The organism is Streptomyces sp. NPDC001401 (genome assembly GCF_042895385.1).
GTDB lineage: Bacteria > Actinomycetota > Actinomycetes > Streptomycetales > Streptomycetaceae > Streptomyces.
On sequence record NZ_JBIAWI010000014.1, the window covers coordinates 13,989 to 71,659 of the forward strand.

Consider the following 57,671-nt stretch of genomic DNA (forward strand, 5'->3'; position numbering starts at 1 on the left):
AAGCCCGCACCGCGCGACGCCGTCGAACCGGCGGGGCCGACTTCAGCGTCGGCGGTGCGGCGAGCGGGGGCCGGGCGTGACGGGTGACAGGCGGCGACTGCAGCCGGGGCCGCAGGGAGGCGGGCGCCACAGGCCATCGTCGGCGCAGCAGGGGCGCGTCATGACAAGCCACCCCCCGCCGGGGAAGCCCGCACCGCGCGACGCCGTCGAACCGGCGGGGCGGGCTTCGGCGTTGGCGGTCGGGGAAGCGGGGGCCGGGCGTGACGGGTGATGTGGTGCTTGAGGTGTGTGGGCTGCGGGTTGGGGTGGTGGGAGGGCGTCGGTCGCCCGGGCCGGAGCTCGTGCGCGGGGTCGATCTCCGGCTGTGCAGGGGGGAAGTCCTCGGGCTGGTGGGCGAGTCGGGGGCGGGGAAGAGTCTCACCGCGCTTGCGCTGCTCGGTCTGTGCCCGCCCGGGGTGGAGGTGAGCGGTTCGGTGCGGCTGCTCGGGCGGGAGTTGGTCGGGCTGCCCGTGCGCGAGCTCGCCCGGGTGCGGGGGCGGCACATCGCCATGGTGTTCCAGGACGCGCTGACCGCGTTCACTCCGGTGCAGCGGGTCGGGAACCAGATCGGTGAGGTGCTGCGTATTCATCAGCGCCCGCGCCCGGGCCGGGAGTGGGCGCTGCGGGTCGCTACCGAACTCCTGGACACGGTCGGGGTGCCGGAGCCCGACCGGGCCGCCCGCTCCTACCCGCACCAGCTGTCGGGCGGGATGCGGCAGCGGGCCATGATCGCCATGGCGATGGCGGGCCGCCCCGATGTGATCGTGGCCGACGAACCCACCAGCGCGCTGGACGTCACCGTGCAGGCCCAGGTGCTCGAGGCGCTGGCGACGGCACGGCGCGCGACGGGCGCGGCGCTGCTGCTGGTCAGCCACGACCTGGGGGTGGTGGCAGGTACCGCGGACCGGGTCGCGGTCATGTACGGGGGGCGGATCGTGGAGAGCGGCGGCGTCGACGCGCTGTTCGCGCGGCCCCGGATGCCGTACACCATGGGGCTGATCGGGTCCGTGCCCCGCGTCGACGGGGAGACCCCGCCCACCCCCGTGCCGGGCGAACCGCCGGCTGCCGGCGGCACCGGGCCGGGCTGCGCCTTCGCCCCACGGTGCCCGCTCGCCGAGCAGAGGTGTCGGGTGCAGATGCCCGAACTCATGGGAGTTGAAGGGCATGTGGCCGCCTGTCATCGGGGTGACGAGGCCGTGAAGCGCAGCTCCGTCGACCTGTTTCCGCCGTCCGCGTACCGGAAAGCCCCGGCGGGAGAGCCCGATCCTGAGGCGGAGCCGGTTCTGAGGATCACCGGGCTCGCCAAGTCCTATCCGTCGAGCCCGTGGAGCCTGCGGCGAGGGCGGCGGACGGCGGCCGAACGTGTCGTACGCGCCGTGGAGTCGGTCGATCTCGAGGTGCGCCGGGGGGAGACGCTGGGGCTCGTGGGAGAGTCCGGGGCCGGGAAGTCCACCACGCTCCTCGAAGTGATCTCCCTGGCGGCCCCGCAGACCGGGACGATCGAGATCCTCGGGCAGGACACCTCGTCGTTGTCCCGTGACGCCGCCCGGCGGCTGCGGGGTGCGGTGCAGATCGTGCCCCAGGACCCGATGTCGAGTCTGGATCCGCGGATGCCGGTGGGTGACATCGTCGCCGAGCCGCTGTGGGTGCAGCGGATGCCGGCCGACCGTGTCGCCGCGCGGGTGGCTGAGGTGTTGCGGCTCGTCGGGCTCGGCCCGGAGGACATGTCCGCCTGCCCGCACCGGTTCTCCGGCGGCCAGCGGCAACGGATCGCCATCGCCCGGGCGTTGGCCGCCCGGCCGCAACTGCTGCTGCTGGACGAGCCGCTGTCGGCGCTCGACGTGTCCGTGGGGGCCGGGATCCTCGATCTGCTGCGCAGGCTGAGGGAGGATCCCGGCCCTTCCTGTCTGTTCGTCTCGCACGACCTGGCCGTGGTGCGACAGATCGCCGACCGGGTCGCGGTCATGCATGCCGGTCGCGTCGTCGAGACCGGCGAGGTCAAGGAGGTGTTCGAGTGGCCTGCCCACCCGTACACCAGGGCGCTGCTCGACGCGGTCCCGGTGCCGGATCCCGCGCTGCAGCGATCACGTACGACTGTTGCCCTACGAGGCGATCCGCCGACGGTCGGGGAGCACGTGACGGGATGCCGGTTCCGGACACGTTGCCCCGTGTTCACGTCACTTCGACGGGAGGAACAGAAGAGGTGTGAACGGGAAATCCCGGCGACCCTGAAGACGGCTGTGGGGGGTGGCCGTTCAATCGCCTGTCATTTTCCGCTCACGGACCCTCGGGGCGTATCCGGGTAGGACTCTTTTACCGCAGCCGGCCGAGGCGCACCGGCCGGCTCAGCAGCAGCCGCCGCCCGCCGGGCCGTTTTCCCTGGCGGGCTTGACCGTCTGCACGGACGCCCCTCCTTCTGCGAGGAAGGTACCGCCGCCGACCAGTCCGGCGACGAACAGCAGAGCCACAAGTATTGCGGCGAGTTTGTGAATCACTCCTTTTCTCCATTCCCCCTAGAGGTTTTTATTTACGATGCGAGTCAATCGAACATTACATCGTTAGTCAAGTGCATTCCATGCAAAATAGAGATTGTATTGACGCTATTGGAATCGGAATTTCCGTGTCCTGTTCGCGCACACGGCGCCCACAAGCGGAGCAGGGTGTTTTCGGCCGCTCCAGGCCACAGCCCGCTCAAGCCCATTGGCGTGGCCCAGTCATGCTGGTATTGTGATCTATGACATCTCAAGTCATGCGCTCACCTCTGGGAAGCCAAATGGATCAAGCGGAAAGCGCGTCTCCGGTCGAGTTGGGCAGGCGCATCCGGACCCTCCGCGTCAAACTCGGGCTGAAGCAGCAGGATCTGACCTCCTCGGATATCTCCGCGAGCTACATCTCGCTCATCGAATCAGGGAAAAGGGCTCCCTCGGATGCGGTGCTCTCCGCTCTCGCCGGGAAACTGGGATGCTCGCCGGACCATCTGCGCACCGGTCGCGACGACCACGCGCTCGAGGACACCAGGCTGAAGCTCTCTTTCGCCGAAATGGCGCTGCGGAACGGCGACAACGGCGAGGCCCTCCAGGCCTTCGGTGAACTCCTCGCCAAACCCGCCCTCCTGGACCCGCAGATGCGGTTGCGCGCCCGCATCGGCCAGGCGACCTCGCTGGAGAAGCTCGACCGGATCGAGGCCTCCATCCCCGTGCTGGAGGAGCTCGGAAAGGACCCGTCTCTCGCGGCCGGCTCCGACGAGTGGTGCCGCGTCCAGGTCGCCCTCAGCCGCTGCTACCGCAACATGGGCGACATCACCCTCAGCATCGAGATCGGTGAGCGGGCCATGGCCTCGCTGGACGCTCTCGGTCTGGACGTCACCGTGGACCACATCCAGGTCGGTGCGACGCTCATCGGGTCGTACCTCATGCGCGGCGACATCACCCGGGCCCACCTGCTCGCCCAGAAGCTCATTCCGGTGGCGGAGGACCACGGCGGCCGGGCCGGCCGCGGCGCGGTGTACTGGAACGCGGGGCTGGTCGCCCTCTCCCGGCGGCAGCTCCCCGAGGCGCTCGCGCTGACCGAGCGGGCCCTGGCGATGATGGCCGACGACGACAACCTGCGGCATGTGGCGATGCTCAAGATGACGGTCGCCTGGCTGGAGCTGCAGTCCGACGTTCCCGACCCCGCCCGGGCGCTGGAACTCCTTCAGGACGCGGGCCAGACCCTCGCGGAGCTCGGCACCGCCGTGGAGCAGGCCCGCTGTGAGATCTGCCTGATCGACGCGAACACCCAGCTCGGCCGGTGGGACGAGGCGGTTTCCCACGCCCGCCGCGCCCTCGGACTGCTCAGCTCCGGTCCCCGCGTCGAGGCGGTCGGCGCACGCGTCAGGATCGCCGAGATCCATCTGCTGCGCGGGGAGACGGAGGAGGGCCTGCAGGGCCTGCACGCGGCGACCCGCCAGCTGAGGCATTTCGCGCCGTCGTACGAGACCGCGCAGGAATGGCGACACCTCGGTGACGTGTGGAAGCGCCAGGGCCGCGCGAAGGAGGCCCTGGACGCCTATGACCAGGCGCTGCAGGCCTCCGGGATGCCCACGACGTACGATCCCGCGCAGGCCCTCACCGAGCAGCACCAGAGCTGACCGGCCGGCTCGGCGCGTTCCCCCGTGAGTGTTCATCAGCTCACCGCGCCCACAAGCCGGTGCCGGCGCTTCTCGTCCCGTGTGCGGCGAGCAGGTCGATGATGGTGCGTGCGAACAGGTGGCAGTGCTCGCCGGTACGGGCGGTGACGAGGTCGTCGTCGACGACGACGTCCTGGTCGACGTAGGTGCCGCCCATGTTGCGCAGATCGCCCAGCAGGTTGTTGTGGACGACGGCGCGCCGGCCGCGGACGAGCCCCGCGACCGGGGCCGCGAGCCACATGCCGTGGCAGATGACGCCCTTGAGGATGGCGGGGTCGGCGAACGCGCGGCGCAGGAACCGTGCGGCGGGCGGGAGTTGAGCCGGGTCCTCCGTGTAGCGCAGCCGGTCGGCGACCATCCCGGACGGGACGATGACGGCGCTGAACTCCTTCAGCGCGAACTCGTCGACGTCCTCGAAGGATTCGGTGACCGTGAACGGCATCCGGTGCTCGTGCCCCTGGAAGGTCATCTCCTTCTCGCCCCACAGCCGGGACAGGAAGTGGACCTCGGCGCCCTCCTCCGGGAAGCGGTGGCGGTAGTAGAGGATCTCGGGTTCGTAGAAGTCGCTCTCCATCAGTACGGCGATCTTGTGACCCGTCAGTCGCACCGTTACCGTCCCCTCCCCCGTTCGGTCACCAGGTCGATCAGGAACGGGCCGCGGTGCGACAGCGCCTCGGTGACGGCCGCCGCGACCTGGCCCGGTTTCTCCACGCGCAGGGCGGGCACGCCCAGGGACCTCGACAGGGCGACGAAGTCGATGGCCGGCCGGGAGAGGTCGAAGATCCCCGGGTGCTCGTGCTCCGGGATCCCCTGCTCCCTCCAGTACTGGTCGATGTTGAGTTCCAGCAGCCGGTAGCTGCTGTTGTTGCAGACAACGAACTTGGCGCCGATGTCGTGCCGGGCCGCCGTCCACAGCGCCTGGAAGGTGTACATGCTGCCGCCGTCGCCGGTGAAGCCCACCACCGTGGCGTCGGGGCGGGCGAGTTGGGCGCCGAGAGCGCCGGGGATGCCGACGCCGAGGGAGCCGCCGCGGGTCTGGTGCCAGCGGCCGGGCTCGGCCGCCGGGAGGGGCCCGAAGAGGTCCGGTGAGGCGGTGAGGGACTCGTCGAACAGGACGATGTCGTCCGGGAGTTGGTCGGCCAGCTCCTCGGCGAAGGCGAGGTGCGGGAGCTCCAGCGCGTCGGCCCGCTCATGGGCGCTACGGGCGGCGGCCGCGCGGGCCTCGGCCCGTTCGGCGGCGCCTCGTCGCAGCCGGTCCTGGGCCGCCGTGCGGTCCTCGCGGCTCATCCGGGCCTCGATCGCGTCGGCGAGCTGCGCGAGGGACCGCTTCGGATCGGCCACCAGACCTATGTCGACGGGGAAGTTCTTGGCGATCGCGTCGGTGTCCAGGTCGATGTGAACCACCGGCACGCCCTTGCCGAAGACGCCCTCCAGGGCCGGGAAGACCTCGGGCAGCGCATACGTGCCGCACAGCAGCACGGCGTCCGCCGCGCCGGTGACACGACGGCTGCTCTCGCCGAACATGTGCCCCAACTGTCCCGCGTAGGCGGGGTGTTCGACGGACAGATTCACCTCGGCCCAGTCGGCGCCCCACACCTCCGCTCCCCACACCGAGGCCAGCCGGCCCAGCTCCTGCTGTGCGCCCGAGAAGTGGATCCCGTCACCCGCGATCACGATCGGCTTCCGCGCTCCCGCCAGCAACTCCGCCGCACGCGCCAGCGATTGCGGGTCTGGTGCGGAGGCGGTGTCGGGGTAGGACACCGGCACCGCCTCCTCGCGGGTGGGCCGGTCCATCACGTCGGCGGGCAGCACGACGAGGACGGGCCCGTACGGCGGGGTGCCGGCCACCTTGAACGCGCGGCGCAGCACCCTCAGCGTGGAGTCGGGGTCCACGACCCGCGTCGCCCACTTGGTCACCGGCTCGGCCATGGCCACCAGATCGGCGGCCATCTGCGCCTCCATGGCCTCGTAGCGCAGTCCGGCCTCGCCGACCAGGACGACGAGCGGGGCGTGGCCGCGCATCGCCTGGTAGAGCATGCCGATGCCGTTGCCGAGGCCCACCCCGGAGTGCAGCTGGACGACGGCCGGGCGGCGGGTGGCGCGGGCGTAGCCGTCCGCCATGCCGACGGCCACGGCCTCCTGCAGGGTCAGCACGTACTCGATGCCGGGGAAGTGGCGCAGCTCGTCCAGGAAGCCCTGCTCGACCGTGCCGGGATTGCCGAACATGTACGGCACCCCGTCGACGGCGAGCTGTTCGAGGAACGCCGCCCGGGCCGGCCTGCTGTCCATGGTGGTACCGCCTCTCGTCCGGATCGGTGGCTACGCCTGGGCGGCGGCCCTGAAGCCCCACTGGCGCAGGCCGTGGTCCAGTACCTCGACCGTCTTCTGTCCGGTCAGGTAGGAGTCGGGGGTCGAACGCCCCGTGATGAAGGGGTAGTCGACGATCACCGAGGTCGTCTTGCCGAAGTTGCCGTGGTAGGCGCCGCCGGGGGCGGTCGCGTCGCGCAGGATGTACTCCAGCGGGTACGGCGGCGGGCCCATGTTGAAGTCGGTGCCGACGAACCCGGTGCCGTCGAGGTAGTCGTACTCGATGCAGTGCCCGGTGACGTGCTTGCCGCGGATGATGCTCTCCCGGTCCTCCTGGTCGCGGGCGAAGGCCAGGCAGGCCACGCCGTAGCACTCGGCGGCGATCGGGCGGTCCAGGTGGTGGAAGGCGAGGATCAGGTCGTGGACGCGCCAGTTGTTGGCGAGGTCGACGATCGGGCCGCTGCCGCCGACGATCAGGAGGGCGTCGTAGCGGTCGGCGATCTGGTCGCGGACCTTCTCCACGCGGCTGTTGTACGCCTCCCAGTCGCGCAGGAAGTACGGCTTGGAGCGGTAGGGCCGATCGGGCAGCCAGGAGGACAGGTCGAGCGGGTTGTCGAGGCGGTCGGAGGCCTCGACGGCCTTGACCTTCGCCGCCATCTCGGGCGTGGTGACGGAGCGGCCGAGCGGCGGGTCGACGTAGTCGGGGTCCATGCTCGGGGGCAGCGCCACGGGCCGCTTGCCGGTCGGGGTGGCGAAGGTGAGGTGGTATCCCGCCTTGTCGAAGGTCTCCAGGGGGCCGATCAGTTCCTCGCCCCAGTAGCCGTACTCGGACAGGACGACGAGGATGCGCCTGCTCATGGTGTTCCTCTCGGTCGGCTCGGTCGGCGTTCGGTTCGGACGCGTGAACTGCCGAACTCATGTCTAGTTTTCGGGGTTTGGCCGGTACCAGACGGGAGGGCTCCGGGTGGCGCACATCCCCAAGTGGCAGACCGCACTACGGCAAATCGGGCCGTGGCCGGGGCTGTTGTCCAATACGCAACGAACGACGCCCCCCGCGCTGGGCGGAGGGCGTCCGGTGTCGGTCGAGAGGGTCAGAGACGGAACAGGCCCGGGTCGGCGACCACGACGTCCAGGAGGACCGGGCCGTCGGCCGTCAGGGCGCTGCGGAGGGACTCGCGCAGGCCCTCAGGCGTCTCGATGCGTTCGCCGCGCACGCCGAAGCCGCGGGCCAGCTGCGCCATGTCGACGCCGCTGAGGTCCCAGCCCTTCTGCCAGGACTTCTGGTCCTGGAGGTAGTACTTGAGCGACAGATAGCCGGAGTTGTCGGGGATGACGAAGGTGACCGGCAGCCGGTGCTGGGCCGCCGTCCACAGGGCGTGCAGCGTGTACTGGGCCGAGCCCTCGCCGACCACGACCACGGCACGCTTCTCGGGGTGCGCGAGGGCGTAGCCGACGGCTCCGGCGAAGGGGAAGCCGAGGGCGCCGCTGGCCGTGGCGAAGTAGCCGTTGTCCGCGCCGAGCGGTATCTGCTCGTGGAAGTCGGCGCGGGCGATGGGCAGTTCCTCGAACAGCTGGGCGTCGTCGGGGAGTTCCTGGGAGAGGACGTGGAAGAGGTACGCCTGGGTGAGCGGAGTGGAGGGTTCGGGGACCGCCACCGGCTCACGGACCGGGGTGAGTACGACGCGCTCGCGCTCCTCGACCAGCGGCACCAGGGCCTTGACTACCGCGCCCGGCGGGGCCACGAAGCTGGTGTTGGCCAGTGTCGCCGCGGCGGCCTGCGGGTTGTCCGTGACGTGCAGGAACCGTACGTCCGGGGTGAGTTGGGGACGCGGCGTCTTGTCCAGGTCAGCGGGTGCCGTCGAGAACAGGTCCCATGCCGTGAAGAGGGTGAACGCCGGGCCGCCGAGGACGACGACCACGTCGTGCTGCTCGGCGAGCCGTTGGTTGACCAGCTCGGGGATGGGCGGCAGGACGCCGGCGAACAGGGGGTGGTTCTCCGGGAACGCGCCGCGGTTCCACACGGGGGCGCCCCACACACGCGCGTTCAGCTTCTCGGCCAGCGCGATCAGGTCGCCGCGCGCGCCCTGTGCATCCACCGGACCGCCGGCCACCAGACCGGGCCGCTCGGCACCGTCGAGTGCTTCGGCGATACGGGCAAGGACCGCCGGGTCGGGTACGACGGCGCTCTCCACCTCGGCGATGCGCACCGGCTCCGGATCGGCCGGGCGGACCCAGTCGTCCTCGGGGACAGCGACGAACACCGGGCCCTGCGGGGCCTGTTTGGCGATCTGGTAGGCCTGGGCGATCAAGGCGGGCACGTCCTGCGGACGCCCGGGTTCGCCGGCCCACTTGATGTACGGCTTGGGCAGCTGGGTGGCGTCCTTGGCGACGAGGAAGGGGTCCCCGAGGAGCATCTTGCGGGCCTGCTGCCCGCCGAGGATGACCATCGGCGTGTTCGCCGCGGCGGCCGTGTAGACGCTGCCCATGGCGTTGCCGAGGCCCGGTCCGCCGTTGATGAGGACGAGGGAGGGTTCGCCGGTGCCCTGGGCGTAGCCGTCGGCCATGCCGACGACGGCGGCCTCCTGCAGGCCCATGACGAAGCGGAACTCGTCCTCGGGCCAGTACTCGAACAGCTTCATCTCGGTGTGGCTGGGGTTGCTGAAGACGGTGGTCAGTCCTAAAGCGCGCAGCACCTCCAGGGTCGCGTCCCGCACGGTGCGGGTGGTGCTCGCCTCGTCGTTGGTGACGGTCATGGTGATCAGGCTCCTGAGTCGGTATCGGTCGGTTCGAGCGCCGCCACCGCGCTGAAGAGGTGGTCCGGGTCGTAGCGTTCCTTGGTCTTCAGCAGCCGTGCGGCGCCCGGGCCGAACGCGGCCGCGGCGCGCCGGCTCTCCTTGGGGCCGAGCAGATTGGGGTAGCCGCCGGGCAGCGCGTGCTCGGCGAACGCGGTGGACACCTCGCGGGCCCAGCGCCGGTGCGGTGCCGCCTGTTCGGCGCCCTCCCAGGCCGCGGCGATCTCGACGAGCAGATGGTCCCGGCGCAGTGCGAAGGCGGTTTCCCCGGGCGGTACACGGCTCGCGGCGCCGTGGAAGTGGTGCACGTACATGCCGGAGTACGGCGAGGTGGCGGTGGCCGCCGCGTCGACGACCAAGTCGATTGCACCGTCGGTGAGTTCGGGCAGCCACTGGGTGCCGACCTCGTTGTGCCGGCCGTCGACGACGACCTGATCGAACATGCCGAGGACGCCCGCGTACTCCTGTGGGCAGACCTGTCCGGCCAGGGGTGTGCCGAGGGCGGTGAAGCGGTCGATGACGGGGCGGCCCCGCGCGATGTCGCCGCACCACACCGGCAGGACGTAGATCAGGGGCTGTCCGTCGGGTCCGCCGAAGAAGCCGGTCATGACGGTCAGTTCGTCGGCCGCCGAGGCGATGACCTCGCGGTAGCCGCGCAGGACGGAGGCGGCCTGGGCGAGGGGGTAGAGGATCATGCCGGCGAGGACGGTGCTGATGGGGTGCAGGCGCACGCGCAGTTCGGTGACGACTCCGAAGTTGCCGCCTCCGCCGCGCAGCGCCCAGAACAGGTCGGGGTTCTCGTCGGCGCTCGCGACGACGGGCCGGCCGTCGGCGAGCACGACCCGGGCGGCGAGAAGGTTGTCCAGGGCGAGTCCGCACCGGCCGGCCAGGAGTCCGTAGCCGCCGCCGAGGGTGAGGCCCGCGAAGCCGACCGCCTTGACGGTGCCGGTGACGGGGGCGAGCCCGAGGGCCCGCGTGGCCTCGACCAGGTCGCCGGCCCGGGCGCCGCCCTGCGCCACTGCTGTGCGGGAGGCCCGGTCGACGGTGACCCGGCGCAGCGCGGCGAGGTCGATCATCAGGCCGTCGTCCGCGGTCGCCCGGCCCGCCCAGTCGTGGCCGCCGCCCCGGACGGTCAGCGGCAGCCGGTGGGTCCGAGCGATGCGGACCGCCCAGGTCACGTCCGTCTCGTCGGCGGGCCGGACGATGACCGCAGGGCGTGCGTCGACCGCGCCGTTCCACAGCCGCCGCGCCGACTCGTACGCCGGGTCGCCCGCGGCGAGCACGTTCCCCCGCAGAGTGGTGCGCAGGGCGCGTACGGCGGCGGCCGACGCGGGAGTGGTCGTTGAGGGTGCCATGACTCCACCACTTCTCTTCTTGTCGCCAGGTGGGCCGGGCCGGCTCCGGATCCCTCACAGTCCTGGAGCCGGCCCGGCCGGGGAGAAAGCCGGGGGAGAAGGCCTCAGCTCTCGATCAGTTCGTAGCGGCCGGGCTGTACGGTCTCCAGGTCGACGGCGGCGAGGAAGGCCTGGGTTTCGGGGGCGGCGAAGAAGGCCGCGATGGTGGCCTCGGCGTCCTCGGGGGACGCCCAGTGGACGGTCACCAGGTATTCGCCGTCGGCGCCGCGGGCGGTCGAGCGGGCGACGAAGCCGGGGCGGGCCTCCAGGTACTCCTTCTCCATCGTGCGGTTGAGCTGCTGGAACTCGGCGTCGTCGACGTCGGTGCGCAGCTTGAACCGGATGGTCTCCACAGTGGTCATGTGCTCCACCTCTCTTGGGCGAGACGTGCGTCGAGGGGGCGGTTGAAGACGGGGGTGCCCGGCTGCTGCCGGCGTCCTCCCCCGGCGAGGGAGCCCGTCGGCAGGGGGGCGAAGCCGAGTTCGTCGAGGAGCTCGGTGACGAGCCGGTCGGCCTCGGTGTCGTCGCCCGCGACGAACAGCGCGGTCCGCTCCTCGCGGGGTGCGCCCGGCCGGGCGAGGTCGAGCAGGTACTTGTAGTTGAGGGTGTTGACCGCCTTGACCACGCGGGCGCCCGGAAGGTGGGCCGCGATCAGCTCGGACGACGTGGTCCGGTCCGACTCGAGGTCGGGGAAGGTGCCGTCCCTGCCGGGTGTGTAGTTGGTGGTGTCGACGACGACCTTCCCGGCGAGCGCGTCGGCCGGGAGGCTCTCGTACGCGCCGAAGGGGATGGCCACCACGACGAGCGGGTCGCCGAAGGCGATCGCCCCCTCGACTGTGGCCGCCCGGGCCCGTCCGCCGAGTTCCTCGACCAGCCCGGACAGGGAGCCGGGCCCGCGGCGGTTGGCCACGGCGACCTCGTGTCCGGCGGCGGTGAGCAGCCGGGCCAGTGTGCCGCCGATCTCGCCGCTGCCCAGGATGCCGATCCTCATGTGCGGGGTCCTCTCAGCTGCCCGGACGGTTGTAGGCGTACGACTCGTTGGTGTCGGCCTCGTCGGGGACGAACTCGGTGACGACGTCCTTGGCGGCATGGATGTTGACCATGCGGGCCCGGCCGGGGCCGAGGTTGGCGAACTTGTGCGGCACTCCGGCCGGTACGACGCAGATGTCCTCCGGCGTCGCGTCGATCGTGTCCCCGCCTGCCTCCAGCCGCACCGTGCCCTCGACGATCACGAAGATCTCCTCGTAGGGGTGGGTGTGGCGCGGAGGGCCGGCGTCGGTGGCGACGTCGACGATGAACGCCGAGACGCTGAGACCGGGATGGTCGCTCGCGTTGAGGATGTGGGCGGCCACCTCGCCGTTGATCTGCACGGTGGGCAGGCTGTTCTTCGCGATGATCTGCATGGGTCGGTCCTTGGAGTCCTCAGATGGAATCGGCGACCGGGTCGGCGACGGGAGCCGCCCTCCCGGCCGTTCCGTCCGGTTCGGCGGGAGCCGGCCGCAGACGGGTGGCGGCCCAGGTCGCGGGCAGCGCCACGACCATGACGATCAGGGCGAGTACGAACACCGAGTCGACGCCGTGGGCCTCCACGGCCCAGCCGCCGGCGGCCGCTCCCCCGGCGATGCCCGCGTTGACGGCGGAGGCGCCGAGGGTGGCCGCGAGGTCGCCGCCGGGTCCGGCCAGGGTGATCACCCGCAGCTGGAAGGAGGGCACCAGGCCGAAGCCGACCAGCCCCCACACGGCGAGTGCGACGGCGGTCAGGGCCGGGTTGTCGCCGACGTAGTGCAGGGCGGTGAGGATGAGGGCGAGCGCGACGTTGGCCACCACCAGCGTGGTGGCCGCCCCGCGGTCGGCGAACCGGCCGCCGCCGAACACCCCTATGGCGCTGGCGATTCCGTAGACGAGCAGGAAGGCGCTGATGGCGCCGCCGGAAATGCCGGTGACGTCCTCCAAGTAGGAGGCGAGGTAGGTGAAGGCGGCGAACTGGCCGCCGAGCAGCAGCAGTCCGACGCCCAGCTGGGCCAACACCCGTGGTGCGAAGGCGTGTCGGGCCTGCGATCCGAGTCCCGTCGGCCCGGTGAGGCCGATCCGCGGGACGAAGGCGAAGGTGGCGACGAGGGCCAGCGCGCCGAGGGCGACGATGCCGACGAAGGTGGCCTGCCAGCCGATCGCGTTGCCGACGAGGGTGCCGAGCGGTACGCCGATGACGGTGGAGACGGCGATCCCGCCGAACACCATGGCGACGGCCCGGCCCTGCTGCCCGGCCGGGACCAGGTGCGCGGCGAGCGCGGAGGCCACGCCGATGAACAGGCCGTGGATGGCGCCGGTGATGACGCGCGCCACGATCAGGGCGCCGAAGCTGGTCGTGACCGCTGCAAGGAGGTTCCCGACGAGGAACACCGACAGCGCCGACCACAGCAGCAGATGGCGGCCGAGCCGGATGGTCACGGCCGTGAGCAGGGGGCCACCGATGCAGATGCCGAGGGCGTAGGCGGTGACCAGCAGGCCGGCCGTGCCGACCGAGACGCCGGTGTCCTTGGCGATGAGGTTCAGGATGCCGACGATGACGAGTTCGGCCGTACCGATGACGAACGCGCCCAGGGCCAGGGTCCCCAGGGCGAGCTGGGTGCGCCCCTGGTTTCCTTCCGTGTGTTCAGCGGTGTTCACGTGCGCTGTCCTCCGAGCCGATGATCCAGTGCTCCTTGACCGCCATGTGGTGCAGATAGCGGGGCTGTACGAAGGTGACGAGGTCGTCCTTGGCCCTGGCGTACTCCTCGGAGGCCGCGGCTTTCTCCAGGTCCTCGAGGCTGTCGAAGGAGAGGAGGTAGGCGGCGTCGAGGAGGGCCTCGCCGATGGCGTAGGCGCCGTCCCGGGTGAAGCACTGCAGGTAGCGGCGCAGGCCCGGCACCTGCAGCATCAGCTCGGCGTGCGCGCCCAGGCTGCGCTCGCGGAACTGCTCCACGCCGGTGCCCTCGGTGCGCTTGACCAGCGCGACGATCTTCACGCCGTCCTCGGGCGCCGGGTGGTCGCCGGCCCGCAGGACGTACGCGTCGGTGTCGAGGACGACGGTGCGCCAGAAGGCGGCCCACTTGGGCTCGTCGAGCCGGGCGCCCTCCAGGAACTCCGGCGTCTGCAGGGAGGCGAGCTGGTCTTCGTCGTTCTCCAGCCAGATCTCCGCGATGCCGCTCCACAGCGGGTCGTCGGGTTCCGGGCCGAAGGGGATACGGGTGTCGATGAGGTACTTCCTGATCTGCGGGATCTTGCTCGCGTACTGCACCGCGTGGACGTCGACCCAGTAGTCCTGGAACTCCTGCTCGGACATTCCGGGTTTGGGATGGGCGAAGATCAGCTGGTGGATCATGACGAATCTCCAGGGGAGTCGGTCGGTCGGAAGGGAAGCCGGTCGGTCAGACCTTGTAGGCCTTCTTCACGTCCTCGGCGAAGCCCAGGTAGTCGCGCAACGGCCAGACCTCCTCGAACTCGAGGTACTCGCGCATCGGCAGCCGACCGAGCGCGGTGCGGTCCAGTTCCTCGGCGCTCGGGGACTCGATGATGCCGATCACCCGCTTCTGCGCGGCGACCTTCCACAGGCCGACGGCGAATCCGGAGTCGAGGGTCTCCTGGGCGTGTTCGGCCTCTTCGCGCTCGATCTCCCAGAGCTCGTCCAGGGAGATCCGTCCCTCGTGGTTCCAGCGCATCTGGACGTAGAACAACATGGGCGTTCCTTAAGGGAGTTGGGGTTACGCCGCCGCGAGTGCCGCGATCCGCCCGGTGATCGGGTCGGCGTCGCCGAAGACCTCCACGGCCAGGTCGAGCGGGGTCTTGCCGTCGTGGCCGACCAGGTCGGTGCGGGCGCCGGCGTCGAGCAGGACGGTCACGCAGTCGGCGTAGCCGTGCCACAGGGCGTCGTGCAGCGGGGTGTAGCCGTTGGTGGCGCCCTGGAAGTCGAGGTCGATGCCCGGATGGGCGACCAGGTCGGCGGTGATGCCGGCGTGGCCGTTGTAGACGGCCTTGTGCAGGGGTACGGCACCGAAGCAGGGTTCTACGGCGTTGATGTCGGCCCCCGCGTCGAGCAGCAGCCGGACGATCTCGCCGTGGCCGTCGCGGGAGGCGACGAGCAGCGGGGTGTGGGCGTCGTTGAAGCCGTTGAGGAAGGGGGCGCGGGCGTCCACTTCGGCGCCGTCGACGAGGAGCTGGCGTACCGTCTCGGTGTCTCCGGCGGCGGTGGCGGCCATCAGGGGCTGGGCCTCGACGGCGCCCGCGTCGGCCTCCCGGCGCTCCTTCAGGAGCTGCTCGGCACGCAGCAGCTTGTCCTTGCCGAAGGTGTTGACGTTCAGCTCGTAGGCGAAGTGCTCCTCGAGCGAGAAACCGTAGTGGGTGTACAGCTTGAGGCCCGCGCCCTGGTCGAGGAGGTACTCCACAAGGTCCGGGTACTTGTACCAGAGGGCGTCCATCAGCGGGGTGTGCCCGGTGGTGGGGGCCACGGCATCCACGAAGGCGCCGGCTTCGACGAGTTGGCGCGTGACGTCCAGGCTGCCGCCCTGACAGGCCTTGTGCAGCGCGGTCGCGCCGGCCCGGGTGTCGGCGGTGTGGACGTCGGCGCCGGACGCGATCAGCGTCTCGGTCGTCGCCGGGTCGGCCTGGCCCGCGGCGATCATCAGGACGGTGAGCCCGGAGGAGTGTTCGCGCGTGCTCGGGTCGGCGCCCGCGTCGAGCAGCCGCTGCACCTCCTCGGTCGCGCGGCCGCGTACGGCCGCGATGAGCCCGGCGCTCATGAGGGCACCTCCCCGCCCCGGATCGCCCGGATGATCTGCGAGGGGTCGGTGTGGGACTCCCAGCGCACGATCCGGCCGTCGCGGACGGTCAGCCAGTGCGTGAAGATGATCTCGAAGTCGATGCCGGTCTCCTTGACCCGGGAGATCTCGTGGATGATCCCGGCGGCCTTCTCGCCCTCGACGACGAGGTCCAGCAGCTCCTCGGAGACCACGTCGCACTGACCGGCGAACACCCCCACGCTGTCGGCCACTTCGGCGCTGCTGTGCAGGGTGCCGATCCACTTCATGTCGTCGTTGTAGCCGGGCACGGGGCGGTAGTTGATCCATTCGACGTCGTCGGCGAGGAGCCCGAGCGCGGTGCCGAAATCGCCGCTCGTCAGGGCGGCGAACCACCGCTTGGCAACGTCCCGGGTCTGCTCGGTGAGGTCGCTCATGTCGTCTCCTTGTGGCCGTTTCGCGGCCTACTGGCTGTCCGGAGGGGTCATGATCTGCTGGTTGCCGTCCGCCCACACGGCGGTCATCTCCACGCCGGCGATGCGCCAGCCGGACTCGCTGCGGGTCAGGTCGAAGCGGTAGCGGCCGCCGAGCGTCCAGGTCGGGCCACCGTGGGCGTTGGGCAGCAGGTGGGTGGCCTGGAAGTGGGCGGTGAGGAGCGCCTCGTCCTCGTACACCTCGACGATCTGGTTGCCGATCATGTGCTGGGTGGCCTTCAGGTGGCTGAGCCCGGCCCGCCAGTCGGCGATGACCCGGTCGGGCGTGCTGACCGTGGGGTCCCCGCCGAAGAGGCTCGTGTAGTCCAGGGTCACCTTCTCCGCGAGCAGGGCCGGCAGGGCTTCCCACTGGCGCAGGTCGACGTGCCACAGCATCCTGGTGCAGGTCTCGATCACGTCGATCCGGTCTTCGGCGGAAATCATCGGCAACTCCGTGGGGACACACCCGAGTCGGGGCGGGCCTGCTGGACGCTCGGTCCCGGCCGAAGCTAGTGACGGGGCCGGACGCGAGGTCCCGGCACCGGGCCCGCCCGGCACACTCTGCGAGCTCGGCCCGGGTACTACGTCAGTTCATTCGATCTGACCGCTCACTTGACGCAGTGTCATCCGACGTGTGACGGAGTGCCGGAACCGGCGGCGCGGCACCGCCCGGGCGCCGGTTCGGCTGAGGACGGTGGGACAGCCGGATCGACCGGACCGACCGGATCGATCTGATCGACCGACGAGGAGGCAGCGATGCTGAGCAGCACCGACACAAGGACGAGGCGGACCACATCCGGATCCGGGGAGGACGACGGCTGGGGCCTGGTCGGCTAGGCAGAACGGGCCGGACGATGGAGAACCGCTCAAGCATGCGTATCGGGGCAGTGTTCCCGCAGACGGAGATCGGCGCGGACCCGGGCGCGGTGCGCGCCTGGGCCGAGGCCGTGGAGGAACTGGGCTTCCAGCACGCGGTCGCCTTCGACCACGTACTCGGCGCAGGCACCGCCACCCGCCCCGGCTGGTACGGCTACACCAGCGAAGACCTCTTCCACGAGGTCTTCGTGCTGTTCGGCTACCTCGCCGGGATCACCCGCACCCTGGAGCTCGTCACCGGAGTTCTGGTGCTGCCGCAGCGGCAGACCGCCCTGGTGGCCAAGCAGGCCGCCGAGGTCGACGTGCTCAGCGGCGGCCGGCTGCGGCTCGGCGTGGGCATCGGCTGGAACCGGGTGGAGTACGACGCCCTCGGCGCGACCTTCACCGACCGCGGCGCCCGCAGCGCCGAACAGGTCGAGGTACTGCGTGCGTTGTGGGCCGAGCCCACGGTCACGTACGAAGGCCGCTGGCACCGGATCGAGAACGCCGGGATCCTGCCCCGCCCTGTGCGTGGGCGTATTCCCGTGTGGTTCGGCGGCAATGCGGAGCCGGTCCTGCGGCGTGCCGGCGCCCTCGGCGACGGGTGGCTGCCGCAGCGTGCGCCGGACGAGACGGCGCGTGCCATGGTGGGCCGTGTGCGGACGTATGCCTTGCAGGCCGGCCGTGATCCCGCTGGGATCGGTTTCGAGGCGCGCCTCAAGCTTGCTGAGGTGCCGGAGGCCAAGTGGCCGGATTTTGTGGCGGGTTGGCGCGACCTGGGAGCGACGCATCTGTGCGTCAGCACGATGGGTCTGGGCCTGGCGACGGTCGACGGCCACATTGCGATGCTGCGGAGTACGTTGCGAGAATTGGGGCCAGTCGCTTGTGAGTGAGACTGCAGGCCGGTGGGGGCTTGTCGCGCAGTTCCCCGCGCCCCTGAAAGCGCCCCTATCGGGGCGCTCGCTCAGCGACCGTATTCCTCTGCCAGGAAGCGGATTGACTGGTCCGTGAAAACCCGCATCTCTCGAGTGAGATTCTTTCCGCGGCGCCACGCCAGCTGCGTGAAAACCTCGAACGGGATGTTCCAGTCCAGCTTTACCAGAATGCCGGAATCCAGGGTGTCCTGAACACAGGCCGTCGGGAGCAGGCTGATGCCCAGCCCGGCGGCGACGCCACGCTTGATGGACTCGATCGTGCCGAATTCCAGGAACGGAAGAGCCTCGCCCGTTCCGTCGTTCAGCTCGGCCTCGAACAGCTCCCGATAGGCGCATCCGGCCTCGGCGGAGATGACCTGGGTGCGTCGCAGCTCCTCCGTCGTCACCTTCGGCAGCTGCGTCAGCGGGTGATCGGGGGCGGCCACCACGGTCAGCGGTTCGGAGCCGAGGACTTCGGTCTGCACACCGGGGTGCTGCGTCTCGGCCTCCATGAGGAACCCCATGTCGAACATCCCCTGCCGCAGGGCATGGCAGGTTTCCGCGCACAGACTCGGGCGGAGCACGATGTGCAGGGCCGGGTAGCGGTGGTGGAAGAACTCCAGGAGAGGCGGCATCCGGTAGGAGGTGATGCTCTCCATCGAGCCTATGGTCAGTACGCCGGAGGGGTCCCCGGAGCCGACCGTGGCGCCGCGTGCCTCGCCGGCCAGGGCCAGCATCTGCTCGGCGTAGGGCAGCAGCCGCTGGCCCGCCTCGGTGAGCTGGATGCGGCCGCCGAGGCGGTCGAAGAGGTCGACGCCCAGAGACATCTCGAGTCCCTTTATCTGGCTGGTGACGCTGGATTGCGCGTACTTCAGTTCCGTCGCCGCCTTCGAGAAACTGAGCAGCGTGGCCACCTTGTGGAACGCCGCCAGCTGCCTGATATCCATGGTGATCTCCTGCATGGGCCGACAACGGATGGATTTCCTGTTCCAGCGAATCACCGGGCGGGCGCGGGCGCCATGTCCCGGCGATGTCCCCTTGGGGACAGGCGACGTCAGCTAGCGGCCAACATCCCCGTTTTCATGGTTGTCACGGTTCTCGCGGCCGATTATCAGGCCTGCCTGGAATCGGCTGACCGCCCCCATTTCCTCCATGACCGCGGAGATGTGGCGGCGGCAGGTCCGGGTCGCCATGCCGAGCCTGCGCGCAATGACCTCGTCCTTCAGCCCGAGGGCCATGAGGCGAATGATGGAATGCCGTACTTCTTCGGCGACTTGCGGGTATTCGGCGGTCTGCTGGTCCACCTCGAAGGGGCGGCCGATCTGCCACACCGACTCGAAGGTGCGGGCCAGGTAGCCGACGACCGTCGGTTCGGTGATGACGGCGGCGCCGGGCGGCTGCCGGCCGGTGCGCTCCTTGGGGATGAAGGCGATCCTGCGGTCGTAGATGATGAGCCGCTCGGAGAGTTCGTCGACGGTGCGCACCTCGGCGCCCCGTCTGGTGATCTCCTGGACGTAGGTGCGGGTGGCGAGGCTGGTGCGGGCGGTGTGCTGGTAGAGGGTGCGCACGCGGACGCCCCTGCGCAGCAGTTCCAGGGTGTGTTCCCGGTCGGCCTCGAGGAGTTCGGGCGGGCGGCCGCCGCCGGACTGCAGGCTCATGCGCTCCTGGGTGCAGCCGTAGCGGGCGCGGTCGATCTCGCGGCGCACCTCCTCGACGTCGTCGAGGACGGTGATGGGTACGTCGGCCGGCGAGCCGCCCGGCCGGGCGCGGTAGTCGGCGGCGAGGGAGCGCAACTCCTCGTGGATCCGGCCGATTTCGCGTCGGCGCCGACCGATCTCCACCTCCAGCGGCGTGACCAGTTCGGCCTCGGCGACCTCGGGGTCCAGGGGGACGACGGGGCGCCCGGGGGCGCTCGGGCTGAGCAGGTGCAGATCCTGCAGGGACTTGCGTACCTCCTCGACGGCGGTGATGTCCGCACCCAGAGCGGCGGCGGTCTCCTCGTCGTCGAAGCGGCCCTTCTGCAGAGCCGTTTCGTAGGCCGTCACCGCAAGGTCGCCGAGAAGAGGAATCTCGTCCGTCAATTCCTCACCCCCCACCACTCACGAACCCCACGAAGTCGGCGCGTCGCCGCGCACTGCTCCTTGTCATTCCAGCCTAGGACCGAGTTCCCGGCCCGAACTCCCGTGCGGCGCGGGCCGGCTTGAGAGCGTTAGGTACGGGACCGCATTCAGTAATGAACGCGCCGGTCCTCGGGTGTGGCCCGGTAGCGCACGTTCCACAGGTTGCGGCGGATATAAGTGCGTTGGAGCCAGCGGTCGCGGCCGTCGTGACGTGCCCGGAAGGTGGAGCGCGCGTGGACGCCCTTGCGGTTGTTGATCAGCAGGGCCTGTCCCGGTTCCAGCCGTACGGCGTGGGCGACGGCCCGGCAGGCGTCCTGCAGCGCGTCCAGGGCGGTTTCGGCGCCGCGGGTGAGCGGGCGGGTGCCGTTGGCGGAGACGGTGATCTCCGGGAAGCGGGCGGCGCCGCTGAGGATGGGCACCGGTTCGGACAGCACCTCCTCCCCCACGCTGCGGGTGTAGCTGCCGGGAGCGTTGAGCCGGTACAGCGGGCTGCGCAGCGTTTCGACGAGCGGGTCCGGCAGGTGCCGGCACAGGTCGCGGGCGTCGGCGTAGTAGGTGAAGGCGTCGTTGGCGGCGGCGCCGCGCAGACAGTTGAGGACGAGGAAGTCCGGGTTGGCGACGTCGTAGCGGCCGGTGGTGTCGTAGGTGATGTCGCTGTGGAAGTTGAGGAAGACCGCGGAGCCCTGGTTGGTCTGCGCCCGCGCTCCCTCCGGTACCGGGACGACGTCGTGGACGAGCCGGCCGTCCTTCTCCGTGAGCACTCCGATCGGCTCGCCCAGCAGTCCGGTCAGGCCCAGCAGCACGCCTTCGGCGACGAAGCTGTCCTTGCCCACGCTCGGCTCACCGTCGACCGGGGTCGGCGGCAGGTCCGCGTCCAGCGGCAGATTGCGTACGAGCATCACGCCCGGGGAGTCGTTGTGCCGGCCGAAGTCCATGATCTGCTGCAGGAGTTCGGTGGGCAGGGCGGCGAAGATGCGGTGGTAGCGGGTCAGGGCCCGGTCGACGTCCGCGGTCGGGTCGGGCAGCAGACACAGCTCCGCACCGATGGTGTCGCGTACCCGGTCGGGCAGTTCGAGGTCGGCGAAGGTCAACGCGGTCACACTCCGGCGAGATGGGGTTGCTGCGCTGCGAGGTCCACGGCGGGCAGGTCGATGCGGTCGTGCAGGCGCTGCGCGACGTGCAGGGCGTCCTCGCCGCTCTCGGCGATGTGCGTGGTGACCTTGGAGCCGCGGATCTCGGCGACCGGGACGCCCACGTAGGTGCCGGGTTTGAGGTTCTGGCGGCGCTGCACGGCCTCCAGGTCGACGAAGCCGCCGACGACGGCGACCCATGGCTTCTCGGTCAGCCGTACGGTGTCGATGCCGGCCGCGTGGAAGACTCCGTGGGCGAGGTCGGCGCAGTCGTCGGAGTCGTAACCGAGCACCACGGAGCGCTGGTTGAAGACGATCGCCGCCATCTGGTCGCCCTCCCGGCTGATGGTCGTGCCGCGCGAGAACGGTGCCCGGTTGTAGCGGCAGACGATCTCGATGCCGTGCCGCAGAGCGAGCTGCACGGCCCGGCGGTGCAGCACCTTGGCGCCGTACAGGGACATCAGGGCGGCCATGTTGAAGGAGACCTTCGGCAGCAAACGTGCGCCGCGGACCAGGTGCGGGTCGGAGGTGTAGATGCCGTCGACGTCGGAGTGGATCTCGCAGGCGCTGCCGCCGACGGCGCGGGCGACGGCGATCGCCGACAGGTCGGAGCTGTTCTTGCCGAGCCAGGTCGGCCTGCCCTGCGCGTCGATCGCCTGTCCGCCGGGGACGACCACGACCTCGTACTCGGAGAGCGTCCGGTCGAGCGGCCCCGGGTCGGTCTCGATCACCCGTGCCCACAGGAACGACGAGTTGGTGGTGAGGCCGATCTGGTGACCGGCCAGCACGGTCGCGGTGCGTCCCCTGCGGTGCAGGGCGGTGGCGAGCAGATGGGCGCTGATGAGGTCGGCGGTGGCGAGCATGCCGGCCGGGGTGGCGTCGTCGGGGTGGGCGTTGACCTCGTGCAGCCGGCCCCGCAGTTGTTCGGTCTCCCCCTGCATGGCGCTGACCACGACGGCCAGCCGGCGGCCCTCGCGCTCCAGCCTGGCCTCGAGGCCGGCCGCGAGCTTGTCGTAGGCGGCATGGGTACGGAAGGTGGAGCCGCCGAACTTCAGAATGGCAGCGTCGCTCACAGCAACCCCCGGTCGAGAACGGTCTCGGCGATCTGTACGGCGTTCAGGGCGGCCCCGATCCGCAGGTTGTCGGCGACCAGCCAGAGCCAGAAGCCGCGCGGGTTGTGCGGGGCCACGCGTACCCGGCCGACGTGGACGTGGTCCGGGTTGCCCGCGGTCAGCGGGGTCGGGAAGCGGCCCGGGGTGTCCTGGTCGTGGACGGTGACCTCGGGCAGGGCGGCGAGCCGGTCGATCAGCTCGGCGCGGTCGACGGGGGCGGCGGCCTCCACCCACACCGCCTCGGAGTGCGAGTTGACGACCGGGACGCGTACGCAGGTGGTGGTGACGTCGAGGTGGGGCAGGCCGAGGATCTTGCGGGACTCCTGGAGCATCTTCTGCTCCTCCATGGTGAACCCGGAGTCCAGGAGCCGGTCGATGAACGGTACGACGTTGAAGGCGAGCGGTGCGGTGAAGCGTTCCGCGGGCAGTTCGGCGTCGGGGTCGTGCAGGGCGAGTTCGCTGCCCTCCTGGAGTTCCTCGATGCCGTGCTGCCCCTGGCCGGAGGCCGCCTGGTACGTGCTGACGACCGCCTGCCGTATCCCCCACCGCTGCTCCACGGTCTGCAGCAGGCGCACCAGCGGGATGGTGGAGCAGTTGGGGTTGGCGATGATGCCGCTCGCCGGGCGGCCGGTGAGCACGTCCGCGTTGACCTGCGGGACGACCAGTGGGGTGTCCGGGTCCATGCGGAAGGCGTTGGTGTTGTCGATGACCAGCGCGCCCTGCGCGGCGGCCGGGCGGGCCCATTTCTGGCTGACGGACGTACCGGCGGAGAAGAACGCGATGTCGACGTCCGAGAAGTCGAAGCCGTCGAGGTCCTCCACCGTGCAGGTACGCCCGTCGACCTCCATCTGCCGCCCCGCCGAACGCGCGGACGCGGCGAGCCGCACGCCTTTGTGGCGCAGGTGCCGTGTCTCGATCAGCTCGACGAGGGTGTGGCCGACCGCTCCTGTCGCGCCGACGAGGGCGATGCTCGGCGCCTTGCTGTCGCTGACGAAGGTCATCGGGGTTCTCCGATCCGGGTGAGCGCGGGTGCCGCCGCCTGGTCCCCGGGCGTGCGGCGGCCGGCCGGCAGCAGCCGCCAGCCGAGGTTCACGCCGAGGCCCGCCACGACGATCAGCGGGACGCCCAGGGCCTGCAGGAGCGTGATGTGGTGCCCGTACACGGTGAAGTCGGCGAGGATGGCCACCGCCGGGTAGACGAAGGACAGGACCGCGATCTTCGCGGTGGGCAGCTTCTGGTACGAGGCGTACAGCAGGATGTACATCACGCAGGTGTGGATCACGCCGAGCCCGACCAGCCAGGCCCAGTCGGCGCCGAGGCCGGCGGTCTTGCCCAGCGCCGTGAACGGCAGCAGCAGCGGGATGCCGACCAACACCTGGGTGAGCGCGGTCAGTTCGGGGCGTACGGACTTCAGGTGCTTGGCGATGACGGTGGCGAAGGCGTACAGCAGCGCGGCGAGCAGTGCCTGGCCGACGCCCAGGAAGTAGGCGTCGCCCTTCTTGCCGTCGGCCGAGGTGAGGTCGGCGACGAGGAGCACGCCCAGGAAGGCGAGCACGATCCAGCCGGCCTGGTGCCGGTTGAGCTTCTCCTTGAAGAGGACCAGGCCCAGGATCACGACGTAGAACGGCTGGGTGTGGTAGACGACCGTCGCCACCGAGATCGACGTCTTGGTGTAACTGCTGAACAGCAGCACCCAGTTGAAGACGATGCACACACCGCCCAGGACCGCGAGGGCGAAGGTGCGGCGGGTGAAGTTGTGGTTCCTGAACAGGCCGCGGGCCAGGCAGTACGCGGCGAGGGCGACCGCGCCGAAGACGCAGCGGAAGAAGACCACGTTGAAGCTGGGCTGGCCGGACTCGACGACGAAGACGCCGAGGGTGCCCGACAGGACCATGGCCGCGGTGAGTTCGACGGCTCCTCTGGTCTGCTGCTGACGGCTGGGGGTGCTCACAGTCGGTACCTCTTCTCCGGGTGGATCCGCGGCTCAGTGCAGGGGCACGGCGTAGTGCAGACCTCCTCTGGTCCACAGCTCGTTGGGGCCGCGCGGCACGTCGAGGCCGGAGGCCCGGCCCAGGTTGCGTTCGTACAGGTCGGCGTAGCTGCCCACGGCGTCGAGGACGCGGGCCGCCCACCGTTCGTCGAGGCCGGCGGCGGGTCCGTGCCGTCCGGCCTGGCGGGCGACGGCGTCGCGGCCGGCGCCGCCGCTGCGGTGGCTCTCGTACTCGGCGGCGAACAGGAGCTGGAGCACCCAGCGGCAGATGCGGAACCAGCCGGGGTCGTCGTCGCGGACGACGGCGGCCATGGGCTCGCGGGAGATCTCGGCGGGCAGGATCCGGTGCGCCCCGGGGTCGGGGAGCGTACGTCTCGCCCCCGCGAGGGCCACCTTGTCCAGTACGTACGCGGCGCACTCGCCGGAGGCGTAGGCGTGCAGCGCGTCGGCGGGGCGGTCGAAGGGCACGGGCTCGACGGCAAGGCCCCGCGGCCGGTACCAGGCGGTCAGGTTGGCCGGTGAGGTGGAGCCGGCGTGTACGGCCAGGCGCCTGCCCGCGAGGTGGACGGGGTCGTCGGGACCGGAGTCCGCGGGGACGAGGAAGCCCTCGCCGTCGTAGCAGGTGACCCCGGCGAAGAGGAGTCCGTGCGCGGCCTCGCGGCCCATGGTCCAGCTGACGTTGCAGACCGTCAGGTCGGCCTGTCCGGCGGCGAGTCGGCTGAGCCGGGCGGCGGATCCTGCGGGGTGCCAGTCGACGGCTTCGGGGTCGTCCAGTACGGCGGCGGCGATCGCGCGCGCGATGTCCGCGTCGAGGCCGCTCCACCGGCCGTCGGCCGCGCACAGCGAGAGCCCGGGCTGCCCCTGTGAGACCAGGGCGCGCACGGCTCCGTGCGCGCGCACGGCGGCCAGGGTGCCGGCACGGGCCGTGCGGGCGGTCATGCGGCGCTCCGCAGCAGCGAACCGACCGGGTGCTCGTGGTCGTAACGGCGCCGGGTGCAGGCGGGCAGCACGGCGCACACCGCATCGGCGTAGCGCACGGAGAGACCGGACCGGCCGCCAGAGCCCCGGGCGCCCAGCCCGGCCAAAGGGTCGGCGACGACCGCGCGGGCCCTCATGCCGCGCTCCGCAGCAGCGAACCGACCATGTCCTCGCGGTCGTAACGGCGTTCGTTGTAGGCGAGCATGGTGGTCAGACGGTCCGCCGTCAGTGGGGAGGTGCCTACGGCGTCGGTGTCGCGGACCGTGACCGGCATGCCGCCAGCCCTCGACCAACTCAGCAGGCCCTGCTCGTCGATGACGGCGCGGGCGGCGCCCGCGTTGTCACGGTGCAGGCAGTACGGCACGTCGAGGACGCCCCGGGCGAAGGCGGTGACCAGCGCGGAGCCGACCGTGCGGCCGAGTTCCAGGGTGGCGCCGATCAGGGTGCGGGCCTCGGTGAGCAGGCCGGTGTCGGTGGGCGGCGGGCAGTTGGTGTCGGCGCAGTCGGCGGCGGCCTGCCGGGCGACGGCATCGGCGAACTCGAGGGCCTCGGCGTTCTCCTCGATCGCGGGGATACGGCGGGCCTCGGCGGGCGTCTTGACGATGAGGCGCTCGGTGCCGCTGTGCACGGCGAGGCGGACGCTGTCCTCGAGGAGCCGGTAGGAGCCGATGGGGGTGCGCGGGAAGACGCCCATGTAGGTGTACAACGTGACATGCCACTGGACGCCGGGAAGGTGCTCGCCGGCAAGCTCGCGCAGGGCGGCCAGGGCCTCCATGTCCTGTCCCAGGTGCACCTGTTGGGCGTAGCTGAGGGAGATCGAGCGCAGCCCGTGCTCGTGGAAGAACATCGCCTCCAGGACGCTCAGTGCGACCAGCAGGGAGGGCGGGCAGAGCTGGCCGAGCATGCAGCCGCCGAAGGTCTCCAGGTGCATGGGGTCGGGGGCGCCGGCGGCGAGTTCGCTGCAGCGGGCCCAGTTGTCGGCGGCCTCGGGGAGGGGGACACGGCCGTAGGGCAGGCAGTACGACACCGGGCCGCCCTCGGTGGCGTCGACGCCCGCGGCGACCATGGTGCGGAACAGGTCGAGGGGCAGCGGCGAGCCGTGCCGTACCTGGACCGGGAAGGCGTCCCCGGACACCTCCCGCAGGAGGTCCCGCACGGCTCCGGCGCCGTGGGCGAGCAGCGGGAAGCCGTTGAGGTCGGCTCCCTCGCGCAGGGCGCGGCGGGCCGAGGCGTAGTCGCCGACCCGGGTGTAGCTGTCGAGGGTGATGGTGCCGACCGTGGTGGCCCGGCAGTCGCGCACCGCGGTCAACCCGGCCCGCATCCGGGCGAGTTCGCCGAAGCCCATGCGCGGCTGGACGACGAGCCGGCCCGCCGCGGTCGCCGTGCGGACGAAGTCGGCGAACCGGGGCATCAGTGCGGCGCTCCGACGACGAGGGGTTCCTGGACGGCCACCGTCTCGGCCAGCGTGGCGAGGAAGTCGCCGAAGGCGGCGAGGGTGCGGCCGGCCGGTTCCTGCGACTCGTTGAACACGGCGTCGAAACCGGCGTCGAGCAGCCGTCGGCTCTCCTCGTGGTCCGCCCCGCGCACCCCCAGCTTGCCGCCGATGACGACGGGCAGGGCCGCCAGTTCGGGGTCGCGGCGCAGGGCGCGGATCAGGCGCAGCCCGTCGAGGTGGCCGTGGCCGTTGACGGTGCTCAGCACGAGGAGATCGGGGCGGTCGGCGCCGCGGCAGGCGTCCATGACGGTCCCGTCCGGCGGGCACACTCCGAGGTTGGTCACCTCGTGCCCGGCCTCTTCGAGGAGGAGCTGGAGATAGACCAGATTCCACATGTGCGCGTCTGAGGAGACGCTGGATACGACGATTCGCAGAGACATACCTTCACTCTTGGATTCGCCCGGGGAAATGTACAGGAGCCACCGAACGGATTTCCCGGGCCGGCGACCAAGAATTTCCATACGTCAGCTGTCCGGAGTGTCCGAGGTGCCGAGCAGACCCAGCCGGGTGGCCGAAACACCCAGCTGAAAGCGGGTTCTCACACCCAGCTTGGTGCACATTCCGGCCAGATAACGGCGCAGCGTGCGGGTGGAGACGCCCAGGCTGCGGGAAATGAATTCGTCGGACCTGCCGCATTCCAGCTGCCGCAGTATCGCCACTTCGATGTCGGCGAACACGTCCGCCTCCGGGTCTCTACAGGGCGAAGTGCCGTTCCAGGAAATCCGTGGCAACTCCCCCGCGGCGGAACTCCGGGTGGCCGAGTATCTCCTGGTGCATGGGGATCGTGGTGTGCACGCCGGGGCCCGACACCTCGAACTCCGACAGGGCGCGCAGGGCCCGGTCCAGGCAGGTGGCGCGGTCGGGGCCCCAGACGATGAGCTTGCCGATCATCGAGTCGTAGTAGGGGCTGACCCGGGAGCCGGGCACGTAGTCGGTGTCGACGCGCACCCAGGGGCCGCCCGGGGTGCGGTAGTTCTCCAGCAGGCCGGGCGTCGGCGCGAAGCCGCGGTCGGGGTCCTCGGCGTTGATCCGGCACTCGACGGCGTGGCCGCGGATCTCGATGTCCTCCTGCTTGACGGTGAGCGGGGAGCCGGAGGCCACGCGCAGCTGCTCGCTCACCAGGTCCACGCCGGTGACCAGTTCGGTGACCGGGTGCTCGACCTGGATGCGCGCGTTCATCTCCATGAACCAGAAGGCGTTCTGCGCCTCCGGGTCCACCTCCAGCAGGAACTCAACGGTGCCGGCACCCCGGTAGCCGACCGCGCGCGCCCCGGCGACGGCCGCCGCGCCGAGCCTGGCCCGCAGTTCGGGCGGGATGCCGGGGCCGGGCGACTCCTCCACCAGTTTCTGGTGGCGGCGCTGTACGGAGCAGTCGCGTTCGCCGAGGTGGACGGCGCCGTCGAAGTCGTCGCACAGGACCTGGATCTCGATGTGCCGGGTGCGGGTGAGGTAGCGCTCGATGTAGACGGCGCTGTTCTTGAACACCGCCTGGGCGTTCGCCCGGGTGGTGGTGTAGGCGTCGCGCAGGTCCTGCGGCCTGCGTACGACCGTGATGCCGCGGCCTCCCCCGCCCGCCGCGGCCTTGATGATCACCGGGTAGCCGATGTCCCGCGCGATCTCCTCGGCGGCCTCGACCGAGTCGACGGGCTCGGTCGTACCGGGGAGCAGCGGGAGCCCCGCGGCCGTCATCAGCTTCCGGGCCGTGGCCTTGTCGCCGACGTTCTCCATCACGTCCGGCGGCGGTCCGATGAAGGTGATGCCGTCGTCCGCGCAGATCTCGGCGAAGTAGGGGTCCTCGGAGAGGAATCCGTAGCCGGGGTGGATGGCCTCGGCACCGGTCTTCACGGCGGCGCCGATGATGTTGGGGATGTTGAGGTAGCTGCGGGTGGGCGCGCCGGGACCGATGTGCACGGCCTCGTCGGCGGCCTTCACGAACTGGGCGTCGGCGTCCGGGGTGGAGTACACGGCGACCGTACGGACCCCGAGGTCGCGGCAGGTCCGGATGATCCTGAGCGCGATCTCGCCGCGGTTGGCGATGAGCACCTTGTCGAACATGTCGTCGTCCGCCTCGTCTCAGCCGGCCGGGACGAGGTCGATGAGCGGCTGCGCGTACTCGACGACGTCCCCGTCCTGTACGTGGATGGCGTGCACGGTGCCCTTGACCTCGGCGGTGATGGAGTTGAGCAGCTTCATCGCCTCGATGATGGCCAGCTGCTGCCCGGCCTCCACGGTGTCGCCGACCTTGACGAAGGGCTCGGCACCCGGGGAGGAGGCCTGGTAGTAGGTGCCGACGAGGGGCGCGGAGACGCGTACCAGGTCGGCGGGGGCGGTGTCCGGCTCCATCGGGGCCGCGGCCACGGCCACGGGGGCCGCCTGAGCTGCCGGAGCGGCCGGAGCCGCCTGCACAGGCGCGTTCTCCCACTCCACGTCCACGCTGAGGGCGCCGGCCCGCAGGGTGATCCGCCGCAGTGTGCCGGGGAGTTCACCGGCGAGCCGCAGGGTGTGGGACCGCAGTTCCTCCACCGTCATGTCGGTGCTTTCCTCGGTTTTGGAGGTGGTCACCTCAGTGCTCATCGTGCGTCTCCCAGTCCACTACGGGCTGCAGTTGGGGGTCCCCGAAGCGGTCGTACCGCCTCCGTCGGGCGTCGACGAGCTGCTCGCCGGAGAGGTCGAGCAGCGGGGCGAGGGTCCGCGCGAGGGCGCTCTTGACCGTCAGCGCGGTGGTGTGGGGGGCGGTGTGGGCGCCGTCCGGCGGTTCGGGGACGATGCCGTCGACCACGCCGAGGCGGAGCAGTTCGGAGGCGGTCAGGCGCAGGGCGTCGGCCGCACGGCCCGCGTGTTCGGCCGTACCGAAGAGGATCGTGGAGCAGCCTTCGGGGCTGATGACCGAGTAGTAGGCGTTCTCCAGGATCAGCACGGCGTCGGCGACGCCGAGGGCGAGCGCGCCGCCACTGCCGCCCTCGCCGGTGACGACGGAGACGACCGGGACGCGCAGCCGGGACAGTTCGAGGATGCACTCGGCGATGGCCACGCTCTGGCCGCGTTCCTCGGCACCGATGCCGGGAAAGGCACCGGGCGTGTCGATGAACGCGATCACCGGCAGTCCGAACCGGTCGGCGAACCGCATCAGCCTGAGCGCCTTGCGGTACCCCTCGGGGTTCGGCATGCCGAAGTTGCTGCGTACCAGCTCGGCCGTGTCGTGGCCCTTTTGATGCCCGAGGACGACGACGCTCTGCCCACCGAACCGGGCGAGCCCGCCGACCAGCGCCGCGTCGTCACCGAAGGCACGGTCGCCGTGCAGGCCGACGAAGTCGTCGAAGACGTACCCGATGTACTCCAGGGTGGTGGGCCGCTGGATGTCACGGGCGAGGGCGACGGTCTCGCGGGTGGTGCGGACGGTGGCCACCGGGTGCCCGAGCACCGAGTCCTCGGATCCTTCGGGGAGTTCGGGAACGGACGGGCCCAGCAGGGCCAGCAGTCGTGCCAGCTGCTCCCGCTGGCTCTCCCGCGGTACGACGGCGTCGATCATTCCGTGTTCGAGGAGGAACTCGGCGCTCTGGAAGCCGGCCGGCAGCTCCTGGCGGATGGTGTTGCGGATGACCTGGGGTCCGGCGAAGCCGAGGAGGCTGCCGGGCTCGGCGAGGACGACGTCGCCGAGCATCGCGAAGGAGGCGCTGACCCCGCCGAAGGTCGGGTCGGTGTTGAGGTTGATCACCGGCAGCCGGGCCTCGCGCAGGGCGGCGATCCACTGGGAGGTCTTGGCCATCTGCATCAGCGACAGCGCGCCCTCCTGCATCCGGGCCCCGCCGGAGGCGGCGATCAGGAGCAGCGGCAGCCGTTCGGCGAGGGCGGTGCGGGCCGCGGCGGCGACGGTCTCGCCGACGACGGTGCCCATGCTGCCGCCCATGAAGGTGAAGTCGAGTACGGCCACGACCAGTTGGCGTCCGTGCACGCTCATCCGACCGGCGAGCACCGCGTCCTGCCGTCCCGTCCGGGCCTGGGCGTCGCGCAGGCGGTCGGGGTACGGCTTGCTGTCGCGGAAGCCGAGCAGATCGCGCGGCGCATACCTGTCGGGGAACGCCTCGAAGCTGCCGGCGTCGGCGAGTTGAGCGATCCGTACGTCCGGTGGGATACGGAAGTGGAACTGGCACTCGGGGCACACCTTGCGGTTGCGGTCGAGTCGTTTGCCGTAGATGTACGCGCCGCAGGACGCGCACCGGCGCCACTGGACGTCCTGTCCGGCCCGGATGGGCCCTGGTGTGGTGGTCACGTTGTGCTCCGCTCTTGTCGGCTGCCGCTGCCGCGCTCACGCGGCACCGGTACGGCCCGCTGGGGCCGGCTCTCGGTGGCCTCGGCGATGCCGAACGGCGGCATGTTGCGGTAGACGGTGTGCATGCGCGCCGGGTCGACGACGTACGCCTCGTGGTAGATGCCGACCGCCCCGTTGTCGGCGACGGTGCGGTTGAAGCGGCCCCAGGCGGGCCGGTGGGCGGCGTTCGTGTCGTGCGCGTACGCCATCAGCTCGTCCATGGAGCGCCAGTACTGGATCACCACCACCGTGCGGCCGATCCAGGTGCGGGCGGCCAGAAAGCCGTACTCCTTCTGCTTGTTGAGCTCGATCAGCATCGGGACCATCGCCATGAAGGACGGCAGCCAGCGGTGCACCTTCCAGAAGCTGTTGATCCGCATGCCGATGAGGAACACGACGGTTCCCTCGGGCGGGTCCGCCACCTGGGGCACTAGCTCGACCTTGGCTGCCACGAAGTCTCCTCGGAGAGGCTCAGAAGGGGTACGTGCGCGGTGGTGTGCTGGTGGTGAGGGTGTGCCAGCGGGTGAACGCCTCCAGGCTCGCGCGCCCGCCGAAGCCGGAGCCGTTGCCGGAGGCGCCGATGCCGCCGAAGGGCAGGGCGGCGTCCTGGACGACGGTCTGATCGCCGATGTGGGTTACTCCGCAACGAAGTTGACGGCCGATCGCTTCTCCGCGCGCCGTGTCGCCGGTGTAGACGGCGGCCGTCAGGCCGTGGTCGCTGGTGTTGGCGAGGCGGACGGCCTCCGCGTCATCCGCGAAGGCGGTGACGGTGGCGACCGGCCCGAAGACCTCGGTGTGGAAGACGTCCATCTGCTCGGTGACGTCCGCGAGGACGGTCGGCGGGTAGTACGGCGGCTGCGGGCGCCCTCCGGTGACCAGGCGGGCGCCCTGGGCGACGGCCTGTTCGACGGCGTTCGCGATTGTCGTGAGCTGGCGCCGGTCGATGACCGGGCCGATCTGGGCGTCCAAGCGGTACGGGTCGCCCACGCGCAGGGCGGCCGCGTGCCGTGCGAACGCCTCCGTGTACTCCTCGAGGATCGACCGATGCACGAGGTGGCGGCGCGCGGACATGCAGATCTGCCCCTGGTGCAGGAAGGAGCCCCAGGCCCCGGCCGCCGCCGCCTGCTCCACATCGACGTCGTCGAGGACCACGAAGGCGTTCTGGCCGCCGAGTTCGAGCACGACCCGCTTCAGCAGCCGCCCGCAGACTGCACCGATCTCGCGGCCCACCTCGGTCGACCCGGTGAACGACACCATGGCCACGTCGGGCGCCTGGACGAGGGCCGAGCCGGCCTCCGCGTCGCCGTGCACGACCTCCAGCACGTTCGGCGGCAGCCCCGCGTCGGCGAACGCCTCGACGAAGAGACGGCCGCCGCTGAGCGGGGTGTGCGGGTCGGGCTTGAGGAGCACGGTGTTGCCGAGGGCGAGCGCGGGGCCCAGGGAGCGGGCCGCGAGCAGCAACGGGAAGTTCCAGGGCACGATCACTCCGACCACGCCCAGCGGGACGCGGGTCACCTCTGCCGCGCGCTCGGGGTCGTCGGCGGGCGGGTGCGGCAGCCCGGGGTGGCGGGCCAGCCGGGCACCGTGCCGCAACTCCTGGGCGGCCTGGTGGACTTCGAAGTACGCCTTGCCGGGGATGGCCCCGCCCTCCCGCACCAGCAGCTCCTGGGCCTGCTCCGCCCGTTGGACCAGCAGGTCGGCGGCGCGTTCGACGATCGTGGCGCGTTCCTCGGCGGGGGTGGCCGCCCAGGCGGGGGCTGCGGCACCGGCGCGGCGGGCGGCGGAGGTGACGCGGTCGGGGGTGGACAGCTCGACGGTGCCGAGCGGTTCGCCGGTGGTGATCTCCCGGCTGACCAGCCGGGTCTCGGACGCGGTGAGGGCGGTCACCTGGGCACCTCGGTTTCGGTTGCGTCGTGCGTGCGTACGGGGCAGCGGGCGCAGTCGTCCTCGAGGGCGGCCGGCGTGCCGTCCCGGTCGAGGGCGCGCCGCAGCCGGCGCAGACAGCGGGTACGGATCGGGCCGACCGAGCTCACCGGCATGGACAGCGCGTCGGCGATCTCCTGGTAGGAGGCCGGTGGGTCCTGCAGGGCCCGCAGCAGGAGCTCGCGGCACTGGTCGGAGAGGCTGTCGAGGGCGCGCAGCACCTCCTGGCCGCGGTCGGCGCGCAGGGTGATCTGTTCCGGGCTCTCGTGGTGGTCGAGGAGATGCTCCAGCGTCGCGCTGTCGCCGACCATGACCAGGCGCCGGTCGCGGGTGGCCGCCTTGATGGCCTCGCGGCGGGCGACGGTGGCGAGCCAGTCGCCGAGCCGGTCGGGGTCGCGGATGCGGTCGGCGTTCTGCATCAGCCGGAACCAGGTCAGCTGGCGCACGTCCTCGGCGTCGACCCGGCTCACCCGGTGGCTGCGGGCCACCGACCAGACCAGCCGGCCGAACCGGCCGACGGTCTCGTCCCAGGCCTCCGCCTCCCCACGGGCACAGCCCGCGAGCAGCTCCGCGTTCCCCTTCGCCGGCATCGCTCGTCCTCCGTCTGCGACCACCCGCACGGCAGCGGGCTCCGGCTTCCATGCAACACAGCGGGCGTTACGGCCGGAAACCGATGACGGCGTCAGGTAGCGGTCAGACCAGGAGTGGACAGCGTGGAGTGGGCAGTTGCTCATCGGAGGCCGCCCGCAAGGGATGCCGGCAGCAGCTCGGCCATGGCCGAACGCAGCCGTACGGGGATCGGCCCGGGTTCGTCCTCGCTGGCCCGGATGGCGATGCCGAGCGCGAACCGGTCCCACACCTGCAGCACCTGGATCTGCCACAACGGCCGTTCCTGCTGCGGGATCTCATCATCCACGACGGCCAGCCCGCCGCCCCTGAGCCGGTGTACGGAGAAGGCGTCGAAGCCGCGGGCCATGCCCATGCCAGTGGCCTTGGTGTACGCCTCCTTGGCCACCCAGGAGTCCGCGAAGGCGTGCCCCTGCTGGTCCTCCCGGTCCCGGCGCAGCACCTCCTGCTCCAGCGGGGTGAAGACCTTCGGCGCGAACTGGAGGGCCTCGGGGCGGGCCGGGGTGTTCTCGGCGTCGACCCCCGCGGTACGGCCGCGCACCACGATCGCGGCGATCAGCCCGTTGGTGTGGGTGATGTTGAAGTCGAGCCCCCAGTCGGCTCCTTGGACGGACGGCCGCCCGAACCGGCCCTTGTCGAACCGCCACTCCCCCGGCGCCATGTCGGCGTACTGCGACAGGACCTGCCGCGACAGCAGCCGGGCGCCGAGGAAACGGGTGCGGGCGGCAGGGAAGAGCAGCCGGTCGTGCCGGGCCCGCTCCTCCTCGGTGAGCAGTTCGAGGCCGCCGGTCGCCTCGGCGAACCGTTCCACGTCCTCCTCGGCGAGGAGCCACACGTCGGCGCCTTCGGCCAGCGGGTCGTCGGCCGGCTCCCACTCCCGCGACAGGTCGGGGGCCTCCTCGGTCGCACGCATCTTCCGGTCACCAACTCACCTGGAACGGACGGAAGGAGAAGAGCCGCCCCTCGCGATGGGCGCTTGCCATGACCTCGGCGACGGCGTCGATGTCGTCGGGCCCGGTCACCCGGCGCGTGGGGTGGAAACGGCGCAGCAGCCGCTCCAGACAGAGCAGGAGGACCGCCGGTGAGCGCAGGGCGGGCGCGAAGCTGTCGCGTCCGCGCAGGTAGAGGTGGACGCAGGCGGCTGCCGCCGACACCGCCGCGTACTGCTTGGCGAGGTCGTACAGCTCGGCGGACTGCCCGGCCTGCCGCCCCTGTTCGGCGAAGAGCTTGGCGTGCTCGTCGGCGAGGCGGTGCACTTCGTCGGCGATGAGCTCCGCGGTGTCGGCGCAGCCGGCCAGCCGGCCAGCCTCGCGGCCCTCGGCGTCGTGCGCGGCCCGGCGCAGTTCGGCGACGGCCGAGCGCAGGGCGAGCACGGAGTCGTCGCCGCCACGGCTGAAGAGCTGCTGTGCGGCGGGTTCGTAGGGGGCCATGGGGTGGGCGGGGTCGAAGAGCCGGGCTGTCGTGGCGACCGCCTCGGAGACGGGACCGGGCTCCTGCCCGACCGCGTTCGCGAGCAGGTTGTGCAGCTGCAGCGCGATGTTCTTGAGGTTCACCACGGTGTTGCCGTCGGCGAAGTTGGAGATCGCGAAGTCGCGCAGCACCTTCTGGAAGATGCCGTGACGGGGATGGCCGCGCAGGTAGTAACGGGCGCCGAGGACGGTGGTCAGCCGGGAGAGGGTCTCCTCCAGCAGGGTCGGCACGAAGTACTTGACGACGGACGACCAGATGCTGGCCTGGGCGGGCGCGAGCTGGAGCGACCGTACGGCGCCCGTGGTCAGCGCGTCGGCGATCAGCAGCTCGGCGAAGCATTCGGCCAACTGCCGCTTGGAATAAGGCACTTCGAACACGGTCCCGCCGAAGATGACGCGACTGGAGGCGAAGTCGAGAGTGGAGCGCAGGGCGGTGTCCACGCAGCTCATGGCGATGCTGGAGATCGCGATGCGCGCCAGCTGACTGCTCTTGAGGGCGACTTCGAGTCCCTGCCCGACCCGTCCGACGAGCGCCGAATCGGGCACGAAGCAGTCCGTGAGGCGCACCCCGCTCATGTCGAGGCCGCGCAGTCCGTGGAGCGGCTCGTCCCGCAGATGCTCCAACTGCTCCGCGGGGATGCCGGACTTCTCGACGGCGAAGACCGAGTACCCGCCGGGCCCGCCCTTCTCCGACGTACGGGCGAAGACCATGACCGTGGCGGCGACGGTGGCGTTGCCGATGGTCCACTTCTCGCCGCTCAGCAGCCAACCGCCCTCGACGCGCCGGGCGTTGGTCTCGTTGGCGAGGACGTCACTGCCGTGCCGGCGCTCGGACAGCCCCCAGGCCAGCTTCTGCCCGCCGCGGATGGCGTCCGCGAAGTGCTGGCGCTGCTCGGGGCTGCCGGCGATCCACACCGGCATATAGCTGAGGCTGGTCAGCACCATGGCGGTGGCGGAGGTGGGGTCACGGCGGCCGACGAGGCGGTAGAGGTTGAAGCCGTCCTCGACATGGACGGCTTTGCCACCGTTGGCGGCCGGCACGATCCAGTCGTACAGCCCCCAGGCCGCCAGGGTGTCGACGAACTCGTGCGGGTACTCCTGGCGTTCGTCGAGGTCGAGGATGCGCGGGTACGGCATGGGTCCGTCGGCGTCCCACGGGTCGCCGAGGTACCGCTCCAGGTCCGCCATCAGCGCGGTGAGGTCGGTCATGTCGTCTCGTCCTCCTCGGGTGCCGGTCCGTCGGACAGCCGGACCGGGAACGCGGTGAACAGGAGCCGCGCGGCGTCGAGCGAGGTGAGCGCGCGGGCCGCGGCCGGCAGATCGGAAGCCGCCTGGCGCGGATCGCGCCCCTCGGCCAGGGCAAGCAGCACAGCCAGAACGGCGGTGAGCCACCCTGCACCGCCCGGCTCCTCGCCGTACAGCCCGCGATCGGGGTGCGCGTCCCACGCGAGAGCTGCCGCGGCGGCCGCGTACAACACACAACAACGGTCGGCAAGATCGAGCAGCTCGGCCGAGGCACCGAGCCCACGGGACCGGTCACGCCGGGCCTCGGCGGCGGTGACGAAGGTATCGGCGAGTGCGGCCCGAACGCCGCGCACGAGGGCCGCGGCCCGGTGTTCGCCACGTCCCGCAAGGTCCCGCGCAAGCCCTTCGGCGCGCGCGGCAAAGCCGAGGAGCACAAGGTCCTTGGGGCGAGCGGAGAGGTCGAGGGCAGCGGGGTCGAGGCCGGGCAGCGGGCCGCCGAAGGCGAAGAAGGCGTCGAGAGCGGGCGGGAGCGGCGGCTCGACGACGTATGTGGACCGGGGGCCAGGGGCGGCAGACGCCGCGGGTCCGGATGCTGGCCGGGAAACGGGGGCAGGAGGCACCGCCAGCCCGGAAGCCGACCCGGAAACGGCCGCGGAAGACACCCCAGAGGCAGAAGCCGACCCGGACTCAGAAGCGATCGGCGCCGCAAGACCGGACGCCGAACGGGAGGCGGCGGGCGGCGTCGCGATGGCCGGGGCGGGGCCCGTATCCATTGGCGACCGTACCTCGCCATCCGGGGCGGAGCCCGACTCCGATGCCGACCCCGCCGCGCCACCCGGATCCCCGAACACAGGTGCGTAGCCCGGTAGTTGGACGGCGATCGCGCGCAGTACCCCGAAGGGGCTGGTGTCGATCGACTCCACGACGGTGTTGTCTCGCTGCGCCTTGTCGATGATCGCGCCGGGGCCGTGGGCCAGGACGCCGCGGGCGCCGAGTAGGGAGCGCGAGCGGGACACCGTGGATGCCGTCAGGCGGGTGGCTACGCGCTTGACGACCGACGAGCACAGGCCGAAGGTCGCCGGTGACAGGTGGGCGTAGCGGGCGGCGGTCAGGGACAGCAGGTCCGCGGCGAACAACTCGGCTGCGGCAACGGCCAGTTCGCGGGAGCCGTGGCCGGTGTCTGCGACCCGGACGCCGCCGACCCGCCTGCCCCGCGTGAACCGCAGTGCCGTACGCAGTGCCGTGTCCGCGGTGGCCAGGCAGGCCGCCGTGCTGAGCAGCCGTACCATCTGCTGGGCCCGCATGGCGCCCGCGAGGCCACCGCCCATGTCCCCGATCACCGCCGTCTGCGGTACCGGAGTCCCGTCGAAGGCCAGGTCGGCGAAGTCGATGCCCCGCATGCCCGTGACGGACTGCGCGGGCATGCGCCCTACCCGTGCCAGTTCCCGCGGCCCGAGCAGCACCGCCGTGAACGCGGCCGGGCCGCGCGCTGCCGTGCGGGCCACCACGACCGCGGCGTCGGCGGTGGCCCCCCGCCCGACGAGCCACTTGCGGCCGGTCAGCCGGAAGCCTCCCTCGGCCGGATCGAGGCGGCACTCGCCCGCCAGGACGTCGCTGCCCGAGCGCTCCTCGGAGAGCGCGAAGGCGATGGTCCGTCCTTCCTGCACCCAGTCGGCGACGGTCTTGGCCTGCTCGCTCGTGCCCGCCGCGAGCACCGTCATCACGGCGGAGCAGGACAGCAGGGTGGCAGGCATGACCGCGGCGTCGCGGCGGGCCGCCACCCGGACCAGGACGAGCGTGTCGTCGAGGCCGCGCAGTGCGCCGCCCAGGGAGGGGGGCAGATAGGCGAGCGGGAAGTCGACGGAGTCGAGGCGGGCTGCGAAGGCGTGCGGGAAGTCGCCCCTGGCATCCCGCGCGACCCCGGCCTCGAAGCCGTAGACGTTGTCGGTCCGCCAGGGGTCGCCGAGCAGTTCGTCGAGGAGCGCCGCGGAGGCGAAGGCGGCCGTCATGGCCGCACCTGCAGGGCCGGGTCGGGCTGCGGCACCGGGTAGTCGACGATCGCGGGAGAGAGCGCGAGGCCGGCCGCCCGCAGCATGGACAGCCGCTGGTGGAAAGCGGCGCCGGTCATGATGTGGCGGGCGACGTCGGCGACGCGGCGGTTCTGCGGGGCGGCCAAGTACGTGCCCCGCACCCAGGAGTTGAAGCTGCCCATCGCCGGGCCGCACCAGATCTGGTAGTCGACCGCGCGGTCCGCCTCCCCCGTCTTGGCCCAGCGCGAGGCCATGCCCAGGTACCAGCGGAAGATCAGCGCGGCCCGCCGTTTCGGGTTGGCGGCGGCGCGGGCGAGCTGGTCGGGGTCGCGGCGCTCGAAGTAGGTGACGGTCTCCGCCCAGACGTCCTCCAGGGGACGCCGGAAGATCTGCTTCTCGATGCGGGCGCGGGCCGCGGCCGGGATCGCGTCGATGCCGTCGTGGTCGCGGTAGAGCTCGTACAGCAGTCGGGCCCGCATCGGGAAGAGCGTGCCGCGCTTGAGGACCTGCAGCTCGACGCCCATCTCGAACATGTCCGCCGCGGGCGCCATCTCGAAGTCCGCGAGGTCGGCCTGCGCCAGCATCTCCTTGACCTGTACGGAGGTGCCGGCCTCGACGCAGGACTGGTTGACGGAACCGGTGACGACGTAGTCGGCGCCCATGGCGAAGGCCGCCCAGGCCGCCTCCGGGGTGCCGATACCACCCGCCGCACCGACCCGGATGCGCACCGGATACCCCAACTCCCGCATCAGACCGTCCCGTTGACGGATGATCACCGGCAGCTGCGCGGGCAGCGGGCGCCGGTCGGTGTGTCCGCCGGAGTCGGCCTCCACGGTGATGTCGTCGGCGAGCGGCACCCGTTCGGCGAGCCGCGCCTGCTCGGCGCTGATCGCGCCCTCCTCCAGCAGCGCCCGCACCATCGGCTCGGGTGCGGGCCGCATGAACAGCTCCGCGAGTTCGGTACGGGAGATCTTGGCGATGACCTTGTTGTCGGCGACGACTCCGTGCGGCCCGCCCGCGCGCAGCCCGGCCAGCCGATAGCGCACGATGTGCGGGGTGAGCGCGAGGAAGGCGGAGGCCTCGACGCACCGTACGCCGTGGCGCAGATACAGGTCGATCGCGGTGCGCTCCAGCCGCTCCTCGCTGGGGCTGTGGATCAGATTGCAGGCGTACGGCAGCCCCGGGATCTCGGTCGCGAAGCGCACCAGCGCCTTCTCGACGGCCTCGGGCAGCAGCCCCGCCGCCCCGTACGAGCCGAGGTAGCCGGCCCGGGCCATGGCGATCACCAGGTCGGCGGAGGCGATGCCGTTCGCCATGGCGCCGCTCATGTACGCCTCGCGCACGCCGTGCGCCTGCAGGAAGGCGGCGCTGCCCAGGCGTTCGGGCCCGAGCGGCGGCACGGCGGCGACGATCTCGTGCTCCCCGCCGGCCCGGACGCCGCCACCCGCGGCGGCGCCGAGGCCGTACGGCCCGCGCAGGATGTAGACGGGCTCGTCCAGGCGCATCAGCGCCTCCTGGATCCCGCAGTCGCCGACCGCGGGGGCCACGGGTCCGCTCCACCGCGGCCGCGGCTGCATGGTGCTCATCAGTCTTCTCCTCGTGGCTGCGGTGCCGCGATCTGCCGTCGATCGCCTGCGGCATCGTCGTGGCTGGTCGCGCAGTTCCCCGCGCCCCTTCAGGGCGCTGCCGAACCGCCTAGTCGTGGTGGATCTCGATCGCGAGGTCGCCCAGGCGGTAGATGCGCAGGGTCGACTTCCAGACGTACGCATCGCCGAGCAGGACGATCCGGCCCGGTTCGCGGCGGATCCCCTTGATATGCACGTCGAACTCCATGTCGGGGTCAGTGCGCAGGATCTGGCCCCGGTAGGACCAGGTCGTGTCGATGCCCGTGGCGAGTGCGAAGCGCGGGTTGCGCAGCCCGTCGGTGAGGCCGGTCTCGACGGCGTACACCTGCATGCCCTGCAGCAGCGCCTCGACGCCGAGGGAGCCGGGCATCACGGGGTCGCGGTGGAAGTGGCAGGAGAAGTACCACTCGTCGGGACGGATGGAGCGGTGTCCGCGGACGTATCCCTGGCCGTGTTCGCCGCCGCCGGGCAGGATGTCGACCCACTCGACGAGGTCGAGGTGGCCGCCGGCCAGTCGCGGTCCGCGGCGCGCGGACTCTGCGGCCCGGAAGTCGCGCAGGTCGATGCGCCGGGTACCGGGCGGCCTGGCCGGCTGCGTGTCCAGCCACGGCAGCACGTGCTTCCCCTTGTCCAGGCCGACCTGATGGGCGAGCGCCTTCTCGTTGAAGTAGCCGAAGAGGGACTCGCCGGTGTAGAAGACCTCGCCGTCGCAGGAGAGTTCGTAGGAAAAGTTCTGCAGGATGGAGCCCGGCATACGGTCGCTGGACAGCAGGGTCGAGCGGTGCTGGACGGTCTTCCCGCGCAGGTCGACGTCCTTGACGAGGGTGGCGTGGCCGTCCAGGTTGCGGATGCTGAACTGTTCCTCGGGGAGCGGCAGGGTGGCGCCGAGGTAGTAGCCGAGGAGGATGGCCGCCTGGAGGCTGGACTCCATGTAGACGCAGTTGGGCATGTACGGGTGGCCGTTGTCTGCGTAGTACCAGGCGTCGTCGGGCGAGTCGTACTCGGTCACCATCACCGCGCCGCGCTTGAGCGTGCCGCGCGTGCCTTGGAGCTTCATCACCCGGTCGACGAACAGGAAGTCGCCGTTGGGGATGTACGGGGCCCTGCTGTCGGCGTAGATCTCGAACTCGGGACCCATCGCGACGGCCAGGTCGCCCTTGGCGGCGTGCGCCATGTGGAACTCGTTGAGCAGCGCGGGCTCTGAGGTGGCCGGGGAGAGCCGGCCCAGGAAGTGCGGGACCGTACCGGCGGTCTCCGGGCGGTAGGGCGTGCCGGGTTTCTCGCGGAGGCGGATGCCGAGTCCGGTGACGCTGATGGACGGGGTGCCGTCGCGCAACACGACCACGTCCGCGACGAGCGACGGCCGGGGCAGAAGGTTCAACTCGGTGATGTCGATGCGGTATTCGATACGGGCGTTGCGCGGAGTGATCTGCCCTCGCACCTTCACCTCGGTCCGCAGGTCCGGCACGGGCTGGAAGCGGGCGTCGGGGAGGGTGAGGTGCAGGCCGAGGGAGAGGGCGTAGGTCTCCAGGAGTTGTACGGCGCCCTCGGCGACGAGTGATCCGGCGAGCACGGGGTCGTCGGGGAAGTGGCTGGTGAAGTACCAGGCGTCGGAGGCGAGTTCCTTCACCGCCTCGATCCGCCCGAGCCCGTGGCTGCCGCCCTTGCGGTCGAGGACGGTGACCTCGTCCGCCATCAGCAGCGGCCGGGTGGGCAGCCGCAGGGAGGTGTTGCAGCCGGGGGGCTGCCGGTGGCCGGGTCCGAAGACGTCGGCGATGCGGCCTTCGGCGAGGGCGTCGAGGTCGGCGGAGGTGAGGGACGTGCGGTGGGTGGTGGCCAGGGGCTTGAATGCCGTACGCCCCGGATCGGACTGGGTCTTGAGCCCCGGAGCGACCCTTCCCTGCACCAGGCCCGGCGAACTCTCCAGCTCCTCGTCCGTGAAGAAGCCCGCGCAGGCGTTGTTGAGTTTGAGGATGAGCTCGCCGTCGGCGTAGCAGTCGTAGTGGAAGAAGAAGAGCAGGGTGTCGCCCTGGCGGACGAACTGGTCGATCCAGATGTCGTAGCGCAGGGTCTGACCGGTGCGCGGCAGGTCGCCCAGGAAGCTGAGGCTGCTGTCGAGGAGGCGGTAGACGCGCTGGCCGCGGTTGGTGAAGTCGGCGCCGAGATAGCTGATGAGCAGCAGGTCGCACTGGCCGGCCTCGATGGTGACGGCGGGCGGGACCTGCCCGTCGACGGCGTACCAGGCGTCCTCGGGTACGTCGTACTCGGTACGGATGAAGGACGGTTTGAACTCCCCTGGTTCCGCGTCGAGTTGGGTGACGCGGGTGGCGAAGAGGTAGGGCGGGGCGGGGAGTCGTACGCGACGGTCGTAACCGTCGATGCGGGTGAAGCGGGGGCCGAAGACGTTGCCGACCTTGCCGACGGCGAACTCGAGGAGGTCGTGTTCGTCCCAGACGACGCCCTCGGGTTTCGGCGGGCGCGGAGTGGCTGCCGGCGCCGCCTGGACGGACGCCGAAGCCGACAGCACGGCCGTGAGTTCCTCCCGCAACTCCCGCTGGGCGTCCAGGACTTCCTGGTGCGCCTCCAGGATCTCGGCACGCAGGCTGCGTACCAGGGTCAGGGTGGCCGCGTGGTCGTCCGTGGTCCGGTCCGGCTGCCGCGGCTTCTCCGGTACGGGCAGGGGGGCGCCGAAGATGGCCGGGCGGGGCGGCACGTCGGCGCGTTCGGCCTGCGGCGCGGTGGCGTCGGCGGGGAGCATCGTGATCGGTTCCCGCTCCAGCGAGAGCGCGGGTACGGGCGGACCGTCGGGGCGGGTCGGCATCGCGGTGTCCCATTCCGTGGCGTGGAATGCCGTGTCAGGCAGTTCCGGGGCTTGGTCGAGGGCCCCGGCGGTCACCGGGACGGGGGGTGACGCGACGGACACCGAGGGCGGCGGGGCGACGGCGGTCGCTGTCTGCGCGGGGGCTCCGGTGGGCGTCGGTGCGGGCGGGACGGCGGACGCTGCCGCCGGGACCGGATCGGTGTATCCCACCGGGACCGGCAACGACGGCACAGCACGCTCCCGCGGCTCGACTCCGCCGCCCGGTGCGGACGCCACCGGCACGGGCTCCGACGGGAGAACACGTTTCGCCGGGACGGACTCCGGCGGCGCGGTCACGCGTCGCACCGATCCGACCACCGGTGCAGCCGCCGCGGTCACCAGCGGCGCGACCGGTGTGCCGCCCACCGTGAAGGTGCGCAGGCCCAGTGGGCGTCGGCGGGGTGCCGTTCGGGGGCGGAACGGGGTCAGGTCGACCGGGACCCCGTGGGTTGCGAGGCGGGCGACGAGGCGGGCGGTGTCCGTTGCGCCGCGGGCTCCCCGGCGGTCGACGGGGACCGAGATGTGCGGGTCGTCGCCCAGCGTCTCGTGGACCCAGCGGGTGCAGGTGCTGGACGGTCCGACCTCGATGAAGCAGCGGAAGCCGTCCTCGTAGGCCCGTCGTATCAGGCGGGGGAAGTCGACGGTCTCGCGCAGCGTGACGGCGATGTTGTGGGCGACGACGTCCTGGTCGAGGGCGCCGACGGGGGCGTAGTGGCGGCTGCTGTAGAGGACGAGGTCGCCCACGTCGCCGGTCGGGTAGCGGTTCAGGTCGGCCAGCTCCGCCAGCACTCCGTCCACCACCGGGCAGTGCATGACGTGGTTGGCGGGAGAGCGTGCGCTCTGGCAGCCCAAGGAGTCGATCAGGTCGCGGCATTGGGCGGGGTCGCCCGCGACCACGACCTCCGTCGGCGTGTTGACGTGGGTGATGAAGACGCGGTCGTGGCGCTGCACGGCGGCGCGCACGGAATCCGCGGGCGCCAGCAGCACATGAGTCGCCCACACCTGCTGGTCCGGCACCTCGTCCCCGATGCCCCACAGCGCCCGCACCGTCTTCTTCGGGCCGCGCAGCCGGTCGACGAAGAGCGGCGAGGCGTCGATCTTCGTCGTGGCGCGGGCCTCCTTGACCCAGCCGCCGGTGGCGAACAGCATGCTGCTCTCGCCGAGGCTGTAGCCGAACGCCCCGTGCACCGGCACCCCGAGCACCTCGCGCACCAGGTCGGTGGAGAGCAGGGCATAGCTGGTGCCGACGGCCAGCATCAGCGGGATGTCCTCGATCAACTCCGCCTCGCGGCCCATCAGTTCACGCCGGTCGAGCGGCGCAAGCGCGCGTGGGTACAGCGCCGCCGAGCGCAGCATCTCCGCGGGCAGTTCGGCCTGTGTCTCGAAGCGGGGCAGGAGTCCGGGGAAGGCCCGGAAGAGCGAACGCCCCAGGCCGAGATACGAGTTGAAGGCGCCCGGGTAGACCAGTGCCGTCTTCGTGCCCGGCCCGCCCGCCGGACGGGCGGCGAAGCAGCTCCCGGACGGCGAGGTCCACTCGCCGCCCGCCCGGTACACCCCCGGCAGGTCCTTGGCGGCCTGGTCCAACTGCCGTACGAGCCCTGCCGGATCGTCGGCTACCAGTACGGCCTTGAGCGCGGCGGGCCGGTCCTCGGCGAGCCGGGCCGCCCAGTCGCCGCCGCTCTCGACGGCGTCGCGCAGTTCGCCCAGCCGCCGCATCAGGGTGTCGATGTCGTCGGCGCCGACCGGCACGACGAGGCTGCCGCCGGAGCGCACCCAGTCGGTCGCCGCCACCTCGCCCCGCGTCTGCGCGCCGCCGAGCACCACATGGGCGTGGCTGCCCGCGCTGCCGGTGATGCTGACGCAGGCCGTACGGCGTCCCTCGCGGCGTTCGCGGAGCCAGGGTCGCGAGTCGCCGGCGAGGAAGAACGCGGACCCGGCGAGCCGGGCGCCGTCGACGCCGGCCGGGGCGACCGGCTGGTAGGCGTAGTGCAGGCACAGCGCCGCCCGGATGACGGAGGCGAGGGCGGAGGCACAACCGGTGTCCCCCACCGCGGAGTTGACCGCGCTGACGGCGGTCCGCAGTGCCCCGCCGGTTCGCTCGGCCGACCACACGCGGACGAGGCCTTCCAGCGTAGCGTCCTGCGCGGCCCCGGCCTCCACGAGTTCGACGTCGGCCGGTGTCACTCCGGCGGCGGCGAGGGCTTCCTCGGCCGCGGCGGCCACGAGGTCCGGCGCCGGCCGGGGGTCGAGGGTCGGCGAGTGGTGGACGGCCAGGGCGTCGACGGTGGCGTACACCGTGCGCTCCGGCGGGACCGAGCCGGGCCGGGTCACGACGACGGCACCGGCGCCGTCACCGAGCACGCTCCCGGCGTCCAGCAGCTCCCGGGCCAGTGTGGACTCCGGACCGGCCGCCAGGTCGACCGCTCCGACCAGGACCGCCTCGATGCTCGGGTCGAGCAGCAGCAGCCGGGCCGTGTCGAGGGCGTCGACTCCGACGGCGCTGTCGGAGGAGACGGTGAAGGAAGGGCCGGTGAGGTTCCACAGGGAGGAGATCCGGGCGGCCATGATGTTGCCGATGTAGCTGAGGACCTCGTTGGCCTCGATGGAGTCGTGGATGCCGTCCCGGGCGGCCCGGGTGAGCGCGGCCAGCTGGTCGTCCGTCGGTTCCAGACCGGCCGCGGCACACCAGGCGGCGAGCTTGCGGCCGAGCGCGTAACGGGCGCCGTGCCCCTCGACGCTGGGCTCCATCTCCATGCCGAGGACGACGGCGACCCGCCGCCCCTTGGCCCCGTCCTGGCCGCCGGGGCCGGGACGCTCGTACCCGGCGTCCTTCAGTGCCTCCTCCGCGACCCGCATCATCAGCAGATGCTGCTGGTTGAAGTGGTCGAGGTCCTTGGGCGGGATGCGGTAGGAGGTGGCGTCCACCTCGAAGCCCTCGATGTACGCGGCCTGCGGCGCGCCGACGCCGTCGAGCGTCTCGAACCCGCGCCACCGGTGGGACGGCAACTCCCTTACGGCGCCCGTGCCTTCGTATCCCGCCCGCTCGAACTCGTCGAGGGTGGTGAAGGATCCGAGGTGCGCACCCATGCCGATGACGGCGAGTGGCTGCGGTGTCCGCCGCTCGGTGCCGTCGTCCTCTGCGTCCGTGTCGGGTCCGGACAGGACGACGTGCGCGTTGGTGCCGCCGAAGCCGAACGCCGAGACGGCGGCCCGGCGTACGCCCTCGGTGGCGGGCCAGGGCGTGGGTTCGCGCACGACACGGTCCGCCACCGTGCCCGGCAGCGGCCGGTCCACGCCGACGGTGGGCGGGATGACGCCGTGCCCGAGGGCGAGGACGACCTTCAGCAGACTGCTCATCCCGGCGGCGGTCAGCAGGTGCCCGATGTTGCCCTTGACCGAGCCGAGCAGCGGGCCGCGCCCGAAGTACCGTTCCACACCGTCGAGTTCGGTGCGGTCGCCCAGCGGGGTGCCGGTGGCGTGGCACTCGACGTACTGGATGTCGTGCGGTTCGATGCCGGCGTCCCGGTGGGCGAGTTCGTACGCGGCGAGCTGGCCGTTGACGTTCGGGGCGAGCAGGTGCTTGCCGGGACCGTCGTTGCCGAGGGCGACGGCGTCGACGACGGCGTACACCCGGTCCCCGTCGCGGCGGGCGTCGGCGAGCCGCTTGACGGCGACCATGGCCGCGCCCTGGCCGGTGATGATGCCCTTCGAACGGGCGTCGAAAGGCTGGCTGAAGCCGTCCGGCGGGTAGGCGTGCAGGTCGGAGAAGGACAGGTGGATGACGGTCGGGTCGGGGGCGCAGACCCCGCCGGCCAGCATCAGGTCGGCGCTTCCGGTGGCGAGTCGGTCGCAGGCGAGTTTGATGGCGTACAGCGCGGAGGAGCAGGCCGCGTCGAGGGTGTGGCGGGGGCCGTCGAGCCCGAGGGCGGCGGCGACCACATGGGCGGGGAGCCCGCCGGGCCAGAGGTTGTGTGCCGTGGCCCTCTGTGCTGTCCCCCGGTCACTGGCCGGGCTGCCGTCCGCCGCACCGGACGGCAACCCGGCCGCGGGGAAGCCGGCCGCCGCGAGGCCCTCGGAGACCGCGGCGTCCCACAGCTTCCCCGCTGTTCGGCCGGAGGCCGGGGTGGGGAACGGGTAGTTCCCGAACACCACACCGGTCCTCCGGCCGGCCGCCCGGCCGTCCGCGGCAGCGGGGGATACACCCGCGTCGGCCAGGGCGTCCTCGGCCACCCGGAGCGCCCAGTGGAACGAGCGGTCCAGGCCGGCCAGGTAGTCGGCGGGCAGCAGGTACCGGGAGAGGTCGAGGTCCGCCGTGGCCTCGAGGAACCCGCCGCGCGTGCAGTAGATGCGGTGCCGGTCCCCAGCGTCGCCCTCGGCCGTCGGGGCGTGCCCGAAGACCCTCTCGCCGCCTTCGGTGCGCGAGTCGACCGCGCCCATCAGGTTGCTCCAGTAGGCGTCGGGCGTGGCCGCCCCCGGGAAGAGGCAGGACAGTCCGACGATCGCGTACTTGCCCATGACGGATCAGCCTCCGAGCGTCGTCAGACCGTGACCGCGGCGGCCGCCCGGCCCGGCTGCCTGAACCGTGCGTCCAGCTCCGCGTCCTCGACCGCGACCACGTCCTCCAGGACGGCCAGCACCCGGCCCTGCGGGTCGAGCGCCGTCACGGTGCAGGTGACGCCGGTCCGGCCGGGCCGCACGTCCTCGACGGCGACGAGGAAGTCCCCGTCGGACGGCAGCGGCGCGTACAGGCTGAGCCGTCCGATCTCCATCGGCAGGCAGGCCCGCCCGCGCTGCTCGCGCACCCACACCAGCACGGCCTGCAGCAGCAGGTCGGCCAGCACCGGGCTGTGCAGCCGGGCGTGATAGCCGCCGAGCGCGGGCCGGTCGTCGGCGAGCCGGGCCCGTACGAGGAGCCGCTGCTCGTCGCCGGCCAGCACCGTGCGCAGGCCGCGCAGGGAGGGCCCGTGGAAGAGCGTGCCGTCGCGGTACAGCCGCGCCGCGTCCTGCCCGGCCGCGCTGCGGGCGAGGCCCGCCAGGTCGCCGCGGTCGGCGGGCCGCTGCCCGGCGTCACCCGTGCTCAGCCGGACGCTGTACGCGGGCCGGCTGCGACCGCTCGCGTCGACGGACGAGGCGAGCACGTCCACCTCCGCCGAGGAGCCGACGGGCTCGATGGACAGCCGCAGCCGCTGCGGCTGCTGCCCCTCCGGCTCGTCCCAGGCGACGCCCTTGAAGACCTTGAACCCGCTTGCCCTGCCCACCGGTCGACCGGTCGCCGTCTCCACCGCATTGGCCAGCACGCCGAGTGCCGCGGTGGCGGGCAGCACCCGCCGGTCGCCGATGGTGTGGTCGGTCAGCAGCGGCTGGTCGGCGAGGTCGGTCAGCGTCCGGTCGACGACCAGGGGCGAGAGCGCCGTGGCCGGCGCCGCGGGCGGCCCGGACAGCGGGGTGAGCGGCCCGGTGACGATCACCGTGTCGTGCCCGTGCCCGGCCGTGAACTGCTCGGCGAACATGCCCGCACCGGTCTCGAGCGGCACCAGGGCGATCCCGCGCGAGGCGAACATGGCGCGCAGGTCGTCGGAGACCATGCCGCCGTCCCAGGCGCCCCAGTTCATCGCGGTGACGCGCGCGGAGGGCAGTTCCCGCTTCAGCCGTACGGCGATGCGGTTCAGCGCCTCGTTGGCCATGGCGTAGTCGGACTGCCCGCGGTTGCCGAAGAACCCGGCGACGGAGGAGAAGAAGACGAGGTGCCGCAGCTCGGCGACGCCGCGCAGCGCGTCCAGCACATTGCCCAGCCCGATCAGCTTCGTGCCCAGCACCCGGCGGGTCTCCTCCGGCGACTTCTGCGCGATGAGCCGGTCGGCGAGCACACCGGCCCCGTGCACGATGCCCGTGACCCTTCCCGCGTACGGCGTCAGCGCGCGGCGCACCTCGGTGGCGTCGGTGATGTCGACGGCGAGGTACTCGACACGGGCGCCGGTGGCGGTGAGCCTGGCGAGGTTCGCGGTGATCTCGCGGGACGCGGTGATCTCCCGGAACTCCCCCTCGATCGCCCGGGGGTTGGGCTTCTGCCCGCCCTGCGCGGCCCGCCGCGCGATGAGGCCGCGCAGGGCGGGGCCCTCGTGTCCCACGGCCCAGTCGGGCTCCGGCGCGGGCCGGCTGCGGCCGAGCAGCAGCAGTCCGGCGGGCCGGGCGGAGACCAGGGCGTGCAGGCAGTCGGCGGTGATGCCGCGGGCGCCGCCGGTGACCACGAACAGGTCGTCGGAGGAGACCTCCGGGACGGCGGCCGCGTGTGCCTCGTGCGGTTCGGCCGCGAGCGCGATCGCACGCCGGCCGGCCGGATCGTGCGCCACGTCGACGTGCTCGGCCGACAGGTCGTGGATCTCGCCGAGGAAGCGCGCGCCGACGGTGGTGGGAGCCAGCTCCGGCGCGAAGTCGACCGTACGGGCGAAGAGTTCGGGCGCCTCGACGGCGAGGGTCTTCACCAGCCCGCCGACCCCGCCGAGCAGCGGAGAGGCGTCGCCGCCACCGCGGTAGCCGTTCGCCCCGTCGAGCCGGGTGACGGCCACGAACGCGGCACGGGTGCCCTGCGCGGCGACCGACTTCAGCGCGGCCAGGCTGTGCTTGGCGACCAGCAGGCAGTGCTCGAGCCGCTGCACACCCTCGCCCCACTGCTGTCCCGCCGCGGCCGCCATCTGTACAACGAGATCGATCCGTCCGCTCACGAGCGTCCCGGCGAGCTCCCCCTCGTCCCAACTCGCCAGCCGCCGCACAACATCCGCCTCCGGCACGACGCTGTCGACACCCGGCAGCGCGACGATCTCCACCCGCCAGCCGTCACCGCGCAGCGCTCCGGCGAGCGGCCGGGTGAGCGTCGACCCGTCGTCGACGAGCACCGCGGTACGCGGTTCGGCGTACGCACCCACCAGGGTGTGGGGCGGGGCGATCTCGGTGAGGTCGGCGTAGGTACGGCCGATGCCGGGGGCGGGCGGGTAGGTGATGGCGAGGGGGGCGGCGGGTGCGGGGGCCGCTGTCCGGGGGGCGGGTCCGGTGGGGACGGTGGACACGGTGGCGACGGTGGAGGCGAGGAAGCCGGCGATGTCGTCCAGCGTCCGCAGCTCCGCGAGCACCTCCGGATCGACGTCCTCGGACACCGGATACGACTCCTGCAACGCACCCAGAATCTGCACCCGCTTGATCGAATCGATCCCCAGATCAGCCTCGACATCCATCCCCGGCTCCAACATCTCCACCGGGTAACCCGTCTTCTCCGCCACCGCGCCCAGGAGGGCCTCCATCACGCCTTCGGCGACAGCCGAGTTGAGGGCGGCGACCGGCTCGGGGGCGGGTGCTGCGGCGGGTTCGGGCCGAGCGGTGGACTCGGGCTGAGTGGTGGGTTCGACGGACACGGTGGAGGCCAGGAAGCCCGCGATGTCGTCCAGCGTCCGCAACTCCGCGAGCACCTCGGGGTCGACATCCTCCGAGACCGGATACGACTCCTGCAACGCACCCAGAATCTGCACCCGCTTGATCGAATCGATGCCGAGATCAGCCTCGACATCCATGCCGGGCTCCAACATCTCCACCGGGTAACCGGTCTTCTCCGCCACCGCGCCCAGGAGGGCCTCCATCACGCCTTCGGCGACAGCCGAGTTGGGGGCGACGACCGGCTCGGGGGCGAGTGCTGCGGTGGGTTCGCGCTGAGCAGTGGGCTCGAGCTGAGTGGTGGGTTCGACGGACACAGTGGAGGCGAGGAAGCCCGCGATGTCGTCCAGCGTCCGCAACTCGGCTAGCACCTCCGGATCAACGTCCTCCGAGACCGGATACGACTCCTGCAACGCACCCAGAATCTGCACCCGCTTGATCGAATCGATCCCCAGATCAGCCTCGACATCCATCCCCGGCTCCAACATCTCCACCGGGTAACCCGTCTTCTCCGCCACCGCACCCATCAGCGCATCCATCACACCAGCCGCAACAGCCGACTCGGCGACGGAGACGAGCTCGGGCTCGGGCTCGGGAAGGGTGACGGTCTCGACCGCAGAGGCAATCGGCTCCGGAGCCGACTCGGCAGGCACAGTGGAAGCCAGGAAGCCGGCGATGTCGTCCAGCGTCCGCAACTCCGCGAGCACCTCCGGATCGACATCCTCCGAAACGGGATACGACTCCTGCAACGCACCCAGAATCTGCACCCGCTTGATCGAATCGATCCCCAGATCAGCCTCGACATCCATCCCCGGCTCCAACATCTCCACCGGGTAACCCGTCTTCTCCGCCACCGCACCCATCAGCGCATCCATCACACCAGCCGCAATGGCGGAATCGGCGACGGAGACGGGCTGGGGCGCAGGCTCGGGTTCGGGCTCGGCCGCTGTCTCGGGCTCGGGCTCGACCTCAACCTCCGTGACCGTGACCGGCGTCGGCTCCGGCACCGGCGTCGGCTCCGGCACCGGCGTCGGCTCCGGCACCGGCGTCGGCTGCGGCTCCTCGGCCGGCGGAGCCGCACGCAACGCATCCAGCAGCAGTCGAGCAGCCCGCTCGTGCGCTGCCCCGATCGTCGCGCTCTGCTCCTGTATGAGCCGCAGCGCGGCCTCCGTGTCGGGGTGCCCTCCGGCCCGTACGGACTCCTCCAGCGAACGGACCGAGGCGTGCACGGTGTCCGCGTGGGCGGTGAGGATCTCCGCCTGGAGGGCAAGCCCGTCGCGTACGACATCCTCGACGCCGTCGGAGCCGCCCGCACCGTCACCGGCACGGGCACCCGCCGCCAGAGTCAACGGCTCTGCGATCGCATCCTGATATGCCGAACGCCGTTCCTGCGTCACGTAGTTGATGCCGCGCAGCGGGATGTTCATGCCCTTGCGGGCGGGCAGCTGGGCGCGCGGCTCGACGTGGTCGTCGAAGCCGGTGAGCGGCAGCCCGAGCACCGCAAGTTCGACGGCCGCACGCTTCAGTGAGACTTCGCTGTCCTTGCTCGGCCCGCCGTCCACCGCGAGGGTCACGACGTCGGTGCGGCCTTCGAGAATGCGGTCGATCAGATCCGTCAGCACTCGCTTGGGGCCGAACTCGACGAAGACGCGGAAGCCGTCGGCGTACATCCTCTCGATGCCGGACACGAAGTCGACCGGCTGGAGCAACTGATCCACGAGGGTGCGGCGGTTGGCCGCCGCGTCGCTGCCGTACGCGGATCCCGGGGTGTTGGCGTAGACCGGGACCGTCGGGATGCCCAGCCCCGTCGACTCCACGGCCTGCCGGAACGCGTCCGCGGCGTGGGCGACGAAGCCCGTGTGGAACGCGGCGGAGACCGGCAGCCGCTTGGCCGGGATACGGCGGCCCGAGACGTCGGCGACCAGGCGGTCGATCTCGTCCGTGGGACCGCCGACGACGATCTGGCCGGGGGCGTTGATGTTGCAGATGGCCACATTGCGGTACGTGGCAACCAGTCCCTGGACGTCGGAGAGGGAGGCGCGGATGGCCGCCATGGCGCCGGGATCGAAGTCGGCGGCGGCCTGCTCGGGCGGGGCCATCGCGCGGCCGCGGGCGCGCGCCAGCCCTGCGAACTGGTCGTCGTCCAGCGCCCCGGCCGCCCACAGCGCGGTGAGTTCGCCGAAGCTGTGGCCGATGACGCCGTCGGCGCGGTAGCCGAGTTCGCGCAGCCAGGCGTACTGGCCGGAGGCGAGCGCGCCGATGGCGGGCTGGGCGAAGTCGGTGCGGCGCAGGGCCGTTTCCTGTTCGCCACGGGCGGTGTCGGTGAAGGCGGGCGGCGGGAAGACCGTGCGGGCGAGGGTGTCGGGGCCCGCGGTCAGCCGGTTGGCGCGGTCGAAGGCGGCGCGTACGGGCGGCAGCGCGACGGCGGCCCGCCGCCCCATGCCGACGTACTGGCTGCCCTGCCCGGCGAACACGGCCGCCGTCTTGACGGACGTGGGCAGTGCCTGGCGCCGGTAGGTGATGCCCTTGGGGTGCTGCCAGGAGTCCGCGTCGGGGCGGGCGCGCAGCAACTCCACTGCCGTACCGCACAGTTCGGTGAATTCGTCGTCGCTGCGGGCCACTATCCCGATGCGGGCGTCGGCCGCGGGGATCGCGCCGGACTCGTCCGGAGCGGCACCGTTCTCGATGCGCAGGGCGAGCGCCTCCGGACCGGCCGCGTGCCACAGGCCCCAACGGACCGTCGGGCCAAGGGATTTGACCTGTGAAGATCCCTCGTGCTCCTCCAGCACCATGTGGAAGTTGGTGCCGCCGAAGCCGAACGACGACACGGCCGCCCGGCGTTTGTCCCGCTCCGGGTCCAGCACCCAGGGACGCGCCTCGGTGTTGACGTAGAAGGGCGTGCTCGCGGGGTCGACCGCCTCGCTCGGTGTTTCGACGTTGATGGTCGGCGGGAGCACCTTCTGGTGCAGGGCGAGGGAGAGTTTGATGAGGCTGGCGGCGCCCGCGGCCGCCTTGGTGTGCCCGATCTGGGACTTGACGCTGCCGATGGCGGCGTAGCCGTGGTCCTCGTTGCCGGCCGCGACGACGGAGGAGAGGGCGGACAGCTCGGTGTGGTCGCCGACGGCCGTGCCCGTGCCGTGCGCCTCGAACAGCTCGATGGAGTCGACGGGTACGCCGGCGTCGTCGTAGGCGCGGCGCAGGGCGAGTTGCTGGCCTTCGGCGCGCGGGGCGTAGATGCTCTTGAAGCGGCCGTCGCTGGAGGTGCCGATGCCGCGCAGTACGGCGTAGATGCGGTCGCCGTCGCGTTCGGCGTCGGCGAGGCGCTTGAGGGCGAGCATGCCGATGCCCTCGCCGATCAGCGTGCCGTCGGCGGACTCGTCGAAGGGGCGGATCTGCTGGGTCTTCGAGAACGCCGGGGTCTTGCTGAAGCACATGTACATGAGGATCGTGTTCTCGGCGTCGCAGCCGCCGGTGATCATCATGTCGGCGCGGCCCTCGATGAGTTCGCTGACCGCGAGTTTGACGGCCGCGAGGGAGCTGGCGCAGGCGGCGTCGACGGTGCAGTTGGTGCCGCCGAGGTCGAAGCGGTTGGCGATCCGGCCGGCGACGACGTTGCCGAGCATGCCGGGGAAGGAGTTCTCCTCCCACGGGATGTACGCCTTCTTGAAGCGCTGCGCGATCTCCTCGGCGTCCGCCTCGCTCAGGCCGACGCTGCGTACGACCTCCTTGAGAACCGGGGTCTGCAGGCGCGCGGAGAGCGGCTGGGTGAGGGAGTTGGCGCCGGTGATGCCGAGGACGACACCGGTGCGGGAGGCGTCGTACCAGCTGCCGTTCTCGGCGCCTGCGTCGCGCAGCACGTCGCGCGCCACCGTGAGGGAGAGCAGCTGGAGGATGTCGGTGACCTCCAGGGTGTTGGGCGGGAGCCCGAACTCCATGGGGTTGAAGGCGATTTCGGGCAGGAATCCGCCGCGGCGGACGTAGGTCTTGTCCTCGGCCTCGGGGTCCGGGTCGTAGTAGTCCGCGGTGTTCCAGTGGCTCTCGGGGACGTCCTCTATGCAGTCCTCGGCGTCCACGATGTTGTGCCAGAACTCGCGCAGGTCGCGCGACTTGGGGAAGAGGCCCGCCAACCCGACGATCGCGATCGGCGTCTCGGCCAGACGTGAGTAGTGCACGATGGTGGTCCTCTCGGGCTTGCGCGTCGCGCGGGTCGTGTGCGGCGGTTGCGTCAAGTGGTGTGGAAGTTCAGCCGGTTCGCGAACCGGTGGCGAGCAGGGCGGCGAGGGTGTCCGCGGTCTCCGGTTCGTGGAGCATCGTGTAGTGGTCGCCGGGGACGGCCAGTTGCCGCAGCGGGCGGCCGCTGAGTCCGCTCCAGCCGAGGTCGGGGCTGTCGGGCAGCAGCGAGCGCTCCGGCTTGACGACGGTGACGGTGCGGTCCAACGGGTCGGGCAGGTACCCGGCGGTGCACCGGTTGTTGCGGACGAGTCCGGTGTGGAACGCGGTGTACAGCTTGCGCAGTCCGGCCGGTTCGGTGCCGTCCTGCAGCACTCCCTGCTCGACCGCCTCGGCGAGCAGGACGCCCAGGCCGTCCTCCTCGCCCAGACCGTCCAGGACCGCCGGCTCCAGGGTGAGACGGCGGCCGCGCTTGGCGCCCAGGTACATCGCGAACCAGGTGAGCAGCATGGCCGGTTGGAGCGCTTCGTCGGGCCGCTGGAAGGCCGCTACGGGTGCGATCGAGTCGAGTACGACGAGGTCGTCGACCAGGCCCTCGACCAGGCCTTCGACCCGGTCGCCGGGTCCCTGGGTGTCGAGGCGGGCGGCGATCTCGTAGGCCACCACTCCCCCGAAGGACCAGCCGACGAGAGTGAAGCGCCGGTCGGTGAGTCCGGCGGCGGTCAGTTCCGTCAGACAGCGGTCGGCGAGTTCGCGGACGCCGATGACGGAGAGGGTCGGGACGAGGGCCGCCGCGAAGTACTCCGGGACGTTCCCCAGGTCGCACAGGTGCAGTGCGTGGTCCTCGGGCAGCCGCGCGGCGACCGTCTGCCAGGCGGTGGCGGGCAGCGCGCCCGGGTGGACGGCGACGACCGTCCGCGCGGCCGGGTCCGCCGGTCGGGGCGTCGTCAACAGCGGGCGGGAGACGCCCGGTTGACGTCGGGTGGCCGTGTCAGGCCGCGGCGACATGACGGTCGCTCTCCTCGGCGATGTGCTCGGACAGGGCGGCGATCGTCGGGTGGTACCAGAGCGCGGTGGCCTCGAGCTCGAAGCCGAGCCACTTCTCCAGCTCTCCGGCGAGGATCAGCGCCTCCGTCGAGTCGAGGTCGAACTCGTCGAAGTAGCGCTCGACATCGATCTGCTCCTGGTCGACCCCGAGCCGGATCGCGAGCTTCTCGACCAGCCAGGTCTGTGCTTCTTCGGCGGTGACACGCTGCATTGGGATTCCCCTTGTCCGTTCGTGCTGTGCGGTTCGCGGTTCAGTGACGGGTCTGCATCTCGCGGGCGACGGCTTCGGCCGCCTTGCGCCCGGAGACGAATCCGGCCTCGTGGGAGCCGATGAGGTCGACGCCGATGCGGGGCGCGTGGAAGTAGGAGCCGGCCAGTTTGATGCGGCCGCCGGGGGCGTTGACGTCGTAGATCGTGCGCTGCATGGCACGCACCTCCAGGTCGATGACCGGGTGGGTGAACGGCAGTTCACGGACGACGAGTTCGTCGCGCGGGGCGATCGGCGAGTCGAGCGTGACGAAGTAGTCGCGCTCGGCGGTGAAGCCCTGCAGGGAGTTCATGTAGTAGGCGACCCAGGTGCGGGGGTGGCCGTCCACGGTCTTCAGCCCGTAGTTCCAGCTCTGCCAGCGGTCGCGGTTCGGCGGCATGCTCGACGGGTCGGTGTGCAGGATCGCGCGGGTGGCGCTGTAGCGGACCTTGCCGAGGATCTCGGCCTGGAACGGTGTGGGTTGCTCCAGCACGGCGAGGGTCTGGTCGGCGTGCGCGGCGAGTACGGCGTAGTCGTGGCGCTCCTCGCCGGCGGCGGTGGCGACGACGACACCGTCCCCGTCCTCCCGCACGCGGGTCACCTCGGCGCCGGTGCGGACCTTGCCGTTGACGCCGGCGACGACGCGGCGGACGTACTCGATGCTGCCGCCCGACACGGTCTTCCAGGCCACCGAGCGGCCGCCGAGGCCGCCGGGGTCGTGGGACATGAAGAAGGCGATCACCGTGGTCGCGGGCATCTCCCAGATGAGCTCGGCGGGCACCGACCAGACGGCGGTGGCGAGCAGGACGACGTAGCCGTACTTGAAGGCGTCGGTGTAGCCGCCGCGGTCCAGGTAGTCGCCGAGGGAGAGGTCGGTGCGCTTGCGCAGGAAGTCCCTCGGAGCCTCGCGGTGGAAGCGTTCGGCGTCCCGCCACAGGGGGAGGAAGTCGGCCGGGTAGCGGGCGGCGATCTCGTCCTCGGAGAGCTCGAACTCCGCGGTTCCGTAGTCGAGTCCGCGGTCGAGGTCGAAGAAGTCGAAGCCGCCGGTGTGGTCGAGGGCGGTGGCACCCAACTTCTCGAAGAATGCGGTGAGTTCGGGATACGTCCGTGCGTTGAAGACCACGAAGGCCGTGTCGACGCCGATGGTGCGGCCGCCCTCGTCGACTTCCACGGTGTGGGCGTGGCCGCCGGGGCGGTCCTGGCTCTCGTACACGGTGACTTCGACGTCGTCCGGCAGGTGGTGGGCGGCGGAGAGTCCGGAGATCCCGGCTCCGACGACAGCGACACGGGTGGTCATGGCAGGGCTGCACCTCGGCTCGAACAGTTCTCGGGAACGGTCACGGTGAGGCGCAGAGGGCTGATACCTCTGAAAGGGGCGGCGGTCCGCGAGAGTTGCTCTGCGGACGGCGCACAAGCACCGTAGGCCGGGCCGGAAAACGGGGTCAATCGACCCATCGGCGGCCGGATTTCCGCTATCGAAGGCATCGATAGGGCATCGAGGGGGGCGCCTGCGGAAGGTCCGGATCCGGTCAACCGGGCGCTCCGTGAGCGCGATTGAACGCAGTGCCGGCGGATTCACCCCTGCGGGGGTGCACGGAATGGGGCGCCCGCGGACTCTTGTGAATGACCGCCTGATCCCGCCGAGGGGAGAACCTCCATGCCGACGATTCCGTGGATGCCCGGCACCGCCAAGGACGGCACCGAGCCCGTCGGCCCGCCGCTGGTCATGGCCTCCCGGCTGGAGCTGCGCTCACTGCTGAGCGTGCCCAGGTTCTTCCTGCTCTCCCTGGTGATCTTCCAGCAGGTCCGCAGCTCGCCGGGGCTGCTCGGTGCCTCGCTGAAGGCGGAGCCGCTGAAGAGGACGTTCTGGACGCTGTCGGCCTGGCGCGACCAGGACGCCCTGAACACCTTCTCCGGGACCGATCCGCACGCGAGGAGTGTGCGCGGGCTGCGTCCCGGGATGAAGGGCTCGGTGTTCGTGTTCTGGAACACGGAGCGCGACCAGCTGCCGATCACCTGGGACGAGGCCCAGCGCCGCCTGGCCGAGCAGGCCGAGAGGGAGGCACAGGCGACATGAGCACAGGCGCACCGCTGAACACGGGCACGCCACTGACAACAGGCGCGCCTCCGGCGCCGGTTGTCCCGCACGGCCGCCTTG

Annotated in this window: 46 protein-coding genes (1 of these 46 only partly in view); 5 read left to right on the forward strand and 41 right to left on the reverse strand. The window is 71.4% G+C overall.

What is annotated here, in order from left to right; translation table 11 throughout:
• Positions 1 to 284 precede the first annotated feature (284 nt).
• Positions 285 to 2,345: a dipeptide ABC transporter ATP-binding protein gene (locus tag ACFY10_RS36505; RefSeq protein ID WP_390669774.1), complete on the forward strand. Its 2,061-nt coding sequence runs from the start codon at positions 285 to 287 to the stop codon at positions 2,343 to 2,345.
• Positions 2,346 to 2,384: 39 nt separating this feature from the next.
• Here the strand turns inward: ACFY10_RS36505 and ACFY10_RS36510 are convergent, their stop codons facing one another.
• Positions 2,385 to 2,534 (reverse strand): hypothetical protein, encoded by a 150-nt coding sequence (locus tag ACFY10_RS36510; protein ID WP_390669557.1) that lies wholly within the window; start codon positions 2,532 to 2,534, stop codon positions 2,385 to 2,387.
• Positions 2,535 to 2,812: 278 nt separating this feature from the next.
• On the opposite strand from ACFY10_RS36510, the gene ACFY10_RS36515 reads away from it, so the two are divergent.
• Positions 2,813 to 4,168: a helix-turn-helix domain-containing protein gene (locus ACFY10_RS36515; protein ID WP_390669558.1), complete on the forward strand. Its 1,356-nt coding sequence runs from the start codon at positions 2,813 to 2,815 to the stop codon at positions 4,166 to 4,168.
• 40 nt (positions 4,169 to 4,208) lie between these two features.
• On the opposite strand, the gene ACFY10_RS36520 is transcribed toward ACFY10_RS36515, so the two are convergent.
• From ACFY10_RS36520 to ACFY10_RS36585, 14 genes are all read right to left on the reverse strand, one after another.
• Positions 4,209 to 4,814, reverse strand: a complete 606-nt coding sequence (locus ACFY10_RS36520) for a DJ-1/PfpI family protein (protein ID WP_390669559.1) — start codon at positions 4,812 to 4,814, stop codon at positions 4,209 to 4,211.
• Between the two features lie 2 nt (positions 4,815 to 4,816).
• Complete coding sequence (locus ACFY10_RS36525) at positions 4,817 to 6,496, reverse strand: thiamine pyrophosphate-binding protein (RefSeq protein WP_390669560.1); 1,680 nt, start codon at positions 6,494 to 6,496, stop codon at positions 4,817 to 4,819.
• A 30-nt stretch (positions 6,497 to 6,526) separates the two neighbouring features.
• Positions 6,527 to 7,372 (reverse strand): type 1 glutamine amidotransferase domain-containing protein, encoded by an 846-nt coding sequence (locus tag ACFY10_RS36530; protein ID WP_390669561.1) that lies wholly within the window; start codon positions 7,370 to 7,372, stop codon positions 6,527 to 6,529.
• A gap of 233 nt (positions 7,373 to 7,605) precedes the next feature.
• Entirely contained in the window at positions 7,606 to 9,267 is a 1,662-nt protein-coding gene (gene mdlC / locus ACFY10_RS36535; RefSeq protein WP_390669562.1) for a benzoylformate decarboxylase, read from the reverse strand.
• 5 nt (positions 9,268 to 9,272) lie between these two features.
• Entirely contained in the window at positions 9,273 to 10,661 is a 1,389-nt protein-coding gene (locus ACFY10_RS36540) for an FAD-binding oxidoreductase (RefSeq protein ID WP_390669563.1), read from the reverse strand.
• Positions 10,662 to 10,765: 104 nt separating this feature from the next.
• Positions 10,766 to 11,062 carry a hypothetical protein gene (locus ACFY10_RS36545; protein ID WP_390669564.1) on the reverse strand — a complete coding sequence of 99 codons (297 nt, stop codon included), beginning with the start codon at positions 11,060 to 11,062 and terminating at the stop codon, positions 10,766 to 10,768.
• Complete coding sequence (locus ACFY10_RS36550) at positions 11,059 to 11,691, reverse strand: NADPH-dependent F420 reductase (protein ID WP_390669565.1); 633 nt, start codon at positions 11,689 to 11,691, stop codon at positions 11,059 to 11,061. The genes ACFY10_RS36545 and ACFY10_RS36550 overlap by 4 nt, the downstream gene beginning before the upstream one ends.
• A gap of 13 nt (positions 11,692 to 11,704) precedes the next feature.
• A complete protein-coding gene (locus ACFY10_RS36555; protein WP_390669566.1) occupies positions 11,705 to 12,103 on the reverse strand; it encodes a cupin domain-containing protein in 399 nt (132 codons plus the stop codon).
• A 19-nt stretch (positions 12,104 to 12,122) separates the two neighbouring features.
• A complete protein-coding gene (locus tag ACFY10_RS36560) occupies positions 12,123 to 13,367 on the reverse strand; it encodes an MFS transporter (protein WP_390669568.1) in 1,245 nt (414 codons plus the stop codon).
• Complete coding sequence (locus ACFY10_RS36565; RefSeq protein ID WP_390669569.1) at positions 13,354 to 14,061, reverse strand: EthD family reductase; 708 nt, start codon at positions 14,059 to 14,061, stop codon at positions 13,354 to 13,356. The genes ACFY10_RS36560 and ACFY10_RS36565 overlap by 14 nt, the downstream gene beginning before the upstream one ends.
• 46 nt (positions 14,062 to 14,107) lie before the next feature.
• Positions 14,108 to 14,416, reverse strand: coding sequence for a muconolactone Delta-isomerase (locus tag ACFY10_RS36570; RefSeq protein WP_030947702.1), 309 nt, complete (start codon positions 14,414 to 14,416; stop codon positions 14,108 to 14,110).
• A gap of 24 nt (positions 14,417 to 14,440) precedes the next feature.
• Positions 14,441 to 15,475, reverse strand: coding sequence for an ankyrin repeat domain-containing protein (locus ACFY10_RS36575; RefSeq protein ID WP_390669570.1), 1,035 nt, complete (start codon positions 15,473 to 15,475; stop codon positions 14,441 to 14,443).
• Entirely contained in the window at positions 15,472 to 15,909 is a 438-nt protein-coding gene (locus tag ACFY10_RS36580; RefSeq protein WP_390669571.1) for a nuclear transport factor 2 family protein, read from the reverse strand. Before ACFY10_RS36580 ends, ACFY10_RS36575 begins: the two co-directional genes overlap by 4 nt.
• 27 nt (positions 15,910 to 15,936) lie before the next feature.
• Positions 15,937 to 16,389: a nuclear transport factor 2 family protein gene (locus ACFY10_RS36585; protein ID WP_390669572.1), complete on the reverse strand. Its 453-nt coding sequence runs from the start codon at positions 16,387 to 16,389 to the stop codon at positions 15,937 to 15,939.
• Between the two features lie 428 nt (positions 16,390 to 16,817).
• Here ACFY10_RS36585 and ACFY10_RS36590 point away from each other — a divergent pair, with 428 nt between their 5' ends.
• A complete protein-coding gene (locus ACFY10_RS36590; RefSeq protein WP_390669573.1) occupies positions 16,818 to 17,693 on the forward strand; it encodes an LLM class F420-dependent oxidoreductase in 876 nt (291 codons plus the stop codon).
• Positions 17,694 to 17,764: 71 nt separating this feature from the next.
• On the opposite strand, the gene ACFY10_RS36595 is transcribed toward ACFY10_RS36590, so the two are convergent.
• The 26 genes from ACFY10_RS36595 to ACFY10_RS36720 form a co-directional block, all read right to left on the reverse strand.
• Positions 17,765 to 18,676, reverse strand: a complete 912-nt coding sequence (locus ACFY10_RS36595) for a LysR family transcriptional regulator (RefSeq protein WP_390669574.1) — start codon at positions 18,674 to 18,676, stop codon at positions 17,765 to 17,767.
• A 96-nt stretch (positions 18,677 to 18,772) separates the two neighbouring features.
• Positions 18,773 to 19,795 carry a LuxR C-terminal-related transcriptional regulator gene (locus ACFY10_RS36600; RefSeq protein ID WP_390669575.1) on the reverse strand — a complete coding sequence of 341 codons (1,023 nt, stop codon included), beginning with the start codon at positions 19,793 to 19,795 and terminating at the stop codon, positions 18,773 to 18,775.
• Positions 19,796 to 19,941: 146 nt separating this feature from the next.
• Positions 19,942 to 20,934 carry a TauD/TfdA family dioxygenase gene (locus tag ACFY10_RS36605; protein WP_390669576.1) on the reverse strand — a complete coding sequence of 331 codons (993 nt, stop codon included), beginning with the start codon at positions 20,932 to 20,934 and terminating at the stop codon, positions 19,942 to 19,944.
• Entirely contained in the window at positions 20,931 to 22,037 is a 1,107-nt protein-coding gene (locus ACFY10_RS36610) for an aspartate kinase (protein WP_390669577.1), read from the reverse strand. The genes ACFY10_RS36605 and ACFY10_RS36610 overlap by 4 nt, the downstream gene beginning before the upstream one ends.
• Entirely contained in the window at positions 22,034 to 23,077 is a 1,044-nt protein-coding gene (locus ACFY10_RS36615) for an aspartate-semialdehyde dehydrogenase (protein ID WP_390669578.1), read from the reverse strand. Before ACFY10_RS36615 ends, ACFY10_RS36610 begins: the two co-directional genes overlap by 4 nt.
• Positions 23,074 to 23,970, reverse strand: coding sequence for a DMT family transporter (locus ACFY10_RS36620; protein WP_390669775.1), 897 nt, complete (start codon positions 23,968 to 23,970; stop codon positions 23,074 to 23,076). The genes ACFY10_RS36615 and ACFY10_RS36620 overlap by 4 nt, the downstream gene beginning before the upstream one ends.
• A 90-nt stretch (positions 23,971 to 24,060) precedes the next feature.
• The gene (locus ACFY10_RS36625) at positions 24,061 to 25,005 is read right to left on the reverse strand and encodes a transporter substrate-binding domain-containing protein (protein WP_390669579.1); all 945 of its coding nucleotides are present in this window, start codon (positions 25,003 to 25,005) and stop codon (positions 24,061 to 24,063) included.
• Entirely contained in the window at positions 25,002 to 25,181 is a 180-nt protein-coding gene (locus ACFY10_RS36630; protein WP_390669580.1) for a hypothetical protein, read from the reverse strand. The genes ACFY10_RS36625 and ACFY10_RS36630 overlap by 4 nt, the downstream gene beginning before the upstream one ends.
• Positions 25,178 to 26,455 carry a methylaspartate mutase gene (locus ACFY10_RS36635; protein ID WP_390669581.1) on the reverse strand — a complete coding sequence of 426 codons (1,278 nt, stop codon included), beginning with the start codon at positions 26,453 to 26,455 and terminating at the stop codon, positions 25,178 to 25,180. Before ACFY10_RS36635 ends, ACFY10_RS36630 begins: the two co-directional genes overlap by 4 nt.
• Entirely contained in the window at positions 26,455 to 26,919 is a 465-nt protein-coding gene (locus tag ACFY10_RS36640; RefSeq protein WP_390669582.1) for a cobalamin B12-binding domain-containing protein, read from the reverse strand. Before ACFY10_RS36640 ends, ACFY10_RS36635 begins: the two co-directional genes overlap by 1 nt.
• A gap of 84 nt (positions 26,920 to 27,003) precedes the next feature.
• Complete coding sequence (locus ACFY10_RS36645) at positions 27,004 to 27,216, reverse strand: helix-turn-helix transcriptional regulator (protein WP_390669583.1); 213 nt, start codon at positions 27,214 to 27,216, stop codon at positions 27,004 to 27,006.
• 16 nt (positions 27,217 to 27,232) lie between these two features.
• On the reverse strand, positions 27,233 to 28,594 hold the full coding sequence (gene accC / locus ACFY10_RS36650) for an acetyl-CoA carboxylase biotin carboxylase subunit (protein WP_390669584.1): 1,362 nt from the start codon (positions 28,592 to 28,594) through the stop codon (positions 27,233 to 27,235).
• A gap of 18 nt (positions 28,595 to 28,612) precedes the next feature.
• Positions 28,613 to 29,113 carry an acetyl-CoA carboxylase biotin carboxyl carrier protein gene (accB, locus tag ACFY10_RS36655; RefSeq protein ID WP_390669585.1) on the reverse strand — a complete coding sequence of 167 codons (501 nt, stop codon included), beginning with the start codon at positions 29,111 to 29,113 and terminating at the stop codon, positions 28,613 to 28,615.
• Positions 29,103 to 30,809 carry an acetyl-CoA carboxylase carboxyltransferase subunit alpha gene (locus tag ACFY10_RS36660; RefSeq protein WP_390669586.1) on the reverse strand — a complete coding sequence of 569 codons (1,707 nt, stop codon included), beginning with the start codon at positions 30,807 to 30,809 and terminating at the stop codon, positions 29,103 to 29,105. Before ACFY10_RS36660 ends, accB begins: the two co-directional genes overlap by 11 nt.
• Positions 30,806 to 31,300 (reverse strand): DUF4188 domain-containing protein, encoded by a 495-nt coding sequence (locus ACFY10_RS36665; RefSeq protein WP_390669588.1) that lies wholly within the window; start codon positions 31,298 to 31,300, stop codon positions 30,806 to 30,808. The genes ACFY10_RS36660 and ACFY10_RS36665 overlap by 4 nt, the downstream gene beginning before the upstream one ends.
• Before the next feature lie 19 nt (positions 31,301 to 31,319).
• The gene (locus ACFY10_RS36670) at positions 31,320 to 32,735 is read right to left on the reverse strand and encodes an aldehyde dehydrogenase family protein (RefSeq protein ID WP_390669589.1); all 1,416 of its coding nucleotides are present in this window, start codon (positions 32,733 to 32,735) and stop codon (positions 31,320 to 31,322) included.
• Complete coding sequence (locus ACFY10_RS36675) at positions 32,732 to 33,361, reverse strand: RNA polymerase sigma factor (RefSeq protein ID WP_390669590.1); 630 nt, start codon at positions 33,359 to 33,361, stop codon at positions 32,732 to 32,734. The genes ACFY10_RS36670 and ACFY10_RS36675 overlap by 4 nt, the downstream gene beginning before the upstream one ends.
• Positions 33,362 to 33,501: 140 nt before the next feature.
• Positions 33,502 to 34,311, reverse strand: a complete 810-nt coding sequence (locus ACFY10_RS36680; RefSeq protein WP_390669591.1) for a 4'-phosphopantetheinyl transferase family protein — start codon at positions 34,309 to 34,311, stop codon at positions 33,502 to 33,504.
• Between the two features lie 7 nt (positions 34,312 to 34,318).
• Positions 34,319 to 36,076 carry an acyl-CoA dehydrogenase family protein gene (locus tag ACFY10_RS36685; RefSeq protein ID WP_390669592.1) on the reverse strand — a complete coding sequence of 586 codons (1,758 nt, stop codon included), beginning with the start codon at positions 36,074 to 36,076 and terminating at the stop codon, positions 34,319 to 34,321.
• The gene (locus ACFY10_RS36690; RefSeq protein ID WP_390669593.1) at positions 36,073 to 38,121 is read right to left on the reverse strand and encodes an acyl-CoA dehydrogenase family protein; all 2,049 of its coding nucleotides are present in this window, start codon (positions 38,119 to 38,121) and stop codon (positions 36,073 to 36,075) included. Before ACFY10_RS36690 ends, ACFY10_RS36685 begins: the two co-directional genes overlap by 4 nt.
• Positions 38,118 to 39,728: a PfaD family polyunsaturated fatty acid/polyketide biosynthesis protein gene (locus ACFY10_RS36695; protein ID WP_390669594.1), complete on the reverse strand. Its 1,611-nt coding sequence runs from the start codon at positions 39,726 to 39,728 to the stop codon at positions 38,118 to 38,120. The genes ACFY10_RS36690 and ACFY10_RS36695 overlap by 4 nt, the downstream gene beginning before the upstream one ends.
• A gap of 109 nt (positions 39,729 to 39,837) precedes the next feature.
• Positions 39,838 to 47,142 (reverse strand): beta-ketoacyl synthase N-terminal-like domain-containing protein, encoded by a 7,305-nt coding sequence (locus ACFY10_RS36700; RefSeq protein WP_390669595.1) that lies wholly within the window; start codon positions 47,140 to 47,142, stop codon positions 39,838 to 39,840.
• A 23-nt stretch (positions 47,143 to 47,165) separates the two neighbouring features.
• Positions 47,166 to 54,221, reverse strand: coding sequence for an SDR family NAD(P)-dependent oxidoreductase (locus tag ACFY10_RS36705; RefSeq protein ID WP_390669596.1), 7,056 nt, complete (start codon positions 54,219 to 54,221; stop codon positions 47,166 to 47,168).
• 70 nt (positions 54,222 to 54,291) lie between these two features.
• Complete coding sequence (locus ACFY10_RS36710; protein WP_390669597.1) at positions 54,292 to 55,227, reverse strand: thioesterase domain-containing protein; 936 nt, start codon at positions 55,225 to 55,227, stop codon at positions 54,292 to 54,294.
• Entirely contained in the window at positions 55,211 to 55,477 is a 267-nt protein-coding gene (locus tag ACFY10_RS36715) for an acyl carrier protein (protein ID WP_390669598.1), read from the reverse strand. Before ACFY10_RS36715 ends, ACFY10_RS36710 begins: the two co-directional genes overlap by 17 nt.
• Before the next feature lie 40 nt (positions 55,478 to 55,517).
• Positions 55,518 to 56,810, reverse strand: a complete 1,293-nt coding sequence (locus tag ACFY10_RS36720; RefSeq protein WP_390669600.1) for an NAD(P)/FAD-dependent oxidoreductase — start codon at positions 56,808 to 56,810, stop codon at positions 55,518 to 55,520.
• 360 nt (positions 56,811 to 57,170) lie between these two features.
• Between ACFY10_RS36720 and ACFY10_RS36725 the strand changes: the two genes are divergently transcribed.
• Positions 57,171 to 57,590, forward strand: coding sequence for a DUF3291 domain-containing protein (locus ACFY10_RS36725; RefSeq protein WP_390669601.1), 420 nt, complete (start codon positions 57,171 to 57,173; stop codon positions 57,588 to 57,590).
• Positions 57,587 to 57,671, forward strand: partial view of an MFS transporter gene (locus ACFY10_RS36730; RefSeq protein ID WP_390669602.1) — the 5' end (the start) only. 1,484 nt of this gene lie beyond the right edge of the window; only the first 85 of its 1,569 coding nucleotides appear in the window; the start codon lies at positions 57,587 to 57,589; the stop codon falls past the right edge of the window. Before ACFY10_RS36725 ends, ACFY10_RS36730 begins: the two co-directional genes overlap by 4 nt.

Excerpts from the sequence above, each read along its gene's own strand:
- ACFY10_RS36515 (WP_390669558.1), top strand. The coding sequence starts at position 2,813 with ATGGATCAAGCGGAAAGCGCGTCTCCGGTCGAGTTGGGCAGGCGCATC.
- ACFY10_RS36525 (WP_390669560.1), bottom strand. The coding sequence starts at position 6,496 with ATGGACAGCAGGCCGGCCCGGGCGGCGTTCCTCGAACAGCTCGCCGTC.
- ACFY10_RS36530 (WP_390669561.1), bottom strand. The coding sequence starts at position 7,372 with ATGAGCAGGCGCATCCTCGTCGTCCTGTCCGAGTACGGCTACTGGGGC.
- mdlC (WP_390669562.1), bottom strand. The coding sequence starts at position 9,267 with ATGACCGTCACCAACGACGAGGCGAGCACCACCCGCACCGTGCGGGAC.
- ACFY10_RS36540 (WP_390669563.1), bottom strand. The coding sequence starts at position 10,661 with ATGGCACCCTCAACGACCACTCCCGCGTCGGCCGCCGCCGTACGCGCC.
- ACFY10_RS36545 (WP_390669564.1), bottom strand. The coding sequence starts at position 11,062 with ATGACCACTGTGGAGACCATCCGGTTCAAGCTGCGCACCGACGTCGAC.
- ACFY10_RS36550 (WP_390669565.1), bottom strand. The coding sequence starts at position 11,691 with ATGAGGATCGGCATCCTGGGCAGCGGCGAGATCGGCGGCACACTGGCC.
- ACFY10_RS36555 (WP_390669566.1), bottom strand. The coding sequence starts at position 12,103 with ATGCAGATCATCGCGAAGAACAGCCTGCCCACCGTGCAGATCAACGGC.
- ACFY10_RS36565 (WP_390669569.1), bottom strand. The coding sequence starts at position 14,061 with ATGATCCACCAGCTGATCTTCGCCCATCCCAAACCCGGAATGTCCGAG.
- ACFY10_RS36570 (WP_030947702.1), bottom strand. The coding sequence starts at position 14,416 with ATGTTGTTCTACGTCCAGATGCGCTGGAACCACGAGGGACGGATCTCC.
- ACFY10_RS36575 (WP_390669570.1), bottom strand. The coding sequence starts at position 15,475 with ATGAGCGCCGGGCTCATCGCGGCCGTACGCGGCCGCGCGACCGAGGAG.
- ACFY10_RS36580 (WP_390669571.1), bottom strand. The coding sequence starts at position 15,909 with ATGAGCGACCTCACCGAGCAGACCCGGGACGTTGCCAAGCGGTGGTTC.
- ACFY10_RS36585 (WP_390669572.1), bottom strand. The coding sequence starts at position 16,389 with ATGATTTCCGCCGAAGACCGGATCGACGTGATCGAGACCTGCACCAGG.
- ACFY10_RS36590 (WP_390669573.1), top strand. The coding sequence starts at position 16,818 with ATGCGTATCGGGGCAGTGTTCCCGCAGACGGAGATCGGCGCGGACCCG.
- ACFY10_RS36595 (WP_390669574.1), bottom strand. The coding sequence starts at position 18,676 with ATGCAGGAGATCACCATGGATATCAGGCAGCTGGCGGCGTTCCACAAG.
- ACFY10_RS36615 (WP_390669578.1), bottom strand. The coding sequence starts at position 23,077 with ATGACCTTCGTCAGCGACAGCAAGGCGCCGAGCATCGCCCTCGTCGGC.
- ACFY10_RS36620 (WP_390669775.1), bottom strand. The coding sequence starts at position 23,970 with ATGGTCCTGTCGGGCACCCTCGGCGTCTTCGTCGTCGAGTCCGGCCAG.
- ACFY10_RS36625 (WP_390669579.1), bottom strand. The coding sequence starts at position 25,005 with ATGACCGCCCGCACGGCCCGTGCCGGCACCCTGGCCGCCGTGCGCGCG.
- ACFY10_RS36630 (WP_390669580.1), bottom strand. The coding sequence starts at position 25,181 with ATGAGGGCCCGCGCGGTCGTCGCCGACCCTTTGGCCGGGCTGGGCGCC.
- ACFY10_RS36635 (WP_390669581.1), bottom strand. The coding sequence starts at position 26,455 with ATGCCCCGGTTCGCCGACTTCGTCCGCACGGCGACCGCGGCGGGCCGG.
- ACFY10_RS36640 (WP_390669582.1), bottom strand. The coding sequence starts at position 26,919 with ATGTCTCTGCGAATCGTCGTATCCAGCGTCTCCTCAGACGCGCACATG.
- accC (WP_390669584.1), bottom strand. The coding sequence starts at position 28,594 with ATGTTCGACAAGGTGCTCATCGCCAACCGCGGCGAGATCGCGCTCAGG.
- accB (WP_390669585.1), bottom strand. The coding sequence starts at position 29,113 with ATGAGCACTGAGGTGACCACCTCCAAAACCGAGGAAAGCACCGACATG.
- ACFY10_RS36675 (WP_390669590.1), bottom strand. The coding sequence starts at position 33,361 with ATGCCGGCGAAGGGGAACGCGGAGCTGCTCGCGGGCTGTGCCCGTGGG.
- ACFY10_RS36680 (WP_390669591.1), bottom strand. The coding sequence starts at position 34,311 with ATGCGTGCGACCGAGGAGGCCCCCGACCTGTCGCGGGAGTGGGAGCCG.
- ACFY10_RS36685 (WP_390669592.1), bottom strand. The coding sequence starts at position 36,076 with ATGACCGACCTCACCGCGCTGATGGCGGACCTGGAGCGGTACCTCGGC.
- ACFY10_RS36690 (WP_390669593.1), bottom strand. The coding sequence starts at position 38,121 with ATGACGGCCGCCTTCGCCTCCGCGGCGCTCCTCGACGAACTGCTCGGC.
- ACFY10_RS36695 (WP_390669594.1), bottom strand. The coding sequence starts at position 39,728 with ATGAGCACCATGCAGCCGCGGCCGCGGTGGAGCGGACCCGTGGCCCCC.
- ACFY10_RS36700 (WP_390669595.1), bottom strand. The coding sequence starts at position 47,142 with ATGGGCAAGTACGCGATCGTCGGACTGTCCTGCCTCTTCCCGGGGGCG.
- ACFY10_RS36710 (WP_390669597.1), bottom strand. The coding sequence starts at position 55,227 with ATGTCGCCGCGGCCTGACACGGCCACCCGACGTCAACCGGGCGTCTCC.
- ACFY10_RS36715 (WP_390669598.1), bottom strand. The coding sequence starts at position 55,477 with ATGCAGCGTGTCACCGCCGAAGAAGCACAGACCTGGCTGGTCGAGAAG.
- ACFY10_RS36720 (WP_390669600.1), bottom strand. The coding sequence starts at position 56,810 with ATGACCACCCGTGTCGCTGTCGTCGGAGCCGGGATCTCCGGACTCTCC.
- ACFY10_RS36725 (WP_390669601.1), top strand. The coding sequence starts at position 57,171 with ATGCCGACGATTCCGTGGATGCCCGGCACCGCCAAGGACGGCACCGAG.